The 54,549-nt window shown below is 59.8% G+C and carries 62 protein-coding genes (2 of these 62 cut by a window edge); 34 read left to right on the top strand and 28 right to left on the bottom strand.

What is annotated here, in order from left to right:
* Positions 1-187, top strand: partial view of a septation protein A gene (locus tag Q4481_RS13315; protein WP_304376860.1) — the final stretch only. It extends 452 nt beyond the left edge of the window; the window shows 187 of its 639 coding nt (coding positions 453-639); its start codon lies beyond the left edge, outside the window; it ends in the stop codon at positions 185-187.
* A gap of 23 nt (positions 188-210) precedes the next feature.
* On the opposite strand, the gene Q4481_RS13310 is transcribed toward Q4481_RS13315, so the two are convergent.
* The 7 genes from Q4481_RS13310 to ccmA form a co-directional block, all read right to left on the bottom strand.
* The gene (locus Q4481_RS13310) at positions 211-534 is read right to left on the bottom strand and encodes a HigA family addiction module antitoxin (RefSeq protein ID WP_304376859.1); all 324 of its coding nucleotides are present in this window, start codon (positions 532-534) and stop codon (positions 211-213) included.
* Positions 527-811: a type II toxin-antitoxin system RelE/ParE family toxin gene (locus tag Q4481_RS13305; protein ID WP_304376858.1), complete on the bottom strand. Its 285-nt coding sequence runs from the start codon at positions 809-811 to the stop codon at positions 527-529. Before Q4481_RS13305 ends, Q4481_RS13310 begins: the two co-directional genes overlap by 8 nt.
* A gap of 98 nt (positions 812-909) precedes the next feature.
* Positions 910-1,509, bottom strand: coding sequence for a DsbE family thiol:disulfide interchange protein (locus Q4481_RS13300; RefSeq protein ID WP_304376857.1), 600 nt, complete (start codon positions 1,507-1,509; stop codon positions 910-912).
* Positions 1,506-1,679 carry a heme exporter protein CcmD gene (ccmD, locus tag Q4481_RS13295; RefSeq protein WP_304376856.1) on the bottom strand — a complete coding sequence of 58 codons (174 nt, stop codon included), beginning with the start codon at positions 1,677-1,679 and terminating at the stop codon, positions 1,506-1,508. The genes Q4481_RS13300 and ccmD overlap by 4 nt, the downstream gene beginning before the upstream one ends.
* 3 nt (positions 1,680-1,682) lie before the next feature.
* Positions 1,683-2,450: a heme ABC transporter permease gene (locus Q4481_RS13290; protein ID WP_304376855.1), complete on the bottom strand. Its 768-nt coding sequence runs from the start codon at positions 2,448-2,450 to the stop codon at positions 1,683-1,685.
* A gap of 69 nt (positions 2,451-2,519) precedes the next feature.
* Positions 2,520-3,179, bottom strand: coding sequence for a heme exporter protein CcmB (ccmB, locus tag Q4481_RS13285; protein WP_304376854.1), 660 nt, complete (start codon positions 3,177-3,179; stop codon positions 2,520-2,522).
* The gene (gene ccmA / locus Q4481_RS13280; RefSeq protein WP_304376958.1) at positions 3,176-3,814 is read right to left on the bottom strand and encodes a heme ABC exporter ATP-binding protein CcmA; all 639 of its coding nucleotides are present in this window, start codon (positions 3,812-3,814) and stop codon (positions 3,176-3,178) included. The genes ccmB and ccmA overlap by 4 nt, the downstream gene beginning before the upstream one ends.
* A gap of 274 nt (positions 3,815-4,088) precedes the next feature.
* Here ccmA and acnA point away from each other — a divergent pair, with 274 nt between their 5' ends.
* The gene (acnA, locus tag Q4481_RS13275; RefSeq protein WP_304376853.1) at positions 4,089-6,782 is read left to right on the top strand and encodes an aconitate hydratase AcnA; all 2,694 of its coding nucleotides are present in this window, start codon (positions 4,089-4,091) and stop codon (positions 6,780-6,782) included.
* A 54-nt stretch (positions 6,783-6,836) separates the two neighbouring features.
* On the opposite strand, the gene Q4481_RS13270 is transcribed toward acnA, so the two are convergent.
* The 5 genes from Q4481_RS13270 to Q4481_RS13250 form a co-directional block, all read right to left on the bottom strand.
* Positions 6,837-8,063: a tetratricopeptide repeat protein gene (locus Q4481_RS13270; protein WP_304376852.1), complete on the bottom strand. Its 1,227-nt coding sequence runs from the start codon at positions 8,061-8,063 to the stop codon at positions 6,837-6,839.
* Between the two features lie 100 nt (positions 8,064-8,163).
* Entirely contained in the window at positions 8,164-8,730 is a 567-nt protein-coding gene (locus Q4481_RS13265) for a CarD family transcriptional regulator (protein WP_304376851.1), read from the bottom strand.
* A gap of 432 nt (positions 8,731-9,162) precedes the next feature.
* Positions 9,163-9,501: a ferredoxin FdxA gene (gene fdxA / locus Q4481_RS13260; RefSeq protein ID WP_304376850.1), complete on the bottom strand. Its 339-nt coding sequence runs from the start codon at positions 9,499-9,501 to the stop codon at positions 9,163-9,165.
* 138 nt (positions 9,502-9,639) lie between these two features.
* Positions 9,640-10,041: an RNA-binding S4 domain-containing protein gene (locus Q4481_RS13255; RefSeq protein ID WP_304376849.1), complete on the bottom strand. Its 402-nt coding sequence runs from the start codon at positions 10,039-10,041 to the stop codon at positions 9,640-9,642.
* 1 nt (position 10,042) lies between these two features.
* Positions 10,043-13,081, bottom strand: coding sequence for a helicase-related protein (locus Q4481_RS13250; protein ID WP_304376957.1), 3,039 nt, complete (start codon positions 13,079-13,081; stop codon positions 10,043-10,045).
* Positions 13,082-13,887: 806 nt separating this feature from the next.
* Between Q4481_RS13250 and Q4481_RS13245 the strand changes: the two genes are divergently transcribed.
* Entirely contained in the window at positions 13,888-14,424 is a 537-nt protein-coding gene (locus Q4481_RS13245) for a dihydrofolate reductase family protein (RefSeq protein WP_304376848.1), read from the top strand.
* Between the two features lie 42 nt (positions 14,425-14,466).
* Here the strand turns inward: Q4481_RS13245 and Q4481_RS13240 are convergent, their stop codons facing one another.
* Entirely contained in the window at positions 14,467-15,192 is a 726-nt protein-coding gene (locus tag Q4481_RS13240; protein WP_304376847.1) for a beta-ketoacyl-ACP reductase, read from the bottom strand.
* Between the two features lie 80 nt (positions 15,193-15,272).
* Positions 15,273-16,451 (bottom strand): acetyl-CoA C-acetyltransferase, encoded by a 1,179-nt coding sequence (locus tag Q4481_RS13235; protein ID WP_304376846.1) that lies wholly within the window; start codon positions 16,449-16,451, stop codon positions 15,273-15,275.
* A 345-nt stretch (positions 16,452-16,796) separates the two neighbouring features.
* On the opposite strand from Q4481_RS13235, the gene phaR reads away from it, so the two are divergent.
* Positions 16,797-17,381, top strand: coding sequence for a polyhydroxyalkanoate synthesis repressor PhaR (gene phaR, locus Q4481_RS13230; RefSeq protein ID WP_304376845.1), 585 nt, complete (start codon positions 16,797-16,799; stop codon positions 17,379-17,381).
* Positions 17,382-17,429: 48 nt separating this feature from the next.
* Here phaR and Q4481_RS13225 read toward each other — a convergent pair whose 3' ends face one another.
* From Q4481_RS13225 to mtgA, 4 genes are all read right to left on the bottom strand, one after another.
* Positions 17,430-17,834 (bottom strand): hypothetical protein, encoded by a 405-nt coding sequence (locus Q4481_RS13225; protein ID WP_304376844.1) that lies wholly within the window; start codon positions 17,832-17,834, stop codon positions 17,430-17,432.
* Between the two features lie 138 nt (positions 17,835-17,972).
* A complete protein-coding gene (rpmF, locus tag Q4481_RS13220) occupies positions 17,973-18,158 on the bottom strand; it encodes a 50S ribosomal protein L32 (RefSeq protein WP_304376843.1) in 186 nt (61 codons plus the stop codon).
* Positions 18,159-18,319: 161 nt separating this feature from the next.
* Positions 18,320-18,961 (bottom strand): glutathione S-transferase family protein, encoded by a 642-nt coding sequence (locus Q4481_RS13215; protein WP_304376842.1) that lies wholly within the window; start codon positions 18,959-18,961, stop codon positions 18,320-18,322.
* Between the two features lie 73 nt (positions 18,962-19,034).
* Positions 19,035-19,709, bottom strand: a complete 675-nt coding sequence (gene mtgA, locus Q4481_RS13210; RefSeq protein ID WP_304376956.1) for a monofunctional biosynthetic peptidoglycan transglycosylase — start codon at positions 19,707-19,709, stop codon at positions 19,035-19,037.
* Between the two features lie 239 nt (positions 19,710-19,948).
* On the opposite strand from mtgA, the gene Q4481_RS13205 reads away from it, so the two are divergent.
* Positions 19,949-20,857: a polyprenyl synthetase family protein gene (locus Q4481_RS13205; RefSeq protein ID WP_304376841.1), complete on the top strand. Its 909-nt coding sequence runs from the start codon at positions 19,949-19,951 to the stop codon at positions 20,855-20,857.
* Position 20,858: 1 nt separating this feature from the next.
* Positions 20,859-21,923: a histidinol-phosphate transaminase gene (hisC, locus tag Q4481_RS13200; RefSeq protein WP_304376840.1), complete on the top strand. Its 1,065-nt coding sequence runs from the start codon at positions 20,859-20,861 to the stop codon at positions 21,921-21,923.
* On the opposite strand, the gene Q4481_RS13195 is transcribed toward hisC, so the two are convergent.
* Positions 21,924-22,274 (bottom strand): hypothetical protein, encoded by a 351-nt coding sequence (locus Q4481_RS13195; RefSeq protein WP_304376839.1) that lies wholly within the window; start codon positions 22,272-22,274, stop codon positions 21,924-21,926.
* Positions 22,275-22,579: 305 nt separating this feature from the next.
* On the opposite strand from Q4481_RS13195, the gene sdhC reads away from it, so the two are divergent.
* The 20 genes from sdhC (at position 22,580) to Q4481_RS13095 (ending at position 41,098) form a co-directional block, all read left to right on the top strand.
* The gene (sdhC, locus tag Q4481_RS13190) at positions 22,580-22,972 is read left to right on the top strand and encodes a succinate dehydrogenase, cytochrome b556 subunit (protein WP_304376838.1); all 393 of its coding nucleotides are present in this window, start codon (positions 22,580-22,582) and stop codon (positions 22,970-22,972) included.
* Between the two features lie 15 nt (positions 22,973-22,987).
* Entirely contained in the window at positions 22,988-23,368 is a 381-nt protein-coding gene (gene sdhD / locus Q4481_RS13185) for a succinate dehydrogenase, hydrophobic membrane anchor protein (protein ID WP_304376837.1), read from the top strand.
* 5 nt (positions 23,369-23,373) lie between these two features.
* Positions 23,374-25,215, top strand: a complete 1,842-nt coding sequence (gene sdhA, locus Q4481_RS13180; protein ID WP_304376836.1) for a succinate dehydrogenase flavoprotein subunit — start codon at positions 23,374-23,376, stop codon at positions 25,213-25,215.
* A 9-nt stretch (positions 25,216-25,224) separates the two neighbouring features.
* Entirely contained in the window at positions 25,225-26,004 is a 780-nt protein-coding gene (locus tag Q4481_RS13175) for a succinate dehydrogenase iron-sulfur subunit (protein ID WP_304376835.1), read from the top strand.
* Between the two features lie 3 nt (positions 26,005-26,007).
* Positions 26,008-26,835 carry a nucleotidyltransferase domain-containing protein gene (locus Q4481_RS13170; RefSeq protein ID WP_304376834.1) on the top strand — a complete coding sequence of 276 codons (828 nt, stop codon included), beginning with the start codon at positions 26,008-26,010 and terminating at the stop codon, positions 26,833-26,835.
* A gap of 87 nt (positions 26,836-26,922) precedes the next feature.
* Positions 26,923-27,450, top strand: coding sequence for a protease inhibitor Inh/omp19 family protein (locus tag Q4481_RS13165; protein WP_304376833.1), 528 nt, complete (start codon positions 26,923-26,925; stop codon positions 27,448-27,450).
* Between the two features lie 27 nt (positions 27,451-27,477).
* Entirely contained in the window at positions 27,478-28,641 is a 1,164-nt protein-coding gene (zapE, locus tag Q4481_RS13160; protein ID WP_304376832.1) for a cell division protein ZapE, read from the top strand.
* A gap of 178 nt (positions 28,642-28,819) precedes the next feature.
* A complete protein-coding gene (gene mdh / locus Q4481_RS13155) occupies positions 28,820-29,782 on the top strand; it encodes a malate dehydrogenase (RefSeq protein ID WP_304376831.1) in 963 nt (320 codons plus the stop codon).
* Positions 29,783-29,809: 27 nt separating this feature from the next.
* Positions 29,810-31,003: an ADP-forming succinate--CoA ligase subunit beta gene (sucC, locus tag Q4481_RS13150; protein WP_304376830.1), complete on the top strand. Its 1,194-nt coding sequence runs from the start codon at positions 29,810-29,812 to the stop codon at positions 31,001-31,003.
* A 5-nt stretch (positions 31,004-31,008) separates the two neighbouring features.
* The gene (locus Q4481_RS13145; protein WP_304376829.1) at positions 31,009-31,326 is read left to right on the top strand and encodes a hypothetical protein; all 318 of its coding nucleotides are present in this window, start codon (positions 31,009-31,011) and stop codon (positions 31,324-31,326) included.
* On the top strand, positions 31,326-32,228 hold the full coding sequence (gene sucD, locus Q4481_RS13140; protein WP_304376828.1) for a succinate--CoA ligase subunit alpha: 903 nt from the start codon (positions 31,326-31,328) through the stop codon (positions 32,226-32,228). The genes Q4481_RS13145 and sucD overlap by 1 nt, the downstream gene beginning before the upstream one ends.
* A 101-nt stretch (positions 32,229-32,329) precedes the next feature.
* Positions 32,330-35,314: a 2-oxoglutarate dehydrogenase E1 component gene (locus Q4481_RS13135; protein WP_304376827.1), complete on the top strand. Its 2,985-nt coding sequence runs from the start codon at positions 32,330-32,332 to the stop codon at positions 35,312-35,314.
* Positions 35,315-35,323: 9 nt separating this feature from the next.
* Entirely contained in the window at positions 35,324-35,620 is a 297-nt protein-coding gene (locus Q4481_RS13130; RefSeq protein ID WP_304376826.1) for a YciI family protein, read from the top strand.
* 47 nt (positions 35,621-35,667) lie between these two features.
* Positions 35,668-36,888, top strand: coding sequence for a 2-oxoglutarate dehydrogenase complex dihydrolipoyllysine-residue succinyltransferase (gene odhB / locus Q4481_RS13125; RefSeq protein ID WP_304376825.1), 1,221 nt, complete (start codon positions 35,668-35,670; stop codon positions 36,886-36,888).
* A 63-nt stretch (positions 36,889-36,951) separates the two neighbouring features.
* The gene (locus tag Q4481_RS13120) at positions 36,952-37,338 is read left to right on the top strand and encodes an MAPEG family protein (protein ID WP_304376824.1); all 387 of its coding nucleotides are present in this window, start codon (positions 36,952-36,954) and stop codon (positions 37,336-37,338) included.
* Between the two features lie 17 nt (positions 37,339-37,355).
* On the top strand, positions 37,356-38,000 hold the full coding sequence (locus Q4481_RS13115; protein ID WP_377353777.1) for a LysE family transporter: 645 nt from the start codon (positions 37,356-37,358) through the stop codon (positions 37,998-38,000).
* Positions 38,001-38,003: 3 nt separating this feature from the next.
* The gene (locus Q4481_RS13110; protein WP_304376823.1) at positions 38,004-38,504 is read left to right on the top strand and encodes a hypothetical protein; all 501 of its coding nucleotides are present in this window, start codon (positions 38,004-38,006) and stop codon (positions 38,502-38,504) included.
* A 25-nt stretch (positions 38,505-38,529) separates the two neighbouring features.
* The gene (gene lpdA / locus Q4481_RS13105) at positions 38,530-39,936 is read left to right on the top strand and encodes a dihydrolipoyl dehydrogenase (RefSeq protein ID WP_304376822.1); all 1,407 of its coding nucleotides are present in this window, start codon (positions 38,530-38,532) and stop codon (positions 39,934-39,936) included.
* Between the two features lie 120 nt (positions 39,937-40,056).
* Positions 40,057-40,551 carry a cytochrome b gene (locus tag Q4481_RS13100; protein WP_304376821.1) on the top strand — a complete coding sequence of 165 codons (495 nt, stop codon included), beginning with the start codon at positions 40,057-40,059 and terminating at the stop codon, positions 40,549-40,551.
* 64 nt (positions 40,552-40,615) lie between these two features.
* On the top strand, positions 40,616-41,098 hold the full coding sequence (locus Q4481_RS13095; RefSeq protein ID WP_304376820.1) for a DUF2867 domain-containing protein: 483 nt from the start codon (positions 40,616-40,618) through the stop codon (positions 41,096-41,098).
* On the opposite strand, the gene Q4481_RS13090 is transcribed toward Q4481_RS13095, so the two are convergent.
* The 7 genes from Q4481_RS13090 to tsaD all read right to left on the bottom strand — a co-directional run bounded on the left by Q4481_RS13090 (position 41,074) and on the right by tsaD (position 46,721).
* On the bottom strand, positions 41,074-42,171 hold the full coding sequence (locus tag Q4481_RS13090; protein ID WP_304376819.1) for a TraB/GumN family protein: 1,098 nt from the start codon (positions 42,169-42,171) through the stop codon (positions 41,074-41,076). The genes Q4481_RS13095 and Q4481_RS13090 overlap by 25 nt on opposite strands.
* 70 nt (positions 42,172-42,241) lie before the next feature.
* Positions 42,242-43,180, bottom strand: coding sequence for a tyrosine recombinase XerC (locus Q4481_RS13085; protein ID WP_304376818.1), 939 nt, complete (start codon positions 43,178-43,180; stop codon positions 42,242-42,244).
* A 74-nt stretch (positions 43,181-43,254) separates the two neighbouring features.
* On the bottom strand, positions 43,255-43,902 hold the full coding sequence (locus Q4481_RS13080; RefSeq protein ID WP_304376817.1) for a class I SAM-dependent methyltransferase: 648 nt from the start codon (positions 43,900-43,902) through the stop codon (positions 43,255-43,257).
* A 7-nt stretch (positions 43,903-43,909) separates the two neighbouring features.
* Positions 43,910-44,338, bottom strand: a complete 429-nt coding sequence (locus Q4481_RS13075) for an EVE domain-containing protein (protein WP_304376816.1) — start codon at positions 44,336-44,338, stop codon at positions 43,910-43,912.
* Complete coding sequence (locus Q4481_RS13070) at positions 44,339-44,632, bottom strand: YciI-like protein (protein WP_304376954.1); 294 nt, start codon at positions 44,630-44,632, stop codon at positions 44,339-44,341.
* A gap of 11 nt (positions 44,633-44,643) precedes the next feature.
* On the bottom strand, positions 44,644-45,627 hold the full coding sequence (locus tag Q4481_RS13065) for an NAD(P)H-dependent glycerol-3-phosphate dehydrogenase (RefSeq protein WP_304376815.1): 984 nt from the start codon (positions 45,625-45,627) through the stop codon (positions 44,644-44,646).
* Positions 45,624-46,721, bottom strand: a complete 1,098-nt coding sequence (gene tsaD / locus Q4481_RS13060; protein WP_304376953.1) for a tRNA (adenosine(37)-N6)-threonylcarbamoyltransferase complex transferase subunit TsaD — start codon at positions 46,719-46,721, stop codon at positions 45,624-45,626. Before tsaD ends, Q4481_RS13065 begins: the two co-directional genes overlap by 4 nt.
* A 72-nt stretch (positions 46,722-46,793) precedes the next feature.
* On the opposite strand from tsaD, the gene hemC reads away from it, so the two are divergent.
* The 6 genes from hemC (at position 46,794) to Q4481_RS13030 (ending at position 52,511) form a co-directional block, all read left to right on the top strand.
* Positions 46,794-47,723: a hydroxymethylbilane synthase gene (gene hemC, locus Q4481_RS13055; protein ID WP_304376814.1), complete on the top strand. Its 930-nt coding sequence runs from the start codon at positions 46,794-46,796 to the stop codon at positions 47,721-47,723.
* Between the two features lie 3 nt (positions 47,724-47,726).
* Entirely contained in the window at positions 47,727-48,452 is a 726-nt protein-coding gene (locus Q4481_RS13050) for a uroporphyrinogen-III synthase (protein WP_304376813.1), read from the top strand.
* A gap of 83 nt (positions 48,453-48,535) precedes the next feature.
* The gene (locus Q4481_RS13045; protein WP_304376812.1) at positions 48,536-49,711 is read left to right on the top strand and encodes a COG4223 family protein; all 1,176 of its coding nucleotides are present in this window, start codon (positions 48,536-48,538) and stop codon (positions 49,709-49,711) included.
* 10 nt (positions 49,712-49,721) lie between these two features.
* Positions 49,722-51,290 (top strand): heme biosynthesis protein HemY, encoded by a 1,569-nt coding sequence (locus Q4481_RS13040; RefSeq protein ID WP_304376811.1) that lies wholly within the window; start codon positions 49,722-49,724, stop codon positions 51,288-51,290.
* 25 nt (positions 51,291-51,315) lie between these two features.
* Positions 51,316-51,780, top strand: coding sequence for a tellurite resistance TerB family protein (locus Q4481_RS13035; RefSeq protein ID WP_304376810.1), 465 nt, complete (start codon positions 51,316-51,318; stop codon positions 51,778-51,780).
* On the top strand, positions 51,780-52,511 hold the full coding sequence (locus Q4481_RS13030) for a glutamine amidotransferase (protein WP_304376809.1): 732 nt from the start codon (positions 51,780-51,782) through the stop codon (positions 52,509-52,511). Before Q4481_RS13035 ends, Q4481_RS13030 begins: the two co-directional genes overlap by 1 nt.
* On the opposite strand, the gene Q4481_RS13025 is transcribed toward Q4481_RS13030, so the two are convergent.
* Positions 52,500-53,744 (bottom strand): MFS transporter, encoded by a 1,245-nt coding sequence (locus tag Q4481_RS13025; protein ID WP_304376808.1) that lies wholly within the window; start codon positions 53,742-53,744, stop codon positions 52,500-52,502. The genes Q4481_RS13030 and Q4481_RS13025 overlap by 12 nt on opposite strands.
* A 153-nt stretch (positions 53,745-53,897) precedes the next feature.
* Here Q4481_RS13025 and Q4481_RS13020 point away from each other — a divergent pair, with 153 nt between their 5' ends.
* Both Q4481_RS13020 and Q4481_RS13015 read left to right on the top strand, forming a co-directional pair.
* On the top strand, positions 53,898-54,188 hold the full coding sequence (locus Q4481_RS13020; protein WP_377353769.1) for a YggT family protein: 291 nt from the start codon (positions 53,898-53,900) through the stop codon (positions 54,186-54,188).
* Positions 54,181-54,483, top strand: a complete 303-nt coding sequence (locus tag Q4481_RS13015; protein ID WP_304376807.1) for a DUF167 family protein — start codon at positions 54,181-54,183, stop codon at positions 54,481-54,483. Before Q4481_RS13020 ends, Q4481_RS13015 begins: the two co-directional genes overlap by 8 nt.
* Before the next feature lie 5 nt (positions 54,484-54,488).
* Here Q4481_RS13015 and ppa read toward each other — a convergent pair whose 3' ends face one another.
* Positions 54,489-54,549, bottom strand: the end of a protein-coding gene (ppa, locus tag Q4481_RS13010; protein WP_304376806.1) for an inorganic diphosphatase. The gene runs 473 nt beyond the window's last position; the window shows 61 of its 534 coding nt (coding positions 474-534); its start codon lies beyond the right edge, outside the window; it ends in the stop codon at positions 54,489-54,491.

Here is a 54,549-nt window from a genome sequence, read left to right as displayed (position 1 = left end):
GCTGACACTGCGCTGGGGCCTGTTCTTCCTGTTCCTTGCCGTCCTGAACGAAGTGGTCTGGCGAAATTTCTCAACTGATGCCTGGGTCACCTTCAAGGTCTGGGGCACGATGCCGATCACCTTCCTCTTCACGCTCAGCCAGATGCCGCTGATCATGAAACATTCGATCGAGACAGGCACTGAATGAAAAGTCCCGGGCAGTAACGGCATTCAGGCTGCGACTTCGATCTCCGGAATTGCCTGAAGCTCCTTGCCAAGCGCATCCTGCGCCATTTTGATATCGTAGCTTGTTTGCATGTTCAGCCAGAACTGCGGCGTTGTCTTGAAGTACCGTCCAAGACGCAAAGCGGTATCTGCACTGATCCCGATCTTTTCAGCCACTATGCGTTCGATGCGCGTGCGCGGGACCTTGAGTTTCTTGGCCAGTGCATAAGGCGTCATCTTGAGAGGTTCGAGATATTCTTCGCGAAGAATCTCACCTGGATGAATGGCAGGGAGCAGCGAACGTAACGTGACTTGTTTTTCACTAAACATGGTAATCGACTATCTCCACGTCTCTCGGCCCGTCTTCAGTCCAAACAAAACAAGTGCGCCATTGATCGTTGATGCGAATTGAATATTGTCCTTTGCGATCACCTTTCAATGCTTCAAGCCGATTACCCGGCGGAGAAAGAAGATCGGCAATTTCGCCCGCTTCATCAAGCATCTTTAGCTTACGTTGCGCAGAACGTACGACGTTTGCGGGGAAACCCTTGGCAATCTGCCCTTTCGCTACCAAGGCAGTCATTTGCCCCTTGAAAGAACGGATCATCTAATCTCCTGACTGGTATCATATAGAGATACCAGTCAGGAGATCAATGCAACCATTTTTCAACCTGAAGTCAGGTCCGCAACCGGGCCCTCAAAGACTTACTGCCTTAAGGCCTTTTCGATCGCCGGCAGCAACTCGTTGCGCACGGAATTGTCGTCGAAGGGGCCGACATGCTTGTAGAGGATCTCGCCCGTCGGGCTGACGAGGAAGCTTTCCGGGATCCCATACACGCCCCAGTCGATCGCTGCGGCTCCGTTGGGGTCGACACCGATCGCGCCGAATGGATTGCCGAGCTCGCCAAGAAAGGCGAGCGCCGCATCGTTCTTGTCCTTGTAATTGATGCCAACCACGTTGAGCCGGTCATCTTCTGACAGACCGAGGATGATCGGATGCTCCTGACGGCAGGGAACGCACCAGGATGCCCAGACATTGACGAGCGTCAGCTTGCCCTTGATGGCAGACGACGTCAGAGCCGGGACCGGCTGACCGCGGCGAACGGCACCGGACAATGGTTCTAGTTCAAGCGCTGGAGCAGGCTTTCCAATCAATGCTGACGGAATAACGGAATTATCCTTGCCCGAGGTTAGCTGGTAGGCAAAAACCCCGGCAAGCCCGATGAACACGGCCAGCGGCAGCAATGCGACGACGATACGCCGCCCGCGCCCGGACGGGCCTGTACCCTGATCCGCAGCACTCACGCTGTTTCTCCCTGTGCCGCCCGCTCCGAACGACGACGAATGCCCATCGTTTCAAGACGCTTCAACTCACGCTGGAGCCGGCGGCTTTCGATGAAATAGTATCCGGTGACGATGGTCAGCGCGACCACCGTCACGCCCCAGGACGCATAGATGTAGAAAGCGTGGTTCATGGCTCAGCCCTCCGCGCCGGCTTGCGCCGCACGGGCGGCATTGCGGCGCATGACCCCGATGCGGCGGCGCCAGATCTCGTTGCGGATCGCCGTCAGATGCAGCGCGAAAAACAAAAGCGTAAAGGCAATCGCCATCACCAGCAGCGGGCGCAGGAATTCAGGATCGATGGTCGGCCCATCGAGCCGCATGACGCTGGCCGGCTGGTGCAGCGTATTCCACCATTCGACCGAGAACTTGATGATCGGAATGTTGACGAACCCCACCAGGATCATGATGGCGCTGACCTTGGCCGCGCGGCTCGGATCATCCATCGCGCGATTGAACGCAATCAGGCCGAGATACATCAGGAAAAGCACGAACACCGAGGTCAGCCGCGCATCCCATTCCCACCAGGTGCCCCACATCGGTTTGCCCCAGAGCGAACCGGTGATCAGCGCCAGGAAGGTAAAAATCGCGCCAATCGGTGCAGCAGCCTTGGCCGAGACATCGGCGAGCGGATGGCGCCAGACGAGCGTTCCGAGTGCGGAGATCGCCATGATCGAATAGCACATCATCGACAGCCAGGCCGAGGGCACATGGATATACATGATCCGCACCGTCTCGCCCTGCTGGTAATCGCCCTCAGTGGTAAAGCTGAGGTAGGTCCCGATCGCCAAAAGCAGCAGCGTAACCGCCCAGAGCCATGGCAGGACCTTTCCCGAAAGCGCCAGAAAGCGCGTGGGATTGGCGAGTTCGGTCAGTTTGGTCAGGGCGAGGCTCATCGTCGTCATGGGCGTTTCCATAGCGGTTTTGCCGAACTGCTGCAATTGATCCCGGTCAAACTGGGGCTCACAAAAGCGTCATTCTGCCGAGGATCGCAGCGCCAGCGCTGCAGCAAAAGGACCGATGACGGCGAAAAACAGGCTGAGTGCTATCAGGGCCAGAAACGGCGGCAGGAAGGGCGCTGGATCTTCGACCGCTGCATAGACCGCCGAAACGCCGAAAATCAGCACCGGAATGGTGAGCGGCAAGACAAGAATCGAAACGATCAGACCACCGCGCGGCAGCGACACGGCCACCGCCGCCCCCGCCGCCCCGATAAAGGTGATGGCGGGCGAACCAACCAGAAGCGTCGCGGCAAGTGCGCCGATCTGCACCTCGTTCATGTTCATGAAAAGGCTGAGAAGCGGCGAGGCTATGATGAGCGGCAGGACCGACGTCGTCCAGTGCGCCAGGCATTTGACGAAGACGATCAGCGTCAGTGGCGTTTCCTGCATGGTCAGGAGATCGAGCGATCCATCCTCGCGCTCGGCCTGAAACAGGCGATCGAGCCCGAGCAATGAGGCCAGCAGCGCCCCGGTCCAGAGGATGGCCGGACCGATTCGGGAAAGCAGATTGAGATCGGGCCCGACACCGAACGGAATGATGGTGACCACGGTCATGAAGAAAAGCACGCCGGTCATGGCGCCACCGCCGGCTCGAATGCCAAGCTTGAGATCACGGAGGAACAGCGAGATCATGCAAGCTCCTCCTGATAGGTAAATCCCTGCATGACAAGCGATTGGATCGCTTCGAGCCCGAGCGGCTGGTGCGTCGCCGCAACGACGATGCCTCCGGCTGCAAGATGGCTGCGCATGAGATCCGCAAAAAGTGCTTCCGATTGCACGTCGAGCGCTGCCGTCGGTTCGTCGAGAAGCCAGATCGGCCGCCACGCGGTCAACAGCTTTGCCATCGCCATGCGGCGCTGCTGGCCAGCGGAAAGATAGCCGAATGGCAGATGCAAAAGGGCGGCCAGTCCAAGCCTGTCTGCAGCCTCTTCCGGCTCAAGACCCGATCCGCCTTCGAAATCACCCATGAACCGTTTCCAGAACGCGAGATTTTCCTCGACGCTCATTTCCCGCTTCATGGCATTGCGATGGCCGAGATAGTGACAGGCTTCGGCCGCACGCGGGCAGACCGCATCACCGACCGTGACGATCGCCTCTCCCTCGTCAGCCGGCAGCAGCCCGGCGATTGCCCGAATCAGGGTCGATTTTCCCGTGCCGTTGCGCCCGGTAATCACCAGCGCCTCGCCGGCCGCAAGACGAAAGGAAATATCGGAGAACAGGCGCTCGTCGCCGCGCTTGACCGCCATTCGGTGGACTTCCAAAGTCAACACGCTTGCCTCCGGGCGGCGTTCCTCGCCGCAATGCAAAAAAATATTTGTCTTAGAACCTTAGTGGGTCTGGCACCCTGTTTAGAAATTATCTATAAGGCCCGCAACCACGCCAGCAGCCGGCGTGATTATCATCCTTGTGCCGAACTTGGAATTGCGGAGGGCAATTTCGCGTGCGGACAGCGGAAATGGTTGCACCCGCATCCCATAAAGCGCTTTCGGGCGCCGGGCGTTCGCACGTCAGTTCAGCTGATCAGACGAGACGGGTTATTCCATGTCCAAATCTCTCGATAGTTTCAATTGCCACTCGATCCTCGAGGTCAATGGCAAGAGCTACGTCTACTACAGCCTGCCCAAGGCGGAAGCCAATGGTCTCGCCGGCGTTTCCAAATTGCCCTATTCGATGAAGGTTCTGCTCGAGAACCTGCTGCGCAACGAAGATGGCCGTTCCGTCACCAAGTCCGACATCGAGGCTGTGGCCGAGTGGCTGGTGAACAAGGGCCTCAAGGAGGCCGAAATCGCCTATCGCCCGGCGCGCGTGCTGATGCAGGACTTCACCGGCGTTCCGGCCGTCGTTGACCTGGCTGCCATGCGTGACGGCATCAAGGCGCTCGGCGGCGATCCGGAAAAGATCAACCCGCTGGTGCCCGTCGATCTCGTCATCGACCACTCCGTTATCGTCGACGAATTCGGCACCCCGCAGGCCTTCGCCCGCAACGTCGAACTGGAATACCAGCGCAACGGCGAACGTTACCGCTTCCTCAAGTGGGGCCAGCAGGCATTCAAGAACTTCCGCGTTGTCCCCCCCGGCACCGGCATCTGTCACCAGGTCAACTTCGAATATCTCGGCCAGACCGTCTGGACCAAGGAAGAAGATGGCGAAACGATCGCCTATCCGGACACCTGCGTCGGTACCGACAGCCACACGACCATGATCAATGGTCTCGGCGTTCTCGGCTGGGGCGTGGGCGGCATCGAAGCCGAAGCAGCCATGCTCGGCCAGCCGGTTTCCATGCTGCTGCCGGAAGTCATCGGCTTCAAGCTGACGGGCAAACTCAAGGAAGGCGTGACCGCCACCGACCTCGTGCTCACCGTCGTGCAGATGCTGCGCAAGAAGGGCGTTGTTTCCAAGTTCGTCGAATTCTTCGGCCCGGGCATGGACAATATGCCGGTCGCCGACCGCGCAACGATCGGCAACATGGGTCCGGAATATGGCGCGACCTGCGGCTTCTTCCCGGTCGATGCCGAAACCATCAGCTACCTCAACATGTCGGGCCGCACTAAGGATCGTATTGCGCTCGTGGAAGCCTATTCCAAGGCGCAGGGCATGTGGCGCGACAATGACGGTGCCGACCTCGTCTTCACCGACACGCTCGAACTCGACCTCGGCGACGTCGTTCCGTCGATGGCCGGCCCCAAGCGTCCGGAAGGCCGCCTGCCGCTCGAAACCATCGCTCCGAACTTCGCAACCGCGCTCGAAGGTGATTACAAGAAGCCCGGCCAGCTTGCGACCCGCTATGCCGTCGAAGGCGAAAACTATGATCTTGGCCATGGCGATGTCTGCATTGCCGCCATCACCTCCTGCACCAACACCTCGAACCCGAGCGTGCTGATCGCGGCCGGCCTTCTCGCCCGCAACGCCGTTGCCAAGGGCCTGAAGTCCAAGCCCTGGGTCAAGACCTCGCTGGCACCGGGATCGCAGGTCGTCGGCGAATATCTCGCCAAGTCCGGCCTGCAGAAGGAACTCGATGCACTCGGCTTCAACCTGGTCGGCTTCGGCTGCACCACCTGCATCGGCAATTCCGGCCCGCTGCCGGCGCCGATTTCGAAGACGATCAACGACAAGGGCCTGATCACCGCTGGCGTTCTGTCGGGCAACCGCAACTTCGAAGGCCGCATCTCGCCGGATGTGCAAGCAAATTACCTCGCTTCGCCGCCGCTCGTCGTCGCCTATGCGCTGGCCGGCACCGTGCAGAAGGACCTGACCAAGGAGCCGCTCGGTATCGGTTCGGATGGCCAGCCGGTGTTCCTCAAGGACATCTGGCCGAGCTCGCACGAAGTCCAGGAATTCATCGCCAAGTATGTGACCCGCGAACTGTTCGAATCCAAGTATGCCGACGTGTTCAAGGGCGATGCCAACTGGCAGGCCGTGCAGGTTCCGGAAGGCCAGACCTACGCCTGGGACGACGATTCGACCTATGTGCAGAACCCGCCCTATTTCGTGGGCATGCAGAAGAAGGGCGCTGGCCTTTCCGACATCAAGGGCGCGCGCGTCCTCGGCCTGTTCGGCGACAAGATCACCACCGACCACATTTCGCCGGCCGGTTCGATCAAGGCCGCCTCGCCGGCCGGTGCCTACCTCATGGAGCATGGCGTCGGCGTTGCCGACTTCAACCAGTACGGCACCCGTCGTGGCAACCATGAAGTGATGATGCGCGGCACCTTCGCCAACATCCGCATCCGCAACCACATGCTCGGACCGAACGGCAAGGAAGGTGGCTACACGATCCACTATCCGTCCAAGGAAGAGATGTCGATTTACGATGCGGCCATGAAGTACAAGGAAGAAGGCATCCCGCTCGTCATCTTCGCCGGCGTCGAATATGGCAACGGCTCGTCGCGTGACTGGGCGGCCAAGGGCACCAACCTGCTCGGCGTCAAGGCCGTCGTCGCCCAGTCCTTCGAGCGTATCCACCGTTCGAACCTGGTCGGCATGGGCGTGGTTCCCTTCACCTTCCAGGAAGGCACGACCTGGGCTTCGCTCAACCTCAAGGGCGACGAAATCGTCACCATCGAAGGCCTCGAAGGCGATATCAAGCCGCGCGAGACCAAGATCGCCAAGATCACCTATGGTGACGGCACCGTGAAGGAAGTCCCGCTGCTTTGCCGCATCGATACGCTTGACGAAGTCACCTACATGGAGAATGGCGGCATCCTGCAGACCGTTCTGCGCGACCTCGCGGCCTGATCGGCATCGACGAACAGACATGGCCGCCGGGAGCGATTCCGGCGGCTTTTTATTTCAAGAAAGCTGTTTCGTGGATTCCAGGTCAGAAATTGCTTTGCGCGTCGTATCAAGAGCGTGCTGCAGTGTCACATTCTGCGGATCAAGGGAGTGAAGCCTCTCGTCCAATGCAAGACTGGCTTGAAAGGCACTAAGGGCGGCAGCCTTATCGCCAAGCCTCAGCAACAGGTTTCCCATGCTCTTCATTCCAGACGCGAACTCTGTCTGATCGTACGAATCCAGATCATTTTTGCTGGCAAAGGCGATCACGCGAGCCAAGCCGGTCTCAAAATATGGAGGCAACGCGTTGTCATTGCCTTCCGCTGCAATCAGATCTCCGATCATTTGGAGGCGAAACAAAACATCGAGGTATAAGGACGCTTTGTCCATCTCAGTCGAGGCCATCTTTTCCTCGATCGGCAGGGCCGCCTCGCAAGCCAGGCGCGCGCTAACCGAATCACCTTCTGCAATGCAGAGACGGTACATTTTATCATAGCTGGAAACGAGATCGATCTGTCGGTCTTCATTCTCAGGATCGGCGGAAAACAAGCGCTGGCGGATTGCAAGACTGGCTTCGTATGCGCTGCGCGCGACCACAAAATCATGTTCCTGCATTGCCATATCGCCGAGCCTGAAATGACAGATTGTAATATCACGTTGCCACTGTGTGTTTTCAGGGGCACTTGCCAAAAGCTGTTCCGCTATGGCGAGTGCTCGTTCGTGGCAGCCGCGCGCAGCCGGCAGGTCTCCTTGCTCCATGGCGGCATCACCGAGATTGTTGTAGCAAATCAGAAGATCGCGTTTCCTTTCCAAGTCATCAGGTGCAGTAGCGACCAACTGTTCGCTTATCGCGAGGCTAGCCTCATAGGCTGCGCGAGCGGCAACGATGTTCCCGTCTCTGAGATGGACCCTGCCGAGAGAATCGTGGCAAATGGCAACATCACGCTGCAACTGCTCGTCGCCCGGATTTTCCTCCAACATTATCTCCGTCAGGGCAAGGCTGTTTTCAAAGGACGTTATGGCAGCAGATAAATTACCAGCCCGCTCCGTCAGTACCGCGATCCTGTCATAGCCCGTCACGAGGTAGGTGCCGTTCTCAATCGCCTCAGCCTTTGCACATCCAAGTTTATAAGCGGCTAGTGCCGCGTCCGATTGCCCCCGGCTCTCAAGCAGGTCGCCATAGATATACCATTGGCAGGGTGTAGCTTCGTCGAGACTTGACGCATCTTCAGACTTTCCGGCCATTTCTCACTTCGCTCCTGCGCACGCTTGGTGTCCCCTAAAAGCCAAAAAGCCGGATCCTTTCGGATCCGGCCTCGATTTCCCGAAGAGGAAAGTCTGAAGATCAGGCAGCTTCTTCCTGATCGTCTTCGTCGGTCGCCTTGCTGCGACGCGGGCTCTTGGCCAGGTGCGTTTCCACGAGGCGGACAGCTTCGGTTTCCGACATCTTGTTGACGGCAGCAATTTCGCGCGCCATGCGATCAAGCGCCTGCTCATAGAGCTGGCGTTCGGAATAGGATTGTTCCGGCTGGTTTTCGGCACGGAAAAGGTCGCGCACCACTTCTGCGATCGAGATCAGGTCGCCCGAATTGATCTTGGCATCATATTCCTGCGCGCGACGCGACCACATGGTGCGCTTGACGCGGGCCTTGCCCTGGACAACCTTCAGCGCCCGATCGACGAAATCGGTCTCGGACAGTTTGCGCATGCCGATGCTGACAGCCTTGGCCACCGGAACCTTCAGACGCATCTTGTCCTTTTCGAAATCGATCACGAAAAGCTCGAGCTTCATGCCCGCCACTTCCTGCTCCTCGATGGTCACGATCTGCCCGACGCCATGCGCGGGATAGACGATGGACTCACCGGTCTTGAAACCATGGCGCGCGGCGGTTTTCTTCATCTGGGTTGTCATGCTTTTCACAAACTCCCTATATGCTTCCGGAGGGTCCGGGGCGGCCGGGAATGGCCGAAAATTGAGGCGATGCTGCCTAGCTGCAGACCGAATCCGCGATTTTCAAATCGAAACAATGTCTTGGGCAGACACGAGCTGAAAGCTGGCAGCCTGAAGGGTGCATTTTGTGGAAAATCCGCTTCAAGGGATCGTAGCTTTCGTGATTTACGGGCAAAAAGCCCCATCTCGGGATCAGTGTCCGCTTACCTAACACAAAAAACAGTGGAAATCAATAATTTGCTTTGACCTGACGGCAAGGCGCGTCAGGTACGGATTCCTATGGTGAATCGCGTCGCAAAGACCGGAGGGCGATTTGTGATCATCATCACGTTTCCCGGCCCGGTGGGCAACTGCAGCGGCCGGATCAAAGCCCGTCCGCTGCCCGGGCCGATATCAATCGCCCGTACCGGGCTTCTCTGAAAAATACTTCTCGAACTTGCCTTCGACGCCGTCCATGTCCTTGGCTTCCGGCAGGGCATCACGCTTCTGGGTGATGTTCGGCCAGATCGCAGCATATTCCGCGTTGACTTTCAGCCACTTGTCGAGACCGGACTCGGTATCGGGCTTGATGGCTTCGGCAGGACATTCCGGCTCGCAGACACCGCAGTCGATGCATTCATCCGGATGGATGACGAGAAAATTCTCGCCCTCGTAAAAGCAGTCGACAGGGCAGACTTCCACACAATCCGTGTATTTGCAGCGGATGCAGTTGTCGGTCACGACATAGGTCATGAAGCGCTCCGTAAGTTCGCGTTGGGCCGCCAAGGCTTCGCCCGGTTTGCGCCCGTCACTAACGACTTTGAGCGGTCTTTGCAAGAACCGAGAGCGTGATATGAGCCATGCAGGATTTGCAATTCTGCCCTGCTCGCTTCATGGATCTTCAAACGGGGAAAAACGATTGCGCAGACGATCGATCTCGCGACGGTCTTTCTTTTCCGGCCGACCGGATCCTGCCTCGCGAATGGCCTGCTCGTAGGGCGTGGTCTTCTGGCGCGGAGGGCTCTGGTCTTCATAGAGCAACCGAGCCTCCTCATAAGGCCCCCGCCGTTCGCCCGGCGCCTTGACGATCAGAACCATGTTCCGGTCCCGATCCACGACCTCGACCCTGTCCCCGACTTTAACTTCGAGGCTCGAGCGCCGGACCTTGTCTCCGTTGACGGCGACATGTCCGGCTTCGATCCAGGTCTGAGCAAGGCTTCGGGATTTGGCCATTCGGGTAAAGAACAGCCATTTGTCGATGCGTTGGCGTCCCGGGCCCTGCTCCTCGGCCATGTTACTTCTTCATCTGTTCCTTCAGGATCGCGAGTTTTGCGAAGGGCGAATCCGGATCCATCGGCTTGTCCTTGCGCGGCTTGGCTTCAAAATGAGCCGGCTGTGCGGGCTTGCCCTTGTTGTCACGACGCGGCGCTTGCGGACGGTCGGAACGATCCTGGCGCTGGTCGTTGCGCGGTGGCCTATCGCCACGCTCGCCGCCCCGCCCGTCCCGATGACCATCGCGATTGTCCTTGCGGCCTTCGCGCTTTTCCTCGCCCCGATTACCGTTCGGCTGACCCTGGCGATTGTCATTGCGGCGGCCATGCGGCTGCTCGCCGCTGCGTTCGCGACGCTGGCCCTGTTCGCGTTGGCCCTGTTCGCGGCCGCGCTCATTCTGCGGCTTGCCGCCACCCGGACGCCATAGGAGGACGCGCTTCTCTTCGACCGGCTCGGCAGCAGCCTGGTCAATAGCAGGAGCCTCGACCGGTTCGACTGCAACGGACTCCACTTCGGTGGTCTCGCTGCTGTCTGCTTCGGCCTCAGCGCCTTCGGCGGGTGCCTTTTCTTCCGATGCCGCAGCCCCGGGCGCAGCCGGAGCCATCGCCGCAAGGTGAGCTGCAGCCTCTTCCGCCTTGACGCTGTCGGCGCGATAACCGAGGCCCTTCAGGATTTCCTCGATATCATCGGCCGTGGCGCCAAGGATCGAGAGCATTGCAGGCGTCGTGGTGAAGCGGCGGCCATCATAGGCGCCGTCAGGACGCGCAGCCGAACCCGGCTTCCATTGCAGCAGCGGCCGGATAATGTCGGCCAGACGCTCGAGAATATCGATGCGCACCGCCCGCTTGCCCAGGAACCGGAAACCGGCCAGTTTGTAAAAGTCGCGTTCGAAGCTCGGATCGGTCACGATCGACGTGCGACCGGCGGCGAGCGCAGGAATGAGATCGCCATAGCCGGGGCTTGCCATCATGTCGTTCTTCAGCGCCCAGAGCAGGGTAATCAGTTCGGCCGGCGCCGGCTTCAGAAGTGCTGGCATGAAGATGTGGTAGGCGCCAAAACGGATACCATACTTGCGCAGGGAAGCGCGGCCGTCCTGGTCGAGCGCCTTGACATCATCGGCAACGTCGCGACGGAAGAGCACGCCGAGGTTTTCAGCGATCTGGTAGGCAATTCCCTTGGAAATGCCCTGCAGATCTTCCGCACGCGTCAGATCGTCAAGCGGCTTGAGGACCGTAGCAATATGATGATTGACGAAACGTTCGATGCGCGCCTGAACATGCTCGCGGGCATGACCGGACAGAAGTTCGTCAGCCAGCAGGATGACGCGCGGACGCATGATGTGATCGGATGCGGCGAGACGGGCGATCGGCTCGCCTACCCAGCGCACGACACCATCGCTGCCGATCGCGAGATCGCCATTGCCGGCAGCATGAAGCCGCGCGGCGCGCGCTTCGAACTCGAGCGCAAGCGCCTTGCCAGCGGCATTTTCCACCGCCTTCAGGTCCTGACCATCGGCGGTGCTCGCCAAGGTAAACCGGAAGCCCGACAATTGCCCCACATGATGCCCTTCAACAAAGACATCGCCATTCACACTGATTTCAGCTTCCAGCATAGCATTCTCTCTAAGTCGCCTCATGAGCACAGACGTCCTGCGATCCACAAAGCGTTTCGTCAACCGTTCATGCAGCGCGTCGGAGAGGCGATCCTCTATTTCGCGCGTTTTTTCCTGCCAGTGTGCCGGATCTGCCAGCCAGCCCGGCCGGTTTGACACATAGGTCCATGTTCTAATCTGCGCAATACGGGCCGATAGCGTATCAATCTCGCCATCCGTCCGGTCCGCGCGCCTGACCTGCTCTGCCATGAAGGATTCATCGACAGCACCCTTTCGCACGACATCCTTGTAGATTGCCGCGATGAGGTCGGAATGCTGGAGCGATGTAATCCGGCGGTAATCCGGCAGTGCACAAATCTCCCAGAGCTTTTCCACTCTTTCGCGCGTTGTGGCAAGGTCCAAAATGTCCGGATAACGCGACAGATGCTCGAGAGCCTGCATGTCGTCCGCCGGAAGGGCCTTGGTGAGACCCACAACCCGCGGCGCCGCATCAAGACTGTTGCGGAGCGACGCGAGCGAGGAGAAGTCGAGCGCGGGCGATCGCCATTGCATGACCTTGACCGGATCGAACTCATGCGCCTCGATACGCTCGACCATTTCATCGTCGAACGGCTGGGTGTGGCCCGTCACCCCGAAGGTGCCATCGCGGGTATGGCGGCCGGCACGGCCGGCGATCTGGCCGAGTTCGCCCGAATTCAGATTGCGATACTGGAAGCCGTCGAACTTGCGATCCTGGGCAAAGGCGACGTGATCGACATCCAGATTGAGGCCCATGCCGATCGCATCGGTCGCCACCAGATATTCAACATCGCCCTCCTGGTAGAGCGCAACCTGGGCATTGCGGGTGCGGGGGCTGAGCGCTCCGATCACGACAGCGGCGCCGCCGCGCTGGCGCTTGACCAGCTCGGCAATCGCATAGACCTCATCGGCGGAGAAGGCGACGATCACCGAACGATGCGGCAGACGCGTGATCTTCTTCTGGCCGGCATAGAAGAGCTGCGAGAGGCGCGGCCTCTCAAGCACATGAATGCCCGGCAGGATATGCATGAGGATCGACTTCATCGTGGCCGATCCGAGAAGCAGCGTTTCCTCGCGTCCGCGCAGTCTCAGAATTCGATCGGTAAAGACGTGGCCGCGTTCGAGATCGCCTGCCAACTGCACCTCGTCGATGGCGACAAAGGCGGCCCGGGTTTCGTCGGGCATCGCCTCGACCGTGCAGACCGAATAACGCGCATTGGGGGGAGCGATCTTCTCTTCGCCGGTAATCAGCGCCACATTCGCGACCCCGACCTTGTCGACCACACGGCCATAGACCTCACGCGCCAGAAGGCGCAACGGCAAGCCAATGACCCCGGAAGAATGGGCCACCATACGCTCGATGGCATAATGGGTCTTGCCGGTATTGGTCGGGCCGAGAACCGCGGTTACGCCGCGGCCACTCAGGATCATGGGATCGGAGGTCAAATTATCCAGTCCAGCATCGTGATCGTTTCGGCGGCATGGATGCACCCCCGCCGGAGGAATTGCAAGCCGCACCCCAACATAAAGTCTGATGCTGCTCTTTCCGGGAGGCGCTGGAACAGGCTCGGAACGAATCGGCGACGAATCGATGACTCCATCTCGTTCATCAAACGTTCTATACCATATATTGTAGTTTGTGCCGTTTCGGGATCAAGAATCGACAAAAGCTCACTGATCCGGCCGTCCCGAGCCCCAAACGCGGAAAAACAGGGAAAAATGCCGTCAAAGCGCAAGCGAAAACATGGTTAATAAATTGTAAATATTGAAAAATGAAGCTCAACGAATCGAGCCGATATTCATCGGAACCGACCCTGAACGAATCGCTGACGAATCGGAATGGTCACTGTATTCCCGTTTTGTTCACGACTATATATTGTGTTTTATGAAATTATTAACCATAAGAGTTTCTGAGTGGTTTTCAGCATGAAAACGAGAGCGACGCCGGAGGCGCCACCGTTGCAATTCGAAGAACACGGATCCGGGAGTTGGGCGTCTGTGGCAGGCCAACCATGTCCATAGGCGGCCCCATTTGAATTCTACATGTTCAGACAGAAATCTCGCTGCGGCGGGAAAGCAGGAACATCGACGAGTACCGGTATAAAGACGGAACGAATCATCGACGAATCGGAATTGGCACAGTGTTCTGGACCTGTTCACCACAAAATATTGTTGAATAACAATTTGTTAACCATAAAATAACCAGCTTTCCCACTCATGTCGTAAGGAGGAAACCCTTGGTCTCAGGACATGTTTTCATCGCAACAAGCCTCGATGGCTATATCGCGCGTACGGATGGCTCGATTGATTGGCTGATGCGTCAACAGGTTGAAGGCGAAGACCATGGCTATGATGCCTTCATCGCCGATATGGATGTCATCCTCATGGGCCGCCAGAGCTACGAGACAGTTCTGACCTTTGATTCCTGGCCATACAGCAAACCGGTGGTGGTTCTGAGCTCGACATTGAGGAGCGAGGAGCGTCCTGAAGCGCTGGTCGACAAAGTCCAGATCAGTGCACTTGGCCCGCGTGATATCATGCGGGACTTGACGGAAAAGGGAATTCGGAAGGCCTACATTGACGGCGGCAGGATCATCCAGTCCTTCCTGCGGGAAGGGCTCATACAAACAATGACCGTGACACGCATTCCCGTGCTCATTGGCAAAGGTCGCCCACTTTTCGGTGATCTCGCCCGGGATATCGATCTCGACCATCTCGAGACACGACATTTCCCCTCCGGCCTGGTCCAGTCGACCTATCGGATCCGGACGTGAAGTCCGGCGGGTTTGGCCACCCGCCGGATTAAAAGCGCGCAATCAGGCGAAATACTGGCCGCCGTTGGCCGAAATCGTCGAACCGGTAATGAATCCGGCATCGTCGGCCGCCAGGAAAACGACGCAGCGCGCAATCTCCTCAGGCTCGCCGAGGCGGCCAACCGGGATCAGTGGAATGATCCGCTCGTTGAGCACCTTCTCCGGCACGGCGCGCACCATTTCGGTGCCGATATAGCCCGGGCAGATGGCATTGACGGTGATACCCTTGGCAGCGCCCTCCTGCGCCAGCGCCTTGGTGAAGCCGAGATCGCCAGCCTTGGCGGCGGAGTAGTTCGCCTGCCCCATCTGGCCTTTCTGGCCATTGATGGACGAGATATTAATCACCCGGCCGAACGAGCGATCCCGCATGCCGTTCCAGACCTGATGGGTCATGTTGAACAGGCCCGTGAGATTGGTGTTGACCACCGCATTCCACTGATCGGGCGTCATCTTGTGGAACATCGCGTCGCGGGTAATGCCGGCATTGTTGACCAGCACCACGACCGGACCAAGATCGGCCTCGACCTTGGCAATTCCCTCGCCACAGGCTTCATAGCTCGAAACATCCCACTTGTAGGTCGGAATGCCTGTTTCGGCTGTGAATGCCTTTGCGGCATCGTCATTGCCGGCATAATTTGCAGCAACGCTGTAGCCCGCATTCTTGAGTGCGACCGAAATGGCGGCGCCGATACCGCGCGATCCGCCAGTGACCAATGCTACCTTGCTCATCCCCTGTTTTCCTCCCTCTGCAAGTTTGTTTGGGGTCGGCCCTACCCATCGCCAGGGCCGACTCATAGATCAAATGATGATCACATGGCCTCGACGCACATGGCGATGCCCATGCCGCCGCCGATGCAGAGCGTGGCAAGGCCCTTGGCAGCGGAACGCCGCTTCATCTCGAACAGGAGCGTATTCAGCACGCGGGCGCCCGATGCGCCGATCGGATGGCCGATGGCAATCGCACCGCCATTGACGTTGACGATATCCGGGTTCCAGCCGAGATCCTTGTTGACCGCCAGCGCCTGGGCGGCAAAAGCCTCGTTGGCTTCCACCAGATCGAGGTCGCCGATCGACCAACCCGCCTTTGCGAGCGCCTTGCGCGATGCCGGGATCGGACCCGTGCCCATGATCTTCGGATCGACGCCGGCCGTCGCCCAGGATGCGATGCGTGCCATCGGCGTCAGACCACGGCGAACCGCTTCCTCTTCGGTCATCAGGAGAACGCCGGCGGCGCCGTCATTGATGCCGGAAGCATTGCCCGCGGTCACGGTGCCTTCCTTGTCGAAAGCAGGACGCAGCTTGGCGAGTGAATCGAGCGTGGCGCCGTGACGGATATATTCGTCGCTATCGACGGTCACGTCGCCCTTGCGGCCCTTGATGACGAAAGGCACGATTTCATCGGCGAAACGACCGGCCTTCTGGGCTGCCTCTGCCTTGTTCTGCGAAGCAAGTGCAAAGGCATCCTGTTCGTCGCGGCTCAACTGCCACTGACGGGCAACATTCTCGGCGGTGATGCCCATGTGATAGCCATGGAAGGCATCCGTGAGACCGTCCTTGATCATCGTGTCGACGAGTTTGACATCACCCATCTTCACGCCGGCGCGCAGATACTGGCAATGCGGCGACATCGACATCGATTCCATGCCGCCGGCAACGATGATCTTGGCATCGCCATTGGCAATCTGCTGCAAGCCGAGTGCTACGGCACGCAGGCCCGAACCGCAGAGCTGGTTGATGCCCATTGCGGTTGCTTCAAGCGGAAGGCCGGCCTTGACGGCGGCCTGACGAGCCGGGTTCTGGCCTTCGCCGGCCGGCAGCACCTGACCGAGGATGACCTCATCGACATCGGCGGCATCGACGCCGGCTCGGGCAAGAACAGCCTGGATGACGGCCACGCCGAGTTCATGGGCCGGTGTGTTGGCGAATGCGCCGTTGAAAGAACCGACGGCCGTGCGGGCCGCGCTGGCTATGACGATAGACGTGCTCATGGTTGGATCCTCCTGAACCTGTTGGCGCGACAGTGGCAAACCGACCTGCCCCTGTCAATGCGACGCTGCCGCAGGCTGTCCCCGCGACCTCTCCACTCCCGCTTTCACATTGCCGCAAACCACAGGCTTTGTGGAGACCATCCGCACTTCAACTTTAGCCCTAAGACGGAAGAGCAAGTACAACCGTTCCATGTTGCGCAAAAAGGCTGCAGCAAATCCCGCGCCGCATTGCACAAAAGCGATTGTGTTTGTCTTTTGATTTCGCTTAGACTGCAGCGGGCGCTGGATTGCAAAATCGGGGAGCGGCGCCCAACGTGTTGTTTTGCATCGGATCAGGAGGAATAGATGGCCAAGAATGATGGGCAGATCGTCATCAAGAAATACGCCAACCGGCGGCTCTACAACACCGGCACGAGCACCTATGTGACGCTTGACGACCTTGCCCATATGGTCAAGCGCGGCGAGGATTTCGTGGTCCAGGACGCCAAGAGCGGTGACGACATCACCCACTCTGTGCTGACTCAGATCATTTTCGAGCAGGAATCGAAGAACGGCAACACGCTTCTGCCGATCTCCTTCCTGCGCCAGCTGATCTCCTATTATGGCGACCAGATGCAGACCTTCGTTCCCTCTTACCTCGAGCAGTCGATGCATGCTTTTGGCGAACAGCAGTCGCAAATTCGCGAGCATATGGCCAAGACGCTCGGCGATACGCCGCTTGCCAAGAACCTGCAGATCCCGATGCAGCTGATGGAAGAGCAGATCAAGCGCAACACGGAAATCTTCCGTCAGGCGCTCGAAGTCTTCTCGCCCTTTTCGGTAACGGCGCCCAAGGCCGAGCCGACCGAAGGCCGCAAGGCGGAAGCCAAGGATATCGAGGAACTGAAGGAACAGCTCCGCGCCCTGCAGACCAAGATCGAGAATATGTAATGCGGAGCGGTCACTGGCGCAGGCGCGCCCGTGACAATGCCGTTGCGATCAAAGGCCGATCGCAACGTCCCGGCTGGCGGACTTGATCGAGATGATGAAGCCCGCGATCACGTCGATGAACGCAATCAGCATCAGGATGAAGAAGATCTGGGTCGCCGCACTTCCGACCAGCAGGAATTCGACCAGAAACACGATGAAGAGCAGCATCGACAGAAGGTGATCGAGGATCGATGCCGAAGCGCGTCGTGTCGCCTTGAAGATCTCGATCAACAACACGAAAAGCCCGATCACGATCAGAAGATCGCCGAGGCTCATGGTCCAGGTTGTCCCGGACATCATCGCAACGCTCGTGATCTCGCGATTGAGAGATGCGATACCTCCCTGCCCCATCAGGCCGAACATGGCCAGATTGTAGAGAACGAACGGCACGATCATCAGCGGTATGGCAAACATTGTTCTGTCCCGATTGGCATCTTGCGACGGTGCGCAGATTAGGAGCGGTTGTCGGTCGAAAGCAAGGTTGCGTCAACAGAAACGCAAAAGAAAAGGCCGGTTCACACCGGCCTTTTCCAAAACACCATTGCGGCTTGATCAGCCGTTTTCCTTCGGCGTCAGCACCTGGCGGCCGCGATACATGCCGGTCTTCAGATCGACATGGTGCGGGCGGCGCAATTCGCCGGAGTTCTTGTCTTCGACGTAGGTCGGTGCCTTCAGGCCATCGGCGGAGCGGCGCATGCCACGGCGGGACGGGCTGGTTTTTCTCTTCGGTACTGCCATTTTCTTACTCCAATCTTGGCCGGGCAACACACCGGTCGGCCCGAACGGCCGGATATGGCTTGTGTTTTATGCCGGAAAATTTGGCGCGCTTATACATGCGCCCTGAGGCTTTGACCAGTCCCCCAACGAAAATTTGTTGAAAAACTGGGGTGAGCAAACGATTACGCCTCGTCCTCCGGAACGATCCATGATTCCTTGGCAGCGTCAGCGGCCCATTCCTGCCAGGCGGGATGCGCCTTGACCGCAGCGATATAGGCCAACGAAACAGGATGTTCGGTCAGGCAATAGGCCTCGAACCGGTTTACCACCGGACCGAACATCGCATCCACTGCCGAAAAATTACCAAAGAGATAGGGACCACCGCTCTTGGCCAGGCTGCGATGCCAGATCGTTTCGATCCGGTCGATGTCCTGTCGCATCTCGTCCGTGATCGGCATCGGCTTCTGCGGTCGCCGGAGATTCATCGGGCAGGCATTGCGGATCCCGCGAAAGCCGGTTGCCATTTCCATGCTATAGGCGCGGGCGAGCGCTCTGTCCTTACGGTTCGAGGGCCAGACAGCGTTTTCCGGAAAGAGCTCGGCGACATATTCGATGATCGCCAGCGATTCCCATAGCTTGAAATCACCATCGATGAGAAGCGGAACGCGACCGGTCTCAGAAATGGCGCGGATGGCGGGATTGCCCGCCGGAAAATCGAACGGGATCACCTCATCGGTAAAGGGAATGCCTGCAGCCTTCAGCGCAAGCCAGGGGCGCATGGACCAGGACGAGTAGTTCTTGTTGCCGACATAGAGCTTGAGCATGGACGTTCTTTCGGTTGACCAGACCAGAGATTAAACCAGGCCAGAGCATCCGGACAATCGCATTGAATTGCTGTCAGCTATAAAGACATTTGATATATGGACCGGCAGCACGGGCCCGTCTTTCGATTACGCTTGCGAGCCGCTTCATGCCGCGCGAGGGCTTGGAGGCGATGCGGGTGATCGGATTGGGCAGCGAAACGGCCAGAAGTGCGGCCTGTCTGCGCGTCAGCTTTTTCGCCGAAACCTTGAAATGGTGTTGCGCCGCAGCTTCGATCCCGTAGATACCCGGCCCCCATTCGGCGATATTGAGATAGATCTCCATCAGCCGCCTCTTCGACCAGACGAGATCGGCCCCTAGCGCCAGCGGCAGTTCCAGCCCCTTGCGGATGAAGGACCGACCGTTCCAGAGGAAAAGGTTCTTGGCCGTCTGCATCGGAATGGTCGAGGCGCCGCGCGTGGCTTCACCTTCGAGCGCATCCTGAATGACGCCGTTCATCTGCACCCAGTCGACGCCGGAATGCATACAGAACTGGCCGTCTTCCGATACCATGACCGACTGGACCAGCGCAGGGGAAATGTCCTCGAACTCGACCCAGCGGCGATCGTAACCCTGGAATGTCGCAAGGTCCCACAGCATCAGCGTCGAGACCGGTCGGACAAACCCGATGGCATAGAACAGGATGAGGATGTAGGGCAGGACCAAAAGGGCAGCGACGCCCTTCGCAATCCGACGGATCCAGAGCTTCATCGTCGCCGTCCTGCCATCATTTGCGGCCAGAGGTGCTGCATCGCGGCCGAATTCGGCCGGAATGACTGGCATCTCTGTTTCCTGTGCGACGTCCAAATTTCAAGGCCCCGGCGATCCCTGCTTCCAGAAGCCTTCATAACTTTAAGGCGGGTTCAATGCCAGCTTCTTGACCAATAATTGTTAACGCGGGCAAGGATTGCCCGTTGCATGCCCTTTTCACCCATGCCAAAGAGCCAATCATGCAGGACGAAGATTTCCACAATCGCATCAGGGCCAACGCAGCTTCGGTGGAAGCGCTGCTGGCAGATCTGCTCTCAGATATTTCCCGGCCCGGCGAGATCGCCAGACCGCCGCGGTTGATGGCGGCCATTCGCCACGGCGTGCTCAATGGCGGCAAACGCCTGCGGCCCTCGCTCGTGCTGGAATCGGCCGCCCTGTTCGGCGCTCCGAAAGAGACTGCACTTCGTGTCGCCGCCGCGCTCGAATGCATTCATTGCTATTCGCTGATCCATGACGATCTGCCGGCCATGGATGATGATGACACCCGCCGCGGCCAACCCACCGTGCACAAGGCTTTCGACGAAGCCGCAGCGATCCTGGCAGGCGATAGCCTCCTCACCATCGCTTTCGAAATCGCAGCCGCACCGGAAACCACAGCCGACGGTTCGATCCGCGCATCCCTGGTGCTTGCGCTTGCCCAGGCGGCCGGTATCGGCGGCATGGCCGGCGGCCAGGCACTGGATCTCGAGGCCGAGACACGCCAACTGAGTGAAGCCGAGATCATCACACTGCAGGCAATGAAGACCGGGGCGTTGATCCGTTTTGCCTGCGAGGCCGGTGCGATCGCCACCGGCGCGTCCGAAGCGGATCGCCTGCGCATGCGCCGGTTCGGCGAAGTGGTCGGGCTGGCATTCCAGTTGCGCGACGATCTTCTCGACCTCACAAGTGATGCCGCGACCCTGGGCAAGGCCACCGGCAAGGATGCCGCGCGCGGCAAGGGAACCTTGCCTTCGCTCCATGGCATCGCCTGGACCCAAGCGCGCCTCGGCGAGCTGATCGAGGAGGCCAAGACGCTCCTCGCCCCCTATGGCGAAAAGGCCGCCATGCTGCGCGCACTCGCCATCTATGTTGCCGAACGGGAAAAATGAAATGAGCCGCTTCTGGTCGCCGATCGTATCGACGCTCAAACCCTATGTCGCAGGTGAACAGCCGCGCATTGCCAATCTCATCAAGCTCAACACCAACGAAAACCCCTACGGGCCCTCACCGAAAGCGATCGCCGCAATCAAGGCCGCCGCGGATGATCGGCTACGGCTTTATCCGGATCCGGTTTCGACCGGTCTCCGGCAGGCGATCGCGAACCGCTTCGGCGTCGCGATAGAGGAGGTCTTTGTTGGCAACGGCTCCGATGAGGTGCTGGCGCATGTGTTTCAGGGCCTCTTGAAGCACGAAAAGCCGCTCGCCTTTCCCGACATCACCTATTCCTTCTATCCGGTCTACAGCCTGCTTTACGGCATCGAAACCCGGATCGTGCCGCTCGATGAACAATTCCGGATTCGTACGGCCGACTATGGCGACGATCTCGGCGCAATCATCCTGCCCAATCCCAATGCGCCCACCGGCATCGGTCTTCCGCTAGCGGAAATCGAAGATCTGGTCCGCGCGCATCCCGATATTCCGGTGGTGATCGACGAAGCCTATGTTGATTTCGGTGGCGAAAGCGCTGTTCCGCTGACCCGGAAATACGACAATGTCCTTGTCGTCCAGACCCTGTCAAAATCCCGGTCTCTGGCCGGCATGCGGCTTGGTTTTGCCATCGGCCAGCGCCCGCTGATCGATGCGCTCGAACGGGTGAAGGATTCCTTCAATTCCTATCCGATCGACCGGCTGGCGGAAGCCGCCGCGACGGCAGCCATCGAGGATGGCGCCTGGTTTGTCGAGACCTGCGGCAAGGTCATCGCCTCGCGCGACAAGTTGATCGGCGAGCTTGAGGCGCGCGGTTTCGAGGTGCTTCCCTCGCAGGCCAATTTCGTCTTCGCCCGCCATCCGGATCATGACGGCGCTGCCCTCATGCAGGCGCTGCGGGATCGCGCGGTACTTGTGCGCCATTTCGCCAAGCCGCGCATTGCTGATTTTCTGCGGATCTCGATCGGAACAGACGCTGAATGTTCAGCCCTTGTGGCCGCGCTCGACGATATCCTGAAGGCCCGTTGATCAGGGGCGAATGACGCAGACCCCAGCTTCCATGGAGCAGGGGCTTTTCGTCAGGGCCGAACCGACATCGATGATCTTGGCGCTCGGGATTTCGAGTGCCGGGCGAAGAAGCCGGCCGATATAGCCATAGGACCAGCTGCCGAGCCCCGGAACCTGAATGATATTGACGTTGCCCGAATAGGTTCCATAGGGCCGCTTTGGCAGGCGGCGATCCCTGATGTTGATGTGAACCACCGTTGTCGGCCGATTCTTGACGATTTTACGGTGCCGCTCCGCAGCCGGCGAAACGAAAGGTGCTGCCGACAAGGAAATTGCAACCACTGCAAGAAGAAACCCGAAACGCTTGAACATGAGGGATCCCGAAAACCAAGTACGAAAGTTAACAAAAAGTTAACACTGCATTCACCATCCGGCAATCCGGATGCAGGCCAGCGCCGGCCATTCTTCATTTATCGTTAACATCTTGGCATCGGCGCGCTGAGGCTGCCGAGCAAATAATCGATTTAATCAGAAATTGGCCTTTCGCAGGGCTTGCGGTGGCGCAATCGCACGATTAAACACCGTTTTGACGCAATGCACACAGTCCTGCTGCAACATTGTTCCACGACATTGCCTGAAATATTGGCGACCCAGCTTGCCCCTTGGGAGGTTTCACGATGGCGAACGCGGCTAAGAACCGGCCTTTGTCTCCTCATTTGCAGATTTACAAGCCCATTCCGACGATGATGAGCTCGATCATCCACCGCATTACTGGCGGTGCGTTGTATTTCGGCACCGTTCTCGTCGCCTGGTGGTTGATCGCCGCCGCAACCGGCGAACCCTATTTCGATCTCGTCAATGCCGTCTTCGGCTCCATCATCGGCAAGCTGATTCTGTTCGGCTATACCTGGGCTCTCATCCAGCACATGCTGGGCGGCCTGCGCCATTTCATGTGGGACTTCGGCTACGGGTTCGAAAAGCATTTCAGCACCCGCCTCGCCAAGGCAACCTTTGCAACCTCCATCGTGCTGACGATCCTGCTCTGGGTCATCGGCTATCTGGTTCGCTGAGTTAGGAGAGATTCCATGGATATGCGTACGCCTCTCGGCAAGGTTCGCGGCTTGGGTTCGGCAAAGGAAGGCACCGATCATTTCTGGCGCCAGCGCCTGACGGCTGCTGCCAACGTGCCGCTAATGATCTTCTTTGTCGGTTTCATCATCTGTTATGCCGGCGCGCCCTATGCGGAAGTCCGCGCCGCTCTCTCCCACCCGCTCGTCGCCGTTCTGATGGGCCTGGTGGTGATTTCGGGCCTCGTTCATATGCGGCTCGGCATGCAGGTGATTATCGAAGACTATGTGCATCATGAAGGCCAGAAAGTGGTCCTCCTGATGCTGAACACGTTCTTTACGGTCCTGGTCGGCGCGCTCTGTCTGTTCGCCGTGCTCAAGATCGGTTTTGCAGGATAATGGTCATGGCAGCAGCTTCCACTCCCGCCGCCGGCGGCAAGGCCTACGAATATGTCGATCACGTCTATGACGTCGTCGTCGTCGGTGCCGGTGGCGCCGGCCTCCGCGCCACGCTCGGCATGGCCGAACAGGGTTTCAAGACCGCCTGCATCACCAAGGTGTTCCCGACCCGCTCGCACACCGTCGCAGCCCAGGGCGGCATTGCCGCCTCGCTCAAGAACATGACGCCGGACTCCTGGCAGTGGCACCTTTATGACACCGTCAAGGGTTCCGACTGGCTCGGTGACGTCGATGCCATGCAGTATCTCGCCATGGAGGCTCCCAAGGCCGTCTATGAGCTCGAGCATTACGGCGTTCCCTTCTCGCGTACCGAAGACGGTCGCATTTACCAGCGCCCGTTCGGTGGCCACATGCAGAATTACGGCGAAGGCCCGCCCGTACAGCGCACCTGCGCTGCCGCCGACCGCACCGGCCACGCCATCCTGCACACGCTTTATGGCCAGTCGCTGCGCAACAATGCCGAATTCTTCATCGAGTATTTCGCGCTCGACCTGATCATGGAAAATGACGGTCGCTGCACCGGCGTCGTCGCCTGGAACCTCGATGACGGCACCATCCATCGCTTCTCGGCAAAGATGGTCGTGCTGGCGACCGGTGGCTATGGCCGCGCCTACTTCTCGGCTACCTCGGCCCATACCTGCACCGGTGACGGTGGTGGCATGGTTGCTCGTGCCGGCCTGCCCCTGCAGGACATGGAGTTCGTGCAGTTCCATCCGACCGGCATCTACGGCGCCGGCTGCCTGATCACCGAAGGCGCCCGCGGCGAAGGCGGCTACCTCGTCAATTCCGAGGGTGAGCGCTTCATGGAGCGCTACGCGCCGAACGCCAAGGACCTCGCCTCGCGCGACGTCGTATCGCGTTGCATGACGATGGAAATCCGTGAAGGCCGCGGCGTTGGCAAGAACAAGGATCACATCTTCCTGCATCTCGACCATCTCGATCCGGCTGTGCTCAATGAGCGGCTGCCGGGCATTTCGGAATCGGCCAAGATCTTCGCCGGCGTTGATGTGACCCGCGAACCGATCCCGGTCCTGCCGACCGTGCACTACAACATGGGCGGCATCCCGACCAATTTCTGGGGTGAAGTGCTCAATGCCGACAGCCAGAACCCGGAGCGTCTGGCACCCGGCCTGATGGCCGTCGGCGAAGCCGGTTGCGCCTCGGTGCATGGCGCCAATCGCCTGGGCTCCAACTCGCTGATCGACCTCGTCGTGTTCGGCCGCGCCGCTGCCATTCGCGCCGGTGAAGTCATCAACCGCGCCGAGCCGGTGCCGCAGCTCAATGTCGCTGCCTGCGACAAGATCATGGAGCGCTTCGACCGCCTGCGTCATGCCAACGGCTCGACGCCCACGGCTGTGCTGCGCGAAAAGATGCAGCGCACCATGCAGGAAGATGCAGCCGTGTTCCGCACCCAGGAATCGCTCGAAAGCGGCTGCCGCCGTATGTCCGCGATCTGGAAGGAACTGCCGGACGTCAAGGTAACCGACCGTTCGCTGATCTGGAACTCGGATCTGGTCGAAACGCTGGAACTCGAAAACCTGATGGCAAACGCCATCACCACCGTCTATGGCGCCGAGGCCCGCAAGGAAAGCCGTGGCTCTCATGCTCGCGAGGACTATACCGATGGTCCGTTCGCTGGCCGTGACGACGAGAACTGGCGCAAGCATACGCTGGCCTGGGTCAGCGATGCCGGCGAGGTCAAGCTCGACTACCGCCCGGTCCATACCGACCTGATTGCCGACGGCATCGATCCCAAGAAGATCGCGCCGAAGGCTCGTGTATATTGAGGCAGCGCCATGGTTGAACTCGCTCTCCCGAAGAACTCGACGATCTCCGAAGGCAAGGTCTGGCCGAAGCCGGCCGGCGCCAAGAACCTGCGCGAATACCGGATCTACCGCTGGTCGCCGGACGACGGCAAGAACCCGACCATCGATACCTATTACATCGATGTCGATGATTGCGGCCCGATGGTTCTCGATGCGCTCATCTACATCAAGAACAAGATCGACCCGACGCTGACCTTCCGTCGCTCCTGCCGTGAAGGCATCTGCGGCTCCTGCGCCATGAACATCGACGGCACCAACACGCTTGCCTGCACCAAGGGCATGGATGAGGTGAAGGGGACGGTGAAGATCTATCCGCTGCCGCATATGCCGGTGGTGAAGGACCTGATCCCGGACCTCAACAACTTCTATGCCCAGCATCGCTCGATCGAACCCTGGCTGAAGACGGTATCGCCGACGCCGGCCAAGGAATGGAAGCAGAGCCACGAGGATCGCCAAAAGCTCGACGGCCTCTACGAGTGCATTCTCTGCGCCTGCTGTTCCACCTCCTGCCCCAGCTACTGGTGGAACGGCGACCGCTATCTCGGTCCCGCCGTTCTGCTGCAGGCCTATCGCTGGCTGATCGACAGCCGTGACGAAGCCAAGGGCGAGCGCCTCGACAATCTCGAGGATCCGTTCCGGCTCTATCGCTGCCACACGATCATGAACTGCGCCCAGGCTTGCCCGAAGGGCCTCAATCCGGCCAAGGCGATCGCAGAAATCAAGAAGATGATGGTCGAGCGTCGGTTCTGACCGATGAAAAGCGATCTGATCCGGAGCGGCTTTTCCGCCGCTGCTCTGGGAGAGATCGAACAAAGACTGGAGCAGGTTCGCGCCGATGGCGTGAACCTGCTTTTTGCTATTGAGAGCGGCAGCCGCGCTTGGGGATTTCCATCACCTGACAGCGACTATGATTGTCGCTTCGTCTACATCAGGCCTCCTGAACAGCATTTCGTCTTGCAGGTTCAGAAGGATGTGATCGAGTTCCCGATCGAAGGCGATATCGATGTAAGCGGCTGGGATTTGAGGAAGGCGCTGCAACTCGCACTCAAGGGAAACGCCGTCATTGCCGAATGGGCGCATTCACCGCTTGTCTATCGGGAAACGCCTGGCTTTTTAGCCACATTTCGAGACCTCTTGAATGACATCGTCCCGGTTGAACTGACGGCGCAACACTATATTGGCCTGGTCAGGAGACATGTTCCGGAAGACTTATCCGAAACGAAGCGGAAGAAACTTCTTTATGGGCTTCGGCCAGCGTTGGCGTTGAAATATCTTGAGGAGAGAAATTTCAACCAGCTTCCACCGATGGACATCGCGGCCCTTCTTGACGGCATTGAAATCAGCGCTGATCTGCGAAATGAAATCCACGATTTGATCGAAGCGAAGAAAGTGACTCGCGAGATGGGTTCAGGGAAAGTCCCGGATGCAATCGCCCAATTCATTGGAATGACCATTGAACGTTATGCAGCCAAGCCGCCTGGTGTTTCCGACCACGTGCGTTCAAAGCAGATGGATCGCTATCGACAGGCCGAAGAATTCTACGGCAGATCGGTGCCCTCACATGGCGCTCATGGAGAGTAATGGCTTGTTAACCATGGCAATCTACGCTAATTCCGCCATATTCGCCGGGTTCTTGAAGAACTCGGCTTGTGTTTGAAGGAGAGGGAAATGCGGATTTCCAGCTTGGCTGCGGTCCTGTCTGTGGGTGTGTTTGTCGCCGGCTGTGCCAGCAGCGACCGCATGGAAACGCCAGACACATCGCTCAGGCCCGCCCCGCTCGAGGCGCAACCGGTCGCTCCCGTCGAAGCCGGCCAGTTGCCGGATCCGGCGACCGACACCTCGCAATTCCCGACCAAGCCGGTAACCGACCCCGCATTGGGCCAGACGCCAACCGATGTCGCACCGGCCACAGCCATGGACATCAAGAAGGAAACGATGGTCGGCGGCTGGAAGGTCAATGCCGGCGGCGCGAACTGCGACATGTTCCTGACCCTGACAAACCTAGGATCCGGCTCGCGCGGCGGCACCCGCGGCTGCTCAGGCGAGTTGCAGATGATGGGGTCCTGGGAAGTCGCCGGCAAGCAGGTCGTTCTCAAGGATCGTGACGGCAATACACTCGGCCGCCTCTACAAGACCGCGGACAATCGTTATGACGGATCGCTCGCTTCGGGTCAGCCCCTCAGCCTGTCGCGCTGATCCGCCTCCATCACGACCGGATATTTCATGGATGCCATCCCCGACTACAGCTCAAGCGTCGAGGAAAAGCTGAGCTGCCTCGTCGCGGAAGGCAAGATCACCCGCGACCCTAACCAGTTCGAGATTGCCCACAAGCTCGATGTCGTCATCGAAGCCTTGCGCACGCGTCACAAGGCGTCGAAATCGAGCGCACTCGGCTGGCTGTTTGCCAAGCGGCGCCGCACCGGCGATCCGATCCACGGGCTCTACATTCACGGCAGCGTCGGCCGCGGCAAGACCATGCTCATGGACATGACCTTCTCGCTCGCACCGATCGAGCGCAAGCGGCGCGCCCATTTCCATGAGTTTATGGCTGACGTCCATCAGCGCATTCACGAACATCGCCAGAAGTTGAAACGCGGCGAAACAAAGCAGGCCGACCCCGTACCGCCGGTAGCCGAAGCCCTGTTCAAGGAAGCCGTACTTCTCTGCTTCGACGAATTCACGGTGACGGATATCGCCGATGCGATGATCCTGTCACGACTCTTCACCGAACTCTTCGCGCGCGGCTGTGTTCTGATCGCCACCTCCAATGTCGAGCCGGACAATCTTTACCGGGATGGTCTCAACCGCCAACTCTTCCTGCCCTTCATCACTCTGCTGAAAGCCAATGCCGATATCGTCAGCCTCGATACCGACACCGACTACCGCATGGAGAAAACCAAAAGCCTGCCGGTCTGGCTGACGCCGCTCAACGATGCCAACCAGAGGCGCATGGACGAAGCCTGGCGTGCAATTTCGTCAAAAAACACAGTCCATCCGGACCGCATCGAACGGCAGGGCCGCTTCATCGAGGTCCCGATGGCGGCGGGAAATGCTGCCCGTTTCAGCTTCCGCGATCTCTGTGCCACACCGCTCGGCGCGGCCGATTTCCTTGCGATCGCAGAACGCTATTCAACGCTCTTCGTCGAGAACATCCCGGTGATGACACCGGAAATGCGCAACGAAACCAAACGGTTCATCATTCTGGTCGATGCGCTTTACGATGCCGGGATCAGGCTTGTCGCCTCTTCTGAAGCCATGCCAGAGGATCTTCTCCCGGTCCGGCGTGGGACGGAAGGCTTCGAATTTGACAGGACAGTTTCGCGCCTGTTCGAAATGCGAAGTGAAGACTATCTCTCTGCGACCGGGAATCGGTCTGTTTCCTCGTGAAAATACATCCAATTATTTGACGTTTACGTAAGAGTTTCTTGTTCTAACCGATTGAATTTTCTCGCTTGAAAATTATCGGTTGAATTTTTAACTTTTTATGTTTAATCCGTCGCCCCAACTAGGGAGGCGGATGGTTGCCTGTGCTCTCTCGGTTCAACCAAACGAAGGATTGATTTCCATGGCGCGTAAGAAAATCGCACTCATCGGCTCGGGAATGATTGGCGGCACGCTGGCTCACCTCGCCGGCATGAAGGAACTCGGCGACGTCGTCCTGTTCGACATTGCTGATGGCATTCCGCAGGGCAAGGGTCTCGACATTGCCGAGTCCTCGCCGGTCGATGGCTTCAACGCCAATTATTCGGGCGCGAGCGATTATGCCGCCATCGAAGGCGCCGATGTCTGCATCGTCACCGCCGGCGTGCCGCGCAAGCCGGGCATGAGCCGCGACGACCTTCTCGGCATCAACCTCAAGGTCATGGAACAGGTCGGTGCCGGCATCAAGAAGTACGCACCGAACGCATTCGTGATCTGCATCACCAACCCGCTCGACGCGATGGTCTGGGCCCTGCAGAAGTTCTCGGGCCTGCCGAAGAACATGGTCGTCGGCATGGCCGGCGTGCTTGACTCGGCCCGCTTCCGCTACTTCCTCGCCCAGGAATTCAACGTCTCCGTCGAAGATGTCACCGGCTTCGTGCTCGGCGGCCATGGCGACACGATGGTTCCGCTCGCACGTTATTCGACCGTCGGCGGCATTCCGCTTCCGGACCTCGTCGAAATGGGCTGGTGCACCAAGGAGCGCCTCGAAGAAATCATCCAGCGCACCCGTGATGGCGGCGCCGAAATCGTCGGCCTGCTCAAGACCGGCTCGGCCTACTACGCTCCGGCTGCGTCCGCGATCCTGATGGCTGAATCCTTCCTCAAGGACAAGAAGCGCGTTCTGCCCTGCGCGGCTCACCTGACCGGCCAGTACGGCGTCAAGGACATGTATGTCGGCGTTCCGACCGTGATCGGTGCCGGTGGTGTCGAACGCATCATCGAAATCGACCTCAACGCTCCGGAAAAGGCTGCCTTCGACAAGTCCGTCGGCGCCGTTGCCGGCCTCTGCGAAGCCTGCATGAACATCGCTCCGGCTCTCAAGTAAGCCGACCCTGAAACAGGAACGATCAACATGAACATTCATGAATATCAGGCCAAGGCCCTCCTCAAGGGCTATGGTGCGCCGGTCGCCGAAGGTGTGGCGATCCTGAAGGTGGAAGAGGCCGAAGCCGCTGCCAAGAAGCTGCCGGGACCGCTCTATGTGGTCAAGAGCCAGATCCATGCCGGCGGCCGCGGCAAGGGCAAGTTCAAGGAACTTGGCCCCGATGCCAAGGGCGGCGTTCGCCTGGCCAAGTCGATCGACGAGGTCGTCTCCCATGCCAAGGAGATGCTCGGCAATACGCTCGTGACCGCCCAGACCGGCGAAGCCGGCAAGCAGGTCAACCGCCTCTATATCGAAGACGGTGCCGACATCGAGCGCGAACTCTATTGCTCGCTGCTGGTTGACCGCTCGGTCGGCCGCGTGGCCTTCGTGGTCTCCACCGAAGGCGGCATGGACATCGAAGCCGTTGCCCACGACACGCCGGAAAAGATCCACACGATCGCCATCGATCCGGCAACCGGCGTGACGGCTGCCGACATTGCCAAGATTGTTTCGGCCCTCGCCCTTGAAGGTGCGGCCGCCGAAGATGCCAAGTCGCTGTTCCCGATCCTCTACAAGGCCTTTGACGAGAAGGACATGTCGCTGCTCGAGATCAACCCGCTGATCGTGATGAAGAACGGTCACCTGCGCGTTCTCGACGCCAAGGTTTCCTTCGACGGCAACGCGCTCTTCCGCCATGACGATGTCAAGGCACTGCGCGACGAGACCGAAGAAGATGCCAAGGAAATCGAAGCCTCGAAGTGGGACCTCGCCTATGTGGCGCTTGATGGCAACATCGGCTGCATGGTCAACGGTGCCGGTCTCGCCATGGCGACCATGGACATCATCAAGCTCTACGGCAAGGAGCCGGCAAACTTCTGTGACGTCGGCGGTGGCGCTGGCAAGGAGAAGGTTGCGGCTGCGTTCAAGATCATCACGGCTGATCCCAAGGTCGAAGGCATTCTCGTCAACATCTTCGGCGGCATCATGAAGTGCGATGTTATTGCCGAGGGCGTGGTCGCGGCGGTGCAGGAAGTCGGCCTCAAGGTTCCACTCGTTGTCCGTCTCGAAGGCACCAATGTCGAGCTCGGCAAGAAGATCCTCAACGAGTCTGGTCTCGCGATCACGGCCGCAGACGATCTTGACGATGCGGCGAAGAAGATCGTCGCGGCGATCAACGGATGAGGACAATGACCGAAGCCCAAATCCCGCTCTGGTTTGTTGGCGCGGCACCCATGGTGGTGTTAGCGGGCATGACCATCGCTGCGAGACTTGGGCTCGGTCTCGTACTCTCATTGTGCTTGTCAGCTTTTGCGTTGGCCGGTGGTGTCTGGATGCTGATAAGTGGCGTCAATGCTTCATGCGCCATTGATGAAAGCGAATGTGTCGGCGCCACCGCTACAGCATATGTGATCGGCTTTATTTGGCTTATGGCCGCTGCGTTGAGCGTCGCATCTCAGTTGCGCGCCGGTATTGCGGGAAAACTCGGATCGGAGTCCACAAACTAATGTCAATTCTCGTCAACAAGAACACCAAGGTCCTCGTTCAGGGCCTGACCGGCAAGACCGGTACCTTCCACACCGAACAGGCGCTTGCCTATTATGGCACCCAGATGGTCGGCGGTATCCATCCGAAGAAGGGTGGCGAAAACTGGACCGGCTCCAAGGGCGAAACCCTGCCGATCTTCGCCACCGTCGCCGAAGGCAAGGAAAAGACCGGCGCCGACGCGACCGTGATCTACGTTCCCCCGGCAGGTGCCGCTGACGCCATCATCGAGGCGATCGAAGCGGAAATTCCCTTCATCACCTGCATCACCGAAGGTATTCCGGTGATGGACATGGTGCGCGTCAAGGAAAAGCTCGACAAGTCGAAGTCGCGCCTGCTCGGACCGAACTGCCCGGGCATCCTGACCCCGGAAGAATGCAAGATCGGCATCATGCCGGGCTCGATCTTCCGCAAGGGTTCGGTCGGTATCGTCTCGCGCTCCGGCACGCTGACCTATGAGGCCGTGTTCCAGACCTCGAACGAAGGCCTCGGCCAGACCACCGCTGTCGGTATCGGCGGCGACCCGGTCAAGGGCACCGAGTTCATCGATGTGCTCGAAATGTTCCTCGCTGACGAAGCCACGACCTCGATCATCATGATCGGCGAAATCGGCGGCTCGGCAGAAGAAGACGCGGCCCAGTTCCTCAAGGACGAAGCCAAGAAGGGCCGCAAGAAGCCGATGGCAGGCTTCATTGCCGGTCGTACTGCTCCGAAGGGCCGCACCATGGGCCATGCCGGCGCTGTCGTTTCCGGCGGCAAGGGCGATGCGGAATCCAAGATCGCCGCCATGGAATCGGCCGGCATCCGGGTGTCGCCGTCGCCGGCACGCCTTGGAAAAACCTTGGTTGAAGTCCTTAAGGGCTGACGAAATCGGGGGCGGTGGCAAAGGCCTCCGCCCTCTCGGATTCTCCGGGCGAGACCCGTAAACGTGACGATTGGGAGGCGGGTCCGAACCCGCAAGGATATATGGCAAGGCAAGAGGCCAATCAGCAATTTCTGGCGACGTCCTTCCTCGATGGATCGAACGCGCATTATATCGAACAGCTTTATGCCCGCTTCCAGGATGATCCCGCCTCCGTGAACCCGGAATGGCAGGATTTCTTCCGGGCATTGCAGGACAATCCTTCCGATGTCGCAAAGGCCGCCAACGGCGCCTCCTGGCAGAAGAAGCACTGGCCCCTGAGCGCCAATGGCGAACTTGTCAACGCGCTCGATGGCGACTGGCCGGTGGTCGAGAAGGCCGTGTCCAAGAAGATCGAGGTCAAGGCCGAAGCGGCAGGCAAGCCGATGAGCCCGCTCGAAATCCAGCAGGCCGCACGCGATTCCGTCCGTGCCATCATGATGATCCGCGCCTATCGCATGCGCGGCCATCTGCATGCCAATCTCGACCCGCTCGGCCTTGCCGATCCGGTCGACGATTACAACGAACTTTCGCCGGCTAACTATGGCTTCACCGAAGCCGATTATGACCGCAAGATCTTCATCGATCACGTGCTCGGCCTCGAATATGCGACCGTGCGCCAGATGATCGACATCCTGAAGCGCACCTATTGCGGTAATATTGGCGTCGAGTTCATGCATATCTCGGACCCGGAAGCCAAGGCCTGGATCCAGGAACGCATCGAAGGCCCCGACAAGGGCGTCGAATTCACCGCCAACGGCAAGAAGGCCATCCTCTCCAAGCTGATCGAGGCGGAAGGTTTCGAACAGTTCATCGATGTCAAGTACAAGGGCACCAAGCGCTTTGGTCTCGATGGCGGCGAATCGCTGATTCCGGCGCTCGAACAGATCATCAAGCGCGGCGGGTCCGAAGGGCTCGAGGAAATCGTGCTCGGCATGGCCCATCGTGGCCGCCTGAACGTTCTGACCAACGTGATGGGCAAGCCGCACCGCGCCGTCTTCCACGAGTTCAAGGGCGGCTCCTATGCCCCTGACGATGTCGAAGGCTCGGGTGACGTGAAGTACCATCTTGGCGCCTCCTCGGACCGTGAATTCGACGGCAACAAGGTACACCTGTCGCTGACGGCCAATCCCTCGCATCTCGAAATCGTCGATCCGGTGGTCATGGGCAAGGCGCGCGCCAAGCAGGACCAGCTCGCCAAGGTCTGGGAAGGCGACATCATTCCGCTGCGCGAGCGCGTCAAGGTGCTGCCGCTGCTGCTGCACGGAGATGCCGCCTTTGCCGGCCAGGGCGTGATTGCCGAAATTCTCGGCCTGTCGGGCCTGCGTGGTCACCGTGTGGCCGGCACGATGCATTTCATCATCAACAACCAGATCGGCTTCACCACCAACCCGCATTTCTCGCGCTCGTCGCCCTATCCGTCCGACGTCGCCAAGATGATCGAAGCGCCGATCTTCCACGTCAACGGCGACGATCCCGAAGCGGTGGTCTATGCCGCCAAGGTGGCCACCGAATTCCGGATGAAGTTCCACAAGCCGGTCGTCATCGACATGTTCTGCTACCGTCGCTTCGGCCACAATGAAGGCGACGAACCGTCCTTCACCCAGCCGAAGATGTACAAGGTGATCCGCAGCCACAAGACCGTGGTACAGCTCTATGGCGAGCGGCTGATTGCCGAAGGCCTGATCACCCAGGGCGAACTCGAGAAGATGAAGGCCGATTGGCGCGCCCATCTCGAACAGGAGTTCGAGGCTGGCCAGACCTACAAGCCCAACAAGGCCGATTGGCTCGATGGTCTGTGGTCGGGTCTGAGGACCGCCGACAATGCCGACGAACAGCGTCGCGGCAAGACGGCGGTTCCGATGAAGGGGCTCAAGGATCTCGGCAAGAAGCTGTCGACGATCCCCGAAGGCTTCAAGGCGCACAAGACGATCCAGCGTTTCATGGACAACCGTGCCCAGATGATCGAAACCGGCGAAGGGATCGATTGGGCCATGGCCGAGGCACTTGCCTTCGGTTCGCTCTGCCTTGACGGTCACAAGATCCGCCTGTCCGGCCAGGATTGCGAGCGCGGTACCTTCTCGCAGCGCCACTCGGTCCTCTATGACCAGGAAACCGAAGAGCGTTACATTCCGCTTGCCAATCTCTCGCCGACCCAGGCGAAGTATGAAGTCATCAACTCCATGCTTTCCGAAGAGGCGGTGCTCGGCTTCGAATATGGCTATTCGCTGGCGCGTCCGAATGCGCTGACGCTCTGGGAAGCCCAGTTCGGCGATTTCGCCAACGGTGCCCAGGTTGTGTTCGACCAGTTCATCTCGTCGGGTGAACGCAAGTGGCTGCGCATGTCCGGTCTCGTCTGCCTGCTGCCGCATGGTTACGAAGGCCAGGGCCCGGAACACTCGTCCGCCCGTCTTGAGCGCTTCCTGCAGCTTTGTGCGGAAGACAATATGCAGGTTGCCAACTGCACGACGCCGGCGAACTACTTCCACATCCTGCGCCGACAGATGAAGCGCGACTTCCGCAAGCCGCTGATCCTGATGACGCCGAAGTCGCTTCTGCGCCACAAGCGTGCCGTCTCGAGCCTTTCGGAAATGGCGGGCGAAAGCTCGTTCCATCGTCTTCTCTGGGACGATGCCGAAGTGATCAAGGACGGCCCGATCAAGCTGCAGAAGGATGCGAAGATCCGTCGCGTCGTCATGTGCACGGGCAAGGTCTATTACGATCTGCTCGAAGAGCGCGAAAAGCGCGGCATCGACGATGTCTACCTGCTGCGCATCGAACAGCTCTATCCGTTCCCGGCCAAGGCACTGATCAACGAGCTCTCCCGTTTCCGTCAGGCCGAAATGGTCTGGTGCCAGGAAGAGCCCAAGAACATGGGGGCATGGTCCTTCATCGATCCGTACCTCGAATGGGTGCTGGCCCATATCGACGCCAAGTACCAGCGTGTCCGCTATACCGGACGCCCGGCAGCAGCTTCTCCGGCAACCGGCCTGATGTCCAAGCATCTGGCCCAGCTCCAGGCCTTCCTGGAAGACGCACTCGGAGGCTGACGCCGAACGATGGCCTATTTCCATCTCAAGCTCGTTGCACCCAGGCCAAGCTTTCCCTTCGACACCACCGCGGCGGAGGGAACGGCAATGGGAGAGCACCAGATCTACTGGGAAGAGCTTGCAGAGCGGAAGATTGCCATTGCCGTGGGACCGGTCTTCGATCCGAAGGGGCCTTTCGGGATGGCGATCGTCGAGGCTGAAAATGAGGCGGAGGCCGAGGCTCTTGGCGCCGCCGATCCCGTGATCATGGCGGATCTGGGCTTCCGTTACGAAACGGCACCCATTCCATCGCTCATTCTCCGGTGAAGCTGACCGGAAACAACCGCAACATTCAACTTCAGGACTTCACGCACATGGCAACCGAAATCCGCGTTCCGACCCTCGGAGAATCCGTCAGCGAAGCCACGATCGGTACCTGGTTCAAGAAAGTCGGCGATGCCGTCAAGGCCGACGAAATTCTCTGTGAGCTCGAAACCGACAAGGTAACTGTCGAGGTACCGGCACCCGCTTCCGGCGTGCTTTCCGAAATCACCGCCCAGGCGGGCGACACCGTCGCTCCGGGCGGCCTGCTCGGCCAGATCGCTGAATCCGGCGCAGCCGTTGCTGCCTCGGCCGCTCCGGCTGCCGCCAAGGTGGAAGCCGCTCCTGCTGCACCCGCCGTTGCGGCTGGTTCGGCCTCCTCCATGCCGCCGGCACCGGCTGCAGCTAAGCTGATGGCAGACGCCAACCTTGCCGCCGGCTCCGTCGATGGCTCGGGCAAGCGCGGCCAGGTTCTGAAGGAAGATGTGCTCGCCGCCATCGCCAAGGGCCCGGTGGTTGCCGCACCTGCTGCCGCTCCGGCGTCGGTTCGTGCACCGTCGAGCGCCGATGATTCGGTTCGCGAAGAACGCGTCCGTATGACAAAGGTACGCCAGACCATCGCGCGTCGCCTCAAGGACGCCCAGAATACCGCTGCCATGCTGACCACCTATAACGAGGTCGACATGAGCGCGGTCATGGACCTGCGCAACCGCTACAAGGATATTTTCGAGAAGAAGCACGGCGTCAAGCTCGGCTTCATGGGCTTCTTCACCAAGGCTGTGACCCACGCCCTGAAGGAACTGCCGGCGGTCAATGCCGAAATCGACGGCACCGACATCATCTACAAGAACTATTGCCATATCGGCGTCGCCGTCGGCACCGACAAGGGCCTCGTGGTTCCGGTCGTCCGTGATGCCGACCAGATGTCGATCGCGGGAATCGAAAAGGAAATCGGTCGCCTCGGCAAGGTTGCCCGCGATGGCCAGCTTTCGATGGCCGACATGCAGGGCGGCACCTTCACCATCTCCAACGGTGGCGTTTATGGTTCGCTGATGTCGTCGCCGATCCTCAATGCGCCGCAGTCGGGCATTCTCGGCATGCACAAGATCCAGGAGCGCCCCGTGGTCGTCGGCGGCCAGATCGTGATCCGTCCGATGATGTATCTGGCGCTGAGCTACGATCACCGCATCGTCGACGGCAAGGAAGCGGTAACCTTCCTCGTGCGCGTCAAGGAAAGCCTTGAGGATCCGGAACGCCTGGTCCTGGATCTCTGATAAGCAAAGCCAGGCAAGGCCGCGTCAACCGCGGCCTTGCTCATTCCACCATCGGGATACGTCATGACGATTGAATTATATTGCCTCCTGTTCAGCACGGTTCTGGGCTTTCTGCATGTGATGACACAGGTCGTCACCCAGGCACGCGAACGCAAGACGCCTTATGATCCCAATCGTGACAATCCGGTCGTACTGGGCCTCTATGGTGGCCGGGCCCAGCGGGCGCTGCAAAATTTCCTCGAAACCTATCCGCTGTTCATTGCAGCCATCGTGGTGCTGACATTCGTTGAGGAAGAAGGCTTCATAAGCAATCTTGGTGCCATGCTTTATCTTGGCGCCAGAACGGCCTATCTTCCGCTCTATATTGCCGGTCTCGGACCAATCCGGTCGATCGCCTGGGGTCTGTCGCTCCTCGGCCTTGTCCTTTTGTTCCTGACGCCGCTTGTCTGATCGAGATTGGGACCGCCATGGATCTGTCGCGTTACGCCTTTGAACTGATGTCGCTGATGGCGATTTTCTCCTTCGCCATCGTCTCGCCGGGTGCGGATCTTGCGATGGTCATCCGCCAGTCGATCACCCATGGCCGCAAGGCAGCCGTGATCACCAGTTTCGGCATCGGCACATCGCTGATGTTCCATGTAACCTACACGATCCTGGGCTTGGGCCTCGTCATTTCGCAGTCGATCCTGCTCTTCAACATCATCAAATGGTGCGGCGTCGCTTACCTGATCTATATCGGCATCGCCTCGTTGCGCGCCGGATCCGTCGATGTCGAGGCCGGAAACGAAATGACAGCCGGCAGCCGCGACCAGTCACCTCTCAAATCCTTCGGCCTCGGCTTCATGGCCAATGCGCTCAATCCCAAGCCGGTCTTCTTCTTCCTGTCGGTCTTTTCGGCTGTCGTCAGCCATGAAACGCCCGGTCTCGTGAAGTTCGGCTACGGAATGGTCATGGCGTCGGCGCTGATTGCCTGGTTCGTCGGCGTCTCCTATTTCATGACGACGCCAGCGATGCGGGCTGCATTCGGCCGCATGAGCAAGTGGATCAACCGCGCAAGCGGCGTCGTTTTCATCGGCTTCGGCCTCAAGCTGGCGACCGAAAAGGCAGGCTGAACGATGCTGAGGGCTCTGGCAGCTTTGCTCATCGCATCAAGCGTCCTGCCGGCGCAGGCAGCCAGTTGCCGTCAGGAACATGCCGTCTATCGCGATTCCGACAATGCCTATGAACTCGCCTTCGAGCCGGTCGATTCTGAAGCCTCTTCTTCCAGCCATCGTTTCACGCTGAAGGTTTTGAACAAGCCGGTCGTGCTCGAGGGCTACGTGCTGCCGTCCGAGCCGGTCAACCGGCCAAACGGCATGATCTTCTACAATTGCCCGGAAGGCGACGTGACGGGGGCGGATCTTGCCGCCTGCACCGTGTGGCAGGGCGTGATCTATGCGCATTACGATGCCCATATCGATCTTCTGCCACCGCAAGGGTCCGCAGCTGCGGCCCAGATTCTCCTGCCAGGCTTCGGACCGTCCGTTCGGGCCTCGAACGTCTGGGGTAAAGACAAGGCGATGGTTGTCCCCTGGGACGTGCTGACGCTGAAAGACTGCAACAAGATGGCGGGATAATCCGCCCAACTATCGGGACAATAAAATGGCTTATGATTTGATCGTGATCGGTAGCGGCCCGGGCGGCTATGTCTGTGCGGTGAAGGCGGCCCAGCTTGGTCTCAAGACGGCCGTTGTCGAAAAGCGCGCTACTTACGGCGGTACCTGCCTCAATGTCGGCTGCATTCCGTCCAAGGCGCTGCTGCATGCCTCCGAAATGTATGCCCATGTCGCCCATGGCATGGATTCCCTCGGCGTCGAGGTGGCAGCACCCAAGCTCAATCTCGGCAAGATGATGGGCCACAAGGATGCCGTGGTGAAATCGAATGTCGATGGCGTCGCCTATCTGTTCAAGAAGAACAAGATCGATGCCTTTCAGGGCACCGGCAAGGTGCTCGGTCAGGGCAAGGTGGCCGTGACCGGCGACGATGGCAAGGTGACCGAACTCGAAGCCAAGAGCATCGTCATTGCCACGGGTTCCGATGTTGCCGGCATTCCCGGCCTCTCTGTCGATATCGACGAGAAGGTCATCGTTTCCTCGACCGGCGCGATCGCGCTCGACAAGGTGCCGGAGAAGCTGGTCGTCGTCGGTGGCGGTGTCATCGGCCTCGAACTCGGCTCGGTCTGGAACCGTCTCGGCTCCAAGGTAACCGTGGTCGAATATCTCGACACCATTCTTGGTGGCATGGATGGCGAGGTTTCCAAACAGTTCCAGCGCATGCTCGCCAAACAGGGCATCGATTTCAAGCTCGGCGCCAAGGTGACCGGCGTCGAAAAGGCCGGCAATGGCGCCAAGGTCACGTTCGAGCCGGTCAAGGGCGGTGAAGCCGTCACGCTCGATGCCGATGTCGTTCTGGTGGCAACCGGCCGCAAGCCCTTCACCGAAGGCCTCGGCCTTGCCGAAGCCGGCGTGGTTCTTGATAACCGTGGCCGCGTCGAGGTCGATGCCCATTACCAGACCTCGGTCGCCGGCATCTTCGCGATCGGCGACGTCATCAAGGGGCCAATGCTCGCCCACAAAGCCGAAGATGAGGGTGTGGCGCTGGCCGAGATCCTCGCCGGCCAGCATGGCCATGTGAATTACAACGTCATTCCCGGCGTTGTTTACACCCAGCCGGAAGTGGCGTCGGTCGGCAAGACCGAAGAAGAGCTCAAGGCCGCCGGCATCGCTTACAAGGCCGGCAAGTTCCCCTTCACGGCCAACGGCCGCGCCCGCGCGATGGAAGCCACCGAAGGTTTCGTCAAGGTCCTCGCCGACGCGGCGACCGACCGCGTGCTCGGTGTCCATATCATTGGCTTCGGCGCCGGTGAGATGATCCACGAAGCAGCCGTGCTGATGGAGTTCGGTGGCTCCTCGGAGGATCTCGGCCGCACCTGCCACGCCCATCCGACCATGTCGGAAGCGGTCAAGGAAGCCGCCCTCGGTACCTTCTTCAAACCGATCCACATGTAACCGGCTAAAATCGGCCGCAACGTAAAATTCGGTAAAGTTTCGAAGCGCGCCCTGTTATCCAAGGCGCGCTTCGTCTATTCTGGAGTCATCCCATTATCTACTTGATAAAAGGCAATTAAAATGGCTCCGCTCTCCTACTCCATCCCGCAGCGCATCGTGCATTGGCTGACTGTTCTTCTCGTCTTCTTCAACCTGCTCCTGCCGGGACAAATCGAGCGTGTGGCTGACCTTCTGGGCGGCGGCAAGGTTCCGACGCCGGAAGAGTGGAGCTCGGCCAATCTTCACATCTATTCCGGCTTTGCCATTCTCGCGCTCACGGTCATTCGCCTGATCCTGCGGGCGGTTCAGGGTGCTCCGGCCGCGCCGGCCGATGAGCCGGCCATTTTCAAGCTGATCGCCAAAGCTGTTCACGGCCTCATCTATCTGCTGCTTTTCACCATGCCGCTTTCGGGTATCGCCAAGTTCTATTTCCATGTCGATGTTGCCGGTTTCGTCCATGGCGGTCCGATGAAGCTGCTTCTCTGGATCATGCTCGTGGCCCATATCGGCGCGGCGCTGGTGCACAAGTTCTACTGGAAGACCGACGTCATGGACCGCATGACCAAGGGCGTCTGATCAGCGGCAGATACCGGAATCGAAGGCCGGTGGCTCGCCACCGGCCATTTCCATGAGGCCTGAGATGCTTCCAGAAACACAAGCGTTCGTGAACGATGCCGATTGGCGGGACCGCTTCGAAGCGGAACTGACATCGCCGGATCTGACGGCCAACGAGATTGCCGTCATGCTTCTGGCCAACCCGCCTGGCTGGATCCAGGGGCTGATGCGCCTGCGCAATGCCGTGGTAACGCTTGTGGGTCTGAAAACGGTGAGGATGGCGGCAGGGGCAAGCGTCGGCGGCTTTCCTGTCGTCGAACAGTCACCCAGCCATATCGTGCTTGGCTTTGACGACAAGCATCTTGATTTTCGGATCATCGTCGATGTCTTCGAGGATGATCCGAACAAAAAATCCTTCGGCGTTTCGACCTATGTCCGACGTCACAATCTGCTTGGCCACATCTATATGATGTTTGTGGCGCCGTTTCACCGCCGGATCGTGCCGGCCACCATGCGTCCGGTCGGGCGCAACATTCACCCCGTTCAGAAGATCGGCGTCACCGTATAGCCCTGCTTGCGCAGCAGCGCGACCAGACCCTCATCACCGATGAGGTGCAGAGCACCGACAGCCATGAACACATCCCCCTTGGCGAGCGTTTTCGCTGCCCGGTCCGCCATATTGTGATTGCGTTCGGTGATCAGCTTCTGTTCGAAAAGCGCCATGTCTTTCAGATCGGAAGCTCCCTTTTCGGGCGCGAAATAGGCTGCAGCCGGAAAAACGAGACCGATCTCGCCCCGCAGATAAAGTCCGAGCGTGGTCTCCATCATGTCGGCGGTGTAATCCGGATAGCGGGCGGCTGCGACCAGAGACCGGACATGGAATTCGATCGGCAGGCTGTTCATCGCCTCGATCTGCTCGGCCAGCGTTTCGAGCCCCACAACTTTCTTGCCGGCCTTGGCTGCATCCTTGGCCAGTTTCATGTCGAGGAAGGCCGCACCACCGTTCTTGCGGGCGATCTCGCAGGTTGAGAGCGAGACCATCGAGGACAGGACCCAGGGCTTGAACTTGATCATCGAGGCGAAGGAGACGCCACGCTTGCCGAGCGTTTCGGAGACGACCTTCTGATCCTCCGCCGACATGTGATCCTTCAGCGTTTCGGAACCCATGAAGAACATCAGGCCCGGCTTTGCCATCAGCCTTGCCGACGCCGTCTTCTGGTCAAGGATCTCATCCGATTCGAGAATGATCGTCGACGATTTGCGATAGGCCGCCTTGGCCGCGTCAGGCAGATTGGTTACACGCGGGTCGGAAAGGTGGAAGGTCCCAAGCAACCAGTCGGGAGATTGCCCCGGCTTTTCGAGTTTCCAGAATCGTGCCTGCGCATTGGCGATCTTGTTACCTTCGACACGCAATTTGGCATATTCGGACGGATTGTTCTTCTCGAGTTCTGCCATCCGGTCACGCGCACCGCAGGCGAGATCGTCGGCGGCCTGCGCCGGCGTAGCGCTCGCAAGCACAAGAGCGAACCAAAGAAACGCCAACACATGCAGAAATGCGATGAAACCCATGGCCCAGCGTGCCAGCCTGTCAGCCGGCAGTTCCCGGATCGGGTTCGGCGAAAGTGAGGCAGCGTGGGTCATGAAAACTCCGAAATGAATGATCGCGCGAAACCATAGGATCAAGCCGCTCACATTCCCTTAACCAGCATGGTTAACCGGCGCGGGGATGGGCACGTTCGAAGGCATCGAGCAGGCGTTTTGCATCGACACCGGTATAGACCTGGGTGGTCGAAAGACTCGCATGGCCAAGCAGTTCCTGAATGGCGCGCAGATCGCCGCCAGCGGAAAGCAGGTGCGTGGCGAAAGAATGGCGCAGAGCATGCGGCGTCGCATTGTCCGGCAGGCCGAGCGCCGAGCGCATGCGCTGCATTTCACGCTGGATGATGGCCGGCTGCAGCGGTCCACCGCGAGCGCCGAGAAAGAGCGGCTGATCGGCCGCGATCGCATAGGGGCAGGACTTGCGATAGTCCGAAACAGCCTCGACGGCGGCCTCGAGAAGCGGCACGATGCGGGTCTTGCCACCCTTACCGGTGATGCGCAGAGTGCGCGCGCCCGGCGGAAAATCCGCCGGCGTCAGGCCGAGCGCTTCGGAAATGCGCAGGCCCGATCCATAGAGCAGGGTGAGAACCGCGGCATTGCGCGCGGCAATCCATGGCTCCTCCGCCAACTGTCCGAGGTCGGATGTCACAAGCAAGGCCTGTTCCGAGCTGAGTGGCTTGGGCAGGCTTTTGGGTTGTTTCGGCGTGCGCACGGCGCGGGCACCGGTGGCATTGGCGAGGCCCTTTCGCTCGAGATAGCGCAGGAAGGAGCGGATGCCCGCCATGCCGCGGCCGAGTGTCCGCGCTTCCACCCCTTCCCTGCGACGGGAGGCGAGAAAGGCGCGCAAACCGGCAGGCCGCAAGGCGCTGAGATCGCTCAATCTGGCCGGGCCACCGGCATGCGCCGTGAGAAAATGAAGAAACTGTCGCGTATCGCGCTCGTAGGCCTCAACCGTCAGAGGCGAAAGGCGACGCTCGCCGGCGATCGCATCGAGCCATGCCTGTCGCTCGGCCATCAGGTCCGGGCTTGCGATGATGAGAAGTTCGTTCATGGCATTCTCCTTGCGCCGGAGAGTGCCACAGGCTGGTTAGCAATGGCTGAAGGCCGTGCTATCGACGCTAGGTATCAGCCCAGGAATTCCCAGACGATGGTCTTCTTGACCTCGGAATCCTCAAGCGCCCGGGTAACCGGTACCATGTAAGTCGCAAGCGGCTGCATGCGGTCGCGCGGACAATAGGAGCGTCCGGGATCGCCCACGATCACCCGCATGCCGCTGGCCCGCAGGGCGGTGAACCAGGGAATCAGCGCATTGGCAAAGGACTGGTCATAGAAGACATCGCCAGCCAGCAGCACATCGCCTGCAACCATCGTCCCGACGATATTGGCGGACGTAAAGCCGATCGCAACATCGTTCAGCTTCGCATTGAGCCGGATCGCGGTTTCGGTCCAGGGATCGATATCGGCGGCCAGAACGTTTCCCGCGCCCGCCTTCATTGCCGCGATCGCCACCAGACCGGACCCGGAGGCGAAATCGACCACCTTGCGACCCTGGACAATCTCGGGATGATCGAGAACGAACCGGGCCAGACCCTGCCCTCCCGCCCAGGCAAAGGCCCAGAAGGGCGGCGGCAGGCCGATCTCTTCCAGTTCCTCCTCGGTCTTCAGCCAGAGATCATGCGCCTCATCGGCGAGATGGAGCGCAATCTCGGGCACATGCGGCGGCCGAAGCACGCCGGTATTGGCGAGGATGAAGGTTTCGGGATCGGTTTTCACGGGTGGCTCATTTGGGTGGATTATCGAGCCCGCCCATACGGCATACCTCGAGATATTCGTCTTCGGTGACGGGTTGCACGGAGAGCCGCATCGACTTCACCAGGGACATTTCCGACAGGGCCGGATTGGCCTTGACGTCGGCAAGGGTGACTGGCTTCGGCATGTCGCAAACCGCCCGGATATCCACACATTCCCAGGTCGGGTTGTTGGCCGTGGAATCGGGATGGGCCAGCGCACAGACTTCAACGATACCAACGACGGCAAGGCCTTCGTTGGAATGATAGAAGAAGCCCTTGTCGCCGATCTGCATGGCCCGCATGTTGTTGCGGGCCTGGTAATTGCGGACCCCGTCCCATTCCTGGCCGGCGGCACCCTTGGCCTTCTGCATGTCCCAGGAAAACTTGAACGGTTCGGATTTGAACAGCCAATAGGCCATTTACGCCTCCGGCTTGTTGAAGACCCAGTTCCAGGCACGAACCTCCACGGAGGCGAACAGGCCGGCCTTGGCGTAGGGATCGGCATCGGCAATCGCCTTGGCAGCCTCGATCGTCTCGGCCTCGACCACCACCAGGCTGCCGTTCGGCTTGCCTTCGCCATCGAGGAACGGGCCGGCAAATTTCAGAGTACCGGCTGCGTTCAGGCCGTTGAGATAGTCGACATGGACCGGGCGGGTATCGAGCCGCAACTGAAGCGCACCGGGCTTGTCCTGGCAGATCATGGCATAGAGCACGGGAGTTCCTTTCATTCTGTGGTGATAGGGCGTGTCATGAGCGAGGTGATGGCGGTCCGCACATCCATGCGTCCGTCGATGATGGATGCAACCGCGTGGGTGATCGGCATGTCGATGCCGCGTTCGCCGGCGATCCGTTCGGCAATCGCGGCGGTAAAGGCGCCTTCGACGAGTTCGCCGGTCGAAAGCCCGGCATGGCCGGTCCGACCGGTCTCGATGCCGAAACGAAGGTTGCGCGACTGGTGGCTCGTGGCCGTGAGCACCAGATCGCCGAGGCCGGACAATCCCTTGACCGTCTCCGCCTGGCCCCCGAGCCCGGCCACGAAGCGCGACAGTTCCGCAAGGCCGCGCGAAATCAGCGCAGCGCGCGCGGAATCGCCAAGGCCCGCGCCTTCCACGATGCCGCAGGCAATCGCCAGCACATTCTTGAGCGCGCCGCCCAGCTGGACGCCGATCCGGTCGGTCGAGGGATAGAGCCGGAAACTCGGCCCCGAAATAGCATGCGCAATCCGCTCGGCTTCGCGGTGATCGGCCGAAGCCACCACCATTGCCGTCGGCAGGCCCTTTGCAATGTCAGCTGCAAATCCCGGTCCGGAAAGAACCGAGATCGCATGGTTCGGCAGTTCTTCTTCCAGCACATGGGTGAGGAGGCGGCCACTCTCCTTCTCGATCCCCTTGGCGCAGGTGACGATCAGTTGCGCGGAATGCAGACGCGGAGACAGCATCCGGGAAGCCTCGCGATGCGCCTGGCTCGGCATGGCAAAGAGCACGATCGAGGCCTCTTCCAGAACGCTCGCCTCTGTCGTGTAACGAATGCCGGAAGGAAGCGTGATCCCGGGGAGATTGCGAGAATTTGTCCCGGTTTCTGAAAGTATCCGGGCCTGCTCGGTCGACCGGCACAGAAGCGTTACTTCAGCCTTTCCCGAAATGGCCGTCGCCGCCGCAAGCGCGGTTCCGAAGGCACCCGAGCCGGCGACAACGATCCGTTCCTTCATGCCTTGGCTCCCCGCTTGCCCGATCCGAGCAGCGTGGCGGCATTCTCATCGAGCGGCCAGCGGGACCGCGGCGCGACATCAAGACCGTCAGCTGGTAGGCCGAGCGCCAGTCGCTCAAGCCCGGCCCAGGCAATCATCGCGGCATTGTCGGTGCAAAGCGCCATCGGCGGTGCGATGAAGGCGAACCGGTTCGCCGCACAGATGGTTTCGAGCGTCGAGCGGATCTCGGCATTGGCGGCTACGCCACCCGCAACCACGAGCGTCGGCTTTTCGACGCTTTTACCGAACCGCTCATGAAAGCGGGCAAGACCGCGACTGATCCGGTCCTTCATCGTTCGAGAAACAGCATTCTGGAACGAGGCGCAGATATCGGCGATATCCTGTTCGCTGACCGGTGCGATCGCCTCTGCCGCCTGCCGGACCGCAGTCTTGAGACCGGAAAAGGAGAAATCGAGACGCGCCTCACCCACCATCGGGCGCGGAAAGGCAAACCGTTCCGCATTGCCGGTCCGTGCGGCTCGCTCGACGGCAGGACCGCCGGGATAGGGCAGGCCGAGCAGCTTTGCTGTCTTGTCGAAGGCCTCGCCCAGGGCATCATCGATCGTCGTACCCCAGCGTTCGTAGTCGCCAACGCCCTTGACGAGAATGAGCTGGGTATGGCCGCCCGAGACCAGCAGCAGCAGATAGGGAAAGGCAAGCCCGTGCGTCAGCCGCGCCGTCAGCGCATGGCCCTCGAGATGGTTGATCGCATAGAGCGGTTTTTCCGTCGCCATCGCAATCGCCTTGCCGGTCATCAGCCCGACCAGCAGGCCGCCGATCAGGCCCGGACCTGACGTCGCCGCGATCGCATCGACATCCGAAAGCCGCATCGAGGAGCGATGCAGCGCCTCCACGATCAGACCATCAAGGGCTTCGACATGGGCGCGTGCGGCAATCTCCGGCACCACGCCGCCGTAAACCGAATGTTCATCGAGTTGCGAAAGAACGACATCGGCAAGGATCCGCCCTTCGCCGTTTTCGTCCCGTTCGACGATCGAAGCGGCTGTTTCGTCACAGCTCGTTTCTAGTCCGAGAATTCGAAGAACCGGCACGATGGGACCTTTTGCCTGATTGCGGTGGACAGGAAAGATGATTACTTGGAAGCCAAGTACAACGGATTGAGGCGAATGCAAACAAAAGCTTTCAGAATCGGTACGCGCGGAAGCCCTCTCGCTCTGGCTCAGGCCTATGAAACGCGCGATCGCCTGATTGCTGCGCATGGCCTTTCTGCGGACGATTTCGAGATCGTGGTTCTCTCCACCAAAGGCGACCGGATCACCGACCGGCCGCTCGCCGAAATTGGCGGCAAGGGTCTCTTCACCGCTGAACTGGAAGAGATGCTGATCTCGGGTGAACTCGATTTCGCCGTCCATTCCTCGAAGGATATGGCGACTGCCCTGCCGGCTGGACTTGAAATTGCCGCCTACCTGCCGCGCGAAGATGTGCGCGATGCTTTTGTCGGTAGCACGGCAGCAAACCTCCTGGATCTTCCGGAGGGTGCGATGGTCGGAACCGCCTCGCTCCGTCGCCAGGCCCTGGTGCGCAAATTGCGGCCGGACCTGCAGGTGAAGATCTTTCGCGGCCTCGTCGACACACGCCTGCGCAAGCTTGCCGAAGGCGATGCCGATGCGACGCTTTTGGCCTATGCCGGGCTGAAGCGGCTCGGCAAACCGGATGTTGCAACCGAAATCCTCGATCCCGACCTGTTCCCGCCAGCGCCGGCCCAGGGCGCGATCTGCATCGAGGCGCGCATCGGCGACGCACGAATCGGCGAACTGCTGGCGCCGATCAATCACGCGGACACATTCGTCGCCGTTTCTTGCGAACGGGCGTTCCTCTCGGTGCTCGACGGATCCTGCCGCACGCCGATTGCCGGTCGCGCGACGGTTGATGGCGAACGCCTGCATTTCTACGGCATGATTCTGACGCCCGATGGACAGGAAAGCCACGATATCCGTCTGGACGGCACAATCGCTGACGCGGCTGCCCTTGGCGCCCGTGCCGGGCAGGACATCAAGAACAAGGCCGGCCCTCAATTCTTCACCAACTGGCGGTGACCGATGCGTGTCCTGATCACCCGACCGGAACAGCAGGCCCGCAAGACCGCAAGCAAGCTTGCAGCGCTCGGGCATGATCCGGTTCTGTTTCCGCTCTTTGCGCCGGAGCATGATACCGACGCAGCCCGAACGGCACTTTCCAATCCGCATGATGCGATCGCGTTGACATCAGCGGAGGCCGTGCGCTGTCTCGTCAAGCTTGGCGAGGCGCTCGATGCGCATTTCGACATTCCGGTGTTCGTGGTTGGGCGTCAGACCGCAGAGGCGGCCGAACAGGCCGGTTTTCGCCGCGTCCTGACAGCCGGTGGCAACGGTCAGGTTCTGGGCGATCTGATCGCCAACTATTTCCGGGCCCGACGAGAACAGTCGGTCACTGTGCTCTATCTTGCCGGACATCGCAGATCGGGAGGCCTCGAAGGTGCACTCGAAGGCCACGGCCTATCGCATGTTACCGTCCCGATCTACGACATGAGACCGGTGGACTATTCTCTCGAGGAACAGCAGGCTGTTCTCGTCAACAGGCCGGTGGATGCTGTCTTTCTGTTTTCGCGCGAGAACGGACGCCGTTTCTTCGAGCTCGACATCTTCAAGCACAGCCGCGAACCGTTGAAGAGAACCCTGTTTTTTTGCCTCAGCCGCAATATCGCCGAGTCTGTTCCCGAGGAATACAAGCATTCAACGCTCGTCAGCGCCAATCCCGACGAGGATGAACTGATCGATCTTCTGTGATGCGGCCGTGTCGCAGAAAAACCTTGCGGCCATGCTCCATCGGGCTAAGGTCGCAGTGAAAACCGAGAAGAAAGAGGAATTCCATGGAACCGGCAGATCCGACCCGCCATTCCAAGACCAGGCCAGAGCCGGTCACGATCGACCTGGCAGCCGAGGAGGTCAAGGACAGTCCGGCAAGTGAAGCCGAAGGCACGGAAGAGGATGTAACGGCCTCCAACAGTGGTGAAGCCGAAAGCGTCGTGACACCGGCCGAGCCTCCTTCCGAACAGCCGCGTTCGCCTGCAGCGGAAAATGTCAGCGTCAAGTCCGGCCACGGCAGCCTGTCGCTGGTTGCGGCCGGCCTCATCGGTGGCTTGATCGTGCTGGGTGGAGCCGCAAGTCTGCAATATTGGGGTGTGTTGCCGGCACTTGGTCGCGATGACGCCGACGCAAAATTGATGGCGATGACGGCGGATGTCGAATCGCTGCGTGCGCAACTGTCGACCCTTGCCAGCGCCAAGCCGGAAGTTGACCTCGGACCGATCAACGAGAAACTCGCCACTCTTGAGAAGAAGGCGGCGGACATGCCGCTGGCCAACGGCCTGTCTGCCGATGCGGATGCGCGCATTTCTGCGATTGCCCAACAGGTGACAGACACAGCCGCCAGGATCGACAGCGGATTTGAGAAGGCGGAAACCGCCCGCGCGGCACTCGAACTGAAGCTCGAAGCGCTCGAGAAGAAGGTCAATGCCCCGCGGGACGATGTGGCGGTGGCCGTGGCGATTGCCGCAGCCGGACTGAAGGCCGCAATCGATCGCGGTGGCCCGTTCCTCGCCGAACTCGACACGCTCGCGGGCATCAGCCCGGATGATCCGGTAGTCAAGGAGTTGCAGACCTACGCCGCTGTCGGCGTTCCGTCGCGCTCGCAACTGATCGGCCAGTTCCCGACCGTCGCCGATACGATCCTTGCTTCCCTCGTCGAGGAGGATCCGAACCAGAGCCTCACCGACCGGTTGATGGAAAGCGCCTTTTCGGCGATCAAGGTCCGCCCCGTGGGCAATGTCGAAGGGGAAGGACCCGGCTCCGTGGTCGCCCGCATGGAGCGCAAGCTGCAGGACGGCGACCTGAAGGGAGCCGCGCTCGAATGGGATACGCTGCCCGAGAAGGGCAAGGCTGCCTCCTCGAGCTACAAGAAATCGCTCGATGCACGCATTAAGGTCGAGGAGCTGGTTGGGTCGACCCTGTCCCGCGCCGTCTCCAAGACCGGCAATGCAGGGTAAGGAACAGACGATGATCCGGATTATAGCTTTCCTCGCTGTCGTCGTTCTTCTTGGAGCCGGTTTCTCCTGGCTCGCGGACCGACCAGGCGAACTCTTCATCATCTGGCAGGGCCAGCGCGTTGAAATGACGCTGATGGTTGCTGCCGTGCTGGTTGTCGGCCTGATCGCCATCGTCATGTTCGGATGGTGGATCGTCCGCTCGATCTGGACGTCGCCGCAATCGATCTCGCGTTACTTCCGCGCCCGCAAGCGCGATCGCGGCTATCAGGCGCTGTCGACCGGCCTGATCGCCGTCGGTTCAGGTGACGCACCGCTGGCACGCAAGATGCTCGATCGCACCAAAGGCCTGCTGCGCGCCGAAACAGAACCTCTCGTCCTGCTGCTCGATGCCCAGGCCTGCCTGATCGAGGGCCGCACCGACGAAGCGCGCCAGAAGTTCGAGAGAATGGCGGAAGATCCGGAAACCCGCGAATTGGGTCTGCGCGGCCTCTATCTCGAAGCCATTCGGCTGGGCGCCCATGAGGCGGCACGGCACTATGCTGAAAAAGCCGTCGAAAAGGCACCGCACCTGCCCTGGGCTGCAGAGGCAACGCTGGAATATCGGGTTCAGGCGGGTCGTTTCGACGATGCGATCCGGCTTCTGGAAACCCAGCGTGTCCTCAACGGCATGGATCGCAAACAGCATGACCGCAAGAAGGCCGTTCTCTTGACCGGCCGCGGCCTGTCGAAGTTCGAGACCGATCCGAAAGGAGCCCGCGAAGACGCGGTGCAGGCCCTGAAGCTCGATCCGACGCTCATCCCGGCAGCCACTCTTGCCGCCAAGGCCTATCTGCGTGAGAACAATCTTCGCAAGGCCCAGAACGTGCTGGAAGCAGCCTACAAGCTCAACCCGCAGATGGAGCTGGCGACCGCCTATGCCCATGCGGGCGGCGGCACCTCGCTTGAGCGCCTGCGTCGGACCGAAAAACTCGAAGCAATGCGTCCTGACGCATATGAAACTCTCTATACGGTCGCGGCCGCAGCACTCGATGCACGCGATTTCATCAAGGCGCGCGCCAAGGCGGAAATGGCGGCCCGCATCGATCCGCGGGAAAGTATCTATCTGTTGATGGCCGATATCGAGGAAGCCCAGACGGGTGATCAGGGCCGCGTTCGCTACTGGTTGGCCCTGGCATTGCGCGCCGAACGCGATCCCGAATGGGTGGCCGATGGCCAGGTCTCCGCCCATTGGCTGCCGATTTCCCCCATCACAGGCCGGCTTGACGCTTTCGAATGGAAGAAAGCCTATGCTCCGGTCGCAGGTCGCCTTGAAGATGGAACGACAGCAACCGCAGCCGATGCCTTCGGTGCGCTTCCCGATGTTTCCGCACCCGCCGAGGATGCCGAAGAAGCCGAAATACCGACACCTGTCGCCACTGTTGCAGTGGTAGAGCCGGTTACTGCTCCGGCCAAACCGGCTACGGTCACACCAGTGGAAGCCGCTGTAGAACCGGTTCCCTTCTTCGGCCGACCACCGGACGATCCCGGCGTGAAGAAGCAAACCGCAGAAACGCCTTCGAACGGCTTCAAACTGTTCTGATCGAAACCCGGGCCGGGAGGCTGTTATGTTCGAAAAGTTGATGGCCTTCCTAGGTTCGCTTGGCGCCGAGGCCGAAAAGCCCGATCAGACGGATGACCCATCGGTTGCCGTGGTCGCGCTTGCGCTGAGCGTTATCAATGCCGACGGCGTTGTCGATCCCAAGGAGCGCCAGGTTCTCGAAGATGTGATCCGGGCGCGTTTCAATCTCAGCAAGGTGGAATTCGAGGCGAAGCTTGCGGCTGCCGAGCGCGCAGAGGAGCGAGCGGTCGATCTCTATCATTTCACCTCGCGGCTGAACCGTTCGCTGGACGAGCGCCAGAAAACCGAGTTTATTGGCATGCTGTGGCAGATCGTTCATGCCGACAACGATCGCAACGAACTGGAAGACCATCTGATCTGGCGGATCGCCGAACTGATCGGCGTTTCCGGACGCGACCGGGTGACGCGCCGGATGGATGCGGACAAGAATAGCAACGACCAAGAGAACTGATGCCGGACAAGACCGCGAGCCTCGCCGAAGACGACAGACCCGTCCTGATCATCCTTCATCAGGAAACATCGACGCCGGGCCGTGCGGGCCAGATGCTGCTCGAGAAAGGCTATCGCCTCGATATCCGCCGCCCGGTACTGGGCGAGCCTCTGCCCGATACGCTTCAAAACCATGCAGGCGCCATCATCTTCGGCGGCCCGATGAGCGCCAACGACCCTGAACCCTATGTGAAGGCGGAGATTGACTGGATCTCGGTACCTCTGTCTGAAAACCGGCCCTTCCTTGGCATCTGTCTCGGCGCCCAGATGCTGGTGAAGAACCTGGGCGGCAAGGTTGAGGGCCATGCCGAAGGTCTTACGGAAATCGGCTGGTATCCGATCGAGGCGACCGAGGAAGGCAAGGGACTGATCGAATGGCCTTCGATGGTCTACCACTTTCATCGCGAAGGGTTCGATCTGCCGGCCGGGGCGCGCCTTCTGGCCCGCGGCGATACCTACGAGAACCAGGCGATCCGCTATGGTGACAATGCCTGGGGCATCCAGTTCCACGGTGAGCTCACACGCGCGATGATGCATCGCTGGGTCGTGCGCGGCGCTCACCGTTTCGAACTGCCCAATGCCCAGACGGGTGATCGGCATCTGGAAGGGCGCATGCTGCATGATGCCCCCTTGCGCAACTGGATGTCGGAGATGCTGGATCTGGTATTTCGCCGTCCAGCTTCAGCGGGCTAAGCTCTCCGGCACATCCAGCGTATCGATCTTGCGCAACGATGGGAACATGCCCGCCCAGGCGATCGAGACCAGCAGGGTGCCGATACCACCGATCACCACGGCCGGAACGGCACCAACGATCGAGGCCATCGAGCCGGCGCGGAATTCGCCAAGCTCGTTTGAGGCACCAATAAAGACCATGTTGACGGCGCTGACGCGTCCGCGCACCTCATCCGGCGTCCAGAGCGCAATCAGCGTTTCGCGCACATAAACCGAGATCATGTCCCCGGCTCCCATCACGATCAGGGCCGCAATGGAGAGCCAGGTCGTATTCGACAGGCCGAAGACCAGCGTGGCGAGGCCGAATATGCCGACGCCGATGAACATGATCGCTCCGGAATGGTGGCGGATCGGAAAACTTGCAAGATAAAGCGCCATCGCGATGGCACCAATGCCTGGCGCTGCGCGAAGAAGCCCGAGGCCGAGCGGACCCAGAACGAGAATCTCCGATGCAAAGATCGGCATCAGAGCAACCGCTCCACCCAGAAGCACGGCAAAGAGATCCAGCGAGATCGCGCCGAGAACCACCTTTTCCGAGCGGATGAACTTGAAGCCGGCCAGCACATAGGCAAGGCTTTTCGGCTCGCTTGCGGTGCGCTGGGCAGGCTTGGGAATGAAAAAGACAAGAATGGCGCCGGCCGCCATGAAGGCGAGTGCAACCGAATAGGCCCAGACAGGTCCGAGCCCGTAAAGGAGGCCGCCGGCGACCGGGCCGGTGATGGATGCGGTCTGCCAGGAGGACGCATTCCAGGCGAATGAATTCGGCAGATCCTTTTCCGGCACCAGATTGGGCGCGAGCGATTGCACCGCCGGGCCCATGAAGGCACGCTCGATGCCGAAGACAGTCAGAATGCCGAACACGAGAAGCGGCGAGAAGAGATCGCCGATCGTGACGAACAACAGGGCAGCCGAGCAGAGAGCACTGACAATCAGGCAGATGGAAACAATCCTGCGCCGGTTATAGCGATCGGTGATCGTGCCGGTGACGAGAAAAAGCAGGAGCGAGGGCAGGAACTGCACGAGCCCGATCAGGCCGAGATACCAGGCACTTTTCGTTTCGTCATACATCTGCCAGCCGACCGACACCGAGATGATCTGGGTGGCGAAGGCGGCCAGGAAACGGGCGAAGAAGAAAAGGGTGTAGGATCGATGGCGAAAAGCAGCGAACCGGTCATCCGCCGTTTTAAAATTCATGTTCATTACTTTCGTGGATGGTTTGCGCGTTAAGTATGAAACAGGTCTCATCATCGGCGCTCTTGCCCCATAAAGAGCCAATGATTACATCTCTGTCAATGTCAAATCCCTGCCGGTGCGCCGATCCGCGGCAACTGGTTCTCGAGGAAACCCATGCTGATCGTCATTCTGTCCACGCTGAACTTCATCATCAATATCGTCTGGTTCATCATCATCGCCTCGGCCATCTTTTCCTGGCTCTATGCGTTCAACGTGATCAACACGCGCAACCAGTTCGTCAACCAGATTGGCAGCGCGCTTTACGCGGTTACCGAACCGCTCTACCGGCCGATCCGTCGTTTCATGCCCAACCTCAATGGCCTTGACCTGTCGCCGCTTGTCGTTCTGGTCATTCTGTTCTTCCTGCAGCAGGTGATCGCCCAGGTCGCCATGAATTATGGCTGAGACCGCATCCTTTCGGCTAGCATTGCGGCTGACCCCGAACGGTGGCCGCGACAGCCTGGATGGATTCGAACTTGACGAGAATGGCGAGCGCTATCTGAAGGCGCGCGTCACCGCCGTGCCGGAGGATGGCAAGGCGAACAAGGCACTCGTCGCCCTGCTTTCGAAAAAGCTCAAACTGCCGAAATCGGCAATCTCGATCGTTTCCGGCGAAACGTCGAGAAAGAAAATCCTCCGGATCGATGCCGACCCGGAGGATGTATTTGAGCGTTTGCGATCCCTCGTCGGGGATGGCTGAAGCGCTTACTTCTGCGCCTTGTAGCGCTCGACAGCCTCGACGATCAGCTTCTTGGCAACGTCGACA

Origin of the sequence: Fluviirhizobium alvei, from assembly GCF_030551875.1 — a bacterium.
In the GTDB taxonomy this organism is placed as follows: Bacteria; Pseudomonadota; Alphaproteobacteria; order Rhizobiales; family Rhizobiaceae; genus Rhizobium_E; species Rhizobium_E alvei.
Note: the sequence above shows the minus strand (reverse complement) of the source record. Positions and strands in the feature narration are given on the sequence as shown.

What these genes read in the sequence shown, in the direction of transcription:
- Q4481_RS13310 (WP_304376859.1), bottom strand. Translation starts at nt 534, where the DNA reads ATGTTTAGTGAAAAACAAGTCACGTTACGTTCGCTGCTCCCTGCCATT.
- Q4481_RS13305 (WP_304376858.1), bottom strand. Translation starts at nt 811, where the DNA reads ATGATCCGTTCTTTCAAGGGGCAAATGACTGCCTTGGTAGCGAAAGGG.
- ccmD (WP_304376856.1), bottom strand. Translation starts at nt 1,679, where the DNA reads ATGAACCACGCTTTCTACATCTATGCGTCCTGGGGCGTGACGGTGGTC.
- Q4481_RS13290 (WP_304376855.1), bottom strand. Translation starts at nt 2,450, where the DNA reads ATGACGACGATGAGCCTCGCCCTGACCAAACTGACCGAACTCGCCAAT.
- ccmB (WP_304376854.1), bottom strand. Translation starts at nt 3,179, where the DNA reads ATGATCTCGCTGTTCCTCCGTGATCTCAAGCTTGGCATTCGAGCCGGC.
- acnA (WP_304376853.1), top strand. Translation starts at nt 4,089, where the DNA reads ATGTCCAAATCTCTCGATAGTTTCAATTGCCACTCGATCCTCGAGGTC.
- Q4481_RS13270 (WP_304376852.1), bottom strand. Translation starts at nt 8,063, where the DNA reads ATGGCCGGAAAGTCTGAAGATGCGTCAAGTCTCGACGAAGCTACACCC.
- Q4481_RS13265 (WP_304376851.1), bottom strand. Translation starts at nt 8,730, where the DNA reads ATGACAACCCAGATGAAGAAAACCGCCGCGCGCCATGGTTTCAAGACC.
- fdxA (WP_304376850.1), bottom strand. Translation starts at nt 9,501, where the DNA reads ATGACCTATGTCGTGACCGACAACTGCATCCGCTGCAAATACACGGAT.
- Q4481_RS13255 (WP_304376849.1), bottom strand. Translation starts at nt 10,041, where the DNA reads ATGGCCGAGGAGCAGGGCCCGGGACGCCAACGCATCGACAAATGGCTG.
- Q4481_RS13250 (WP_304376957.1), bottom strand. Translation starts at nt 13,081, where the DNA reads ATGATCCTGAGTGGCCGCGGCGTAACCGCGGTTCTCGGCCCGACCAAT.
- Q4481_RS13240 (WP_304376847.1), bottom strand. Translation starts at nt 15,192, where the DNA reads ATGAGCAAGGTAGCATTGGTCACTGGCGGATCGCGCGGTATCGGCGCC.
- Q4481_RS13235 (WP_304376846.1), bottom strand. Translation starts at nt 16,451, where the DNA reads ATGAGCACGTCTATCGTCATAGCCAGCGCGGCCCGCACGGCCGTCGGT.
- phaR (WP_304376845.1), top strand. Translation starts at nt 16,797, where the DNA reads ATGGCCAAGAATGATGGGCAGATCGTCATCAAGAAATACGCCAACCGG.
- Q4481_RS13225 (WP_304376844.1), bottom strand. Translation starts at nt 17,834, where the DNA reads ATGTTTGCCATACCGCTGATGATCGTGCCGTTCGTTCTCTACAATCTG.
- rpmF (WP_304376843.1), bottom strand. Translation starts at nt 18,158, where the DNA reads ATGGCAGTACCGAAGAGAAAAACCAGCCCGTCCCGCCGTGGCATGCGC.
- Q4481_RS13215 (WP_304376842.1), bottom strand. Translation starts at nt 18,961, where the DNA reads ATGCTCAAGCTCTATGTCGGCAACAAGAACTACTCGTCCTGGTCCATG.
- mtgA (WP_304376956.1), bottom strand. Translation starts at nt 19,709, where the DNA reads ATGAAGCTCTGGATCCGTCGGATTGCGAAGGGCGTCGCTGCCCTTTTG.
- Q4481_RS13205 (WP_304376841.1), top strand. Translation starts at nt 19,949, where the DNA reads ATGCAGGACGAAGATTTCCACAATCGCATCAGGGCCAACGCAGCTTCG.
- hisC (WP_304376840.1), top strand. Translation starts at nt 20,859, where the DNA reads ATGAGCCGCTTCTGGTCGCCGATCGTATCGACGCTCAAACCCTATGTC.
- Q4481_RS13195 (WP_304376839.1), bottom strand. Translation starts at nt 22,274, where the DNA reads ATGTTCAAGCGTTTCGGGTTTCTTCTTGCAGTGGTTGCAATTTCCTTG.
- sdhC (WP_304376838.1), top strand. Translation starts at nt 22,580, where the DNA reads ATGGCGAACGCGGCTAAGAACCGGCCTTTGTCTCCTCATTTGCAGATT.
- sdhD (WP_304376837.1), top strand. Translation starts at nt 22,988, where the DNA reads ATGGATATGCGTACGCCTCTCGGCAAGGTTCGCGGCTTGGGTTCGGCA.
- sdhA (WP_304376836.1), top strand. Translation starts at nt 23,374, where the DNA reads ATGGCAGCAGCTTCCACTCCCGCCGCCGGCGGCAAGGCCTACGAATAT.
- Q4481_RS13175 (WP_304376835.1), top strand. Translation starts at nt 25,225, where the DNA reads ATGGTTGAACTCGCTCTCCCGAAGAACTCGACGATCTCCGAAGGCAAG.
- Q4481_RS13170 (WP_304376834.1), top strand. Translation starts at nt 26,008, where the DNA reads ATGAAAAGCGATCTGATCCGGAGCGGCTTTTCCGCCGCTGCTCTGGGA.
- Q4481_RS13165 (WP_304376833.1), top strand. Translation starts at nt 26,923, where the DNA reads ATGCGGATTTCCAGCTTGGCTGCGGTCCTGTCTGTGGGTGTGTTTGTC.
- zapE (WP_304376832.1), top strand. Translation starts at nt 27,478, where the DNA reads ATGGATGCCATCCCCGACTACAGCTCAAGCGTCGAGGAAAAGCTGAGC.
- mdh (WP_304376831.1), top strand. Translation starts at nt 28,820, where the DNA reads ATGGCGCGTAAGAAAATCGCACTCATCGGCTCGGGAATGATTGGCGGC.
- sucC (WP_304376830.1), top strand. Translation starts at nt 29,810, where the DNA reads ATGAACATTCATGAATATCAGGCCAAGGCCCTCCTCAAGGGCTATGGT.
- Q4481_RS13145 (WP_304376829.1), top strand. Translation starts at nt 31,009, where the DNA reads ATGACCGAAGCCCAAATCCCGCTCTGGTTTGTTGGCGCGGCACCCATG.
- sucD (WP_304376828.1), top strand. Translation starts at nt 31,326, where the DNA reads ATGTCAATTCTCGTCAACAAGAACACCAAGGTCCTCGTTCAGGGCCTG.
- Q4481_RS13135 (WP_304376827.1), top strand. Translation starts at nt 32,330, where the DNA reads ATGGCAAGGCAAGAGGCCAATCAGCAATTTCTGGCGACGTCCTTCCTC.
- Q4481_RS13130 (WP_304376826.1), top strand. Translation starts at nt 35,324, where the DNA reads ATGGCCTATTTCCATCTCAAGCTCGTTGCACCCAGGCCAAGCTTTCCC.
- odhB (WP_304376825.1), top strand. Translation starts at nt 35,668, where the DNA reads ATGGCAACCGAAATCCGCGTTCCGACCCTCGGAGAATCCGTCAGCGAA.
- Q4481_RS13120 (WP_304376824.1), top strand. Translation starts at nt 36,952, where the DNA reads ATGACGATTGAATTATATTGCCTCCTGTTCAGCACGGTTCTGGGCTTT.
- Q4481_RS13115 (WP_377353777.1), top strand. Translation starts at nt 37,356, where the DNA reads ATGGATCTGTCGCGTTACGCCTTTGAACTGATGTCGCTGATGGCGATT.
- Q4481_RS13110 (WP_304376823.1), top strand. Translation starts at nt 38,004, where the DNA reads ATGCTGAGGGCTCTGGCAGCTTTGCTCATCGCATCAAGCGTCCTGCCG.
- lpdA (WP_304376822.1), top strand. Translation starts at nt 38,530, where the DNA reads ATGGCTTATGATTTGATCGTGATCGGTAGCGGCCCGGGCGGCTATGTC.
- Q4481_RS13100 (WP_304376821.1), top strand. Translation starts at nt 40,057, where the DNA reads ATGGCTCCGCTCTCCTACTCCATCCCGCAGCGCATCGTGCATTGGCTG.
- Q4481_RS13095 (WP_304376820.1), top strand. Translation starts at nt 40,616, where the DNA reads ATGCTTCCAGAAACACAAGCGTTCGTGAACGATGCCGATTGGCGGGAC.
- Q4481_RS13090 (WP_304376819.1), bottom strand. Translation starts at nt 42,171, where the DNA reads ATGACCCACGCTGCCTCACTTTCGCCGAACCCGATCCGGGAACTGCCG.
- Q4481_RS13085 (WP_304376818.1), bottom strand. Translation starts at nt 43,180, where the DNA reads ATGAACGAACTTCTCATCATCGCAAGCCCGGACCTGATGGCCGAGCGA.
- Q4481_RS13075 (WP_304376816.1), bottom strand. Translation starts at nt 44,338, where the DNA reads ATGGCCTATTGGCTGTTCAAATCCGAACCGTTCAAGTTTTCCTGGGAC.
- Q4481_RS13065 (WP_304376815.1), bottom strand. Translation starts at nt 45,627, where the DNA reads ATGAAGGAACGGATCGTTGTCGCCGGCTCGGGTGCCTTCGGAACCGCG.
- hemC (WP_304376814.1), top strand. Translation starts at nt 46,794, where the DNA reads ATGCAAACAAAAGCTTTCAGAATCGGTACGCGCGGAAGCCCTCTCGCT.
- Q4481_RS13050 (WP_304376813.1), top strand. Translation starts at nt 47,727, where the DNA reads ATGCGTGTCCTGATCACCCGACCGGAACAGCAGGCCCGCAAGACCGCA.
- Q4481_RS13045 (WP_304376812.1), top strand. Translation starts at nt 48,536, where the DNA reads ATGGAACCGGCAGATCCGACCCGCCATTCCAAGACCAGGCCAGAGCCG.
- Q4481_RS13040 (WP_304376811.1), top strand. Translation starts at nt 49,722, where the DNA reads ATGATCCGGATTATAGCTTTCCTCGCTGTCGTCGTTCTTCTTGGAGCC.
- Q4481_RS13035 (WP_304376810.1), top strand. Translation starts at nt 51,316, where the DNA reads ATGTTCGAAAAGTTGATGGCCTTCCTAGGTTCGCTTGGCGCCGAGGCC.
- Q4481_RS13030 (WP_304376809.1), top strand. Translation starts at nt 51,780, where the DNA reads ATGCCGGACAAGACCGCGAGCCTCGCCGAAGACGACAGACCCGTCCTG.
- Q4481_RS13025 (WP_304376808.1), bottom strand. Translation starts at nt 53,744, where the DNA reads ATGAATTTTAAAACGGCGGATGACCGGTTCGCTGCTTTTCGCCATCGA.
- Q4481_RS13020 (WP_377353769.1), top strand. Translation starts at nt 53,898, where the DNA reads ATGCTGATCGTCATTCTGTCCACGCTGAACTTCATCATCAATATCGTC.
- Q4481_RS13015 (WP_304376807.1), top strand. Translation starts at nt 54,181, where the DNA reads ATGGCTGAGACCGCATCCTTTCGGCTAGCATTGCGGCTGACCCCGAAC.